Genomic DNA, 57671 nt, shown 5'->3' with positions numbered 1-57671 from the left:
GTTATTTAAAAATAAGTTTTGTTTAGGTTAATGCTACACATTAAGAAAATCGATAGCATTAAGATAGTTGATACAAATTAGACCGTTCTGGTAACATTTCAATTACACAATATTGATTTATATTTTCTATGAATATGTAAACCGAGTAAATGTTTAACTTTGCTCATTGTTAATTATTAAATAACAGAGATAACGGATACACATGACACACACACCACACACAATTTGCGACTTTGGCCTACACAAAGGCGAAGCATACACCAAACTCCCAGCAAGCTTTTTAAATTGGATGGTTGCTACAAAACACGAAAAGTCACATTACGCTAGCCAAGAACTCAAACGCAGGGAAAATGCGGCTACGAGTCGTAATTAGCCAAAAATATAAATATCTGCCTTTTTTATATTTCAAACTAGTTTAAACTAGCCACCTACAACATTAAGTACAACTTAATACACAGGTATTTTATGCGCATAATTTTTATTTTTTCGATCATTTTGGGTGTACTGGGATGCACATCTGCCACAACTAATGAAAAAACATCTTCTAGACAATACTTAACCGTTCTTCATACTAACGATAATCATGGTCGCTTTTGGCATAACGAAAAAGGCGAATACGGTATGGCTGCTCGCAAAACACTACTGGATCAATTACGTAGTGAAGCGAAAATAAAAGGTCATGCAGTTTTACTGCTATCAGGTGGCGACATAAATACAGGTATACCAGAATCTGATTTACAGCATGCAGAGCCTGACTTTAAAGGGATGTCTTTACTCGGCTACGATGCAATGGCATTAGGTAATCATGAATTTGATAACCCACTTAGTGTTTTAGCCAAGCAACAAAACTGGGCTAACTTCCCTCTCTTATCGGCTAATATAGTGGAAAAGTCGTCAGGTAAGAACGCTTTTGACGCCTATAAAATATTTGAAAAAAATGGCTTAACTATTGCCGTGATAGGTTTAACTACAACCGATACAGCAAAAATAGGAAACCCACAGTACATTGGTCACTTAGAATTTAAAGACCCTGTTCCAGTAACAGCCAACCTAGCTAAAGAGATAAAAGCAAAATACAACCCAGACATTACTATTGCTGTTACTCACATGGGCCATTTTATTGATGCTAAACATGGCATAAACGCACCGGGCGATGTAACACTTGCTCGCTCATTGCCTGCTAATACGCTTGATATGATCATAGGTGGCCACTCACAAGAGCCTGTGTGTATGGCATCAGAAAATGTAAACGATGATAGTTTTAAACCTGGCTTAGCTTGTAATCCTGATCAGCAAAATGGCACGTGGATAATGCAAGCCCACGAGTGGGGAAAGTACGTTGGTAAGGCTGAGTTCAAATTAGAAAATGGTGAATTGAGCCTACTTGATTATAAATTAATGCCAGTTAATTTATATGTAGAAAAAACACAAGCTGACGGCACATTAAAAGAGGTACTTGCGAACGAATATATTAAGCCAGACCCGTCTTTAAAAGCGTTTTTAGCTAAATATCAAGCGATTGGTGCTAAACAAATTGAGGGAACTATTGGCTCTGTTGATGCAAGGTTAGAAGGTGATAGAAACAAAGTACGCTATCAACAAACAAACCTTGCTCGTGTTATTATCCAAGCACAAATGAATGTGGTAGGTGCAGATTTTGGTTTGATCAGTGGCGGTGGTATTCGCAGCTCAATTGATGCCGGTGAAATAAGCTATAAAGACATATTAAAAGTTCACCCTTTTAAAAACCGTATAACGTATATGGATTGGCAAGGTGCTGAACTATGGGCCTACTTAAATACAGTAACAAGCTTCCCGGCAGACGCTGGTGCTTACTTGCAATATCACAAGCTTTCGTTTGAACGCAAAAATGGTAAGCTTATAAACGTATTTATTGACGGTAAACCGTTCGATAAAAGTAAAACATACCGCATGAGTTTAAATAGCTATAACGCATCGGGCGGTGATGGTTACCCAACTATAAATACGCTAAAAGGTTTTGTTAGCACTGACGAAACTGACGCCCAAGCACTTAAAACATTTATATCGCAACATAGTCCAATAAAAGCGGCTGAGTTTGCTCCTAAATAAACACGGTTAATAATAGGGAGGTGATATTACTTCCCTATTATTTCAATATTTCCCTTTGCAATATTTATGAGCCCGTAGCTGTGCAGACGAGAGCGAGAGCCTTCTCCATATGCTTTTGGAGGGTAATAAATTTCTTTTTCCTCAGGATATTCATTCAAAACGTCGTCAAGCGAAGCCCTTATTTCACTCAACGTTTTTTCAAGGCTGTTATTGAAGTTCGGCCGTTTCCTTATCGTATGCCCTAGCTCTGTTAATCGGGAAAAATACTTGTTGGCAAGTTCAATAAGCTCATCGGGTACATTTTTATTATGATTTAAAATAACATCACCATTAGCTGAACAATACTCAACAAGGGCTAGGTAAAAACACAATGGTTTATTAGCTAATTGAACGCTGTGCTCTTTATTATAACTATGTGAAAGTGTTTTATTGCGTAAATCAATTATGACCGCCAAAGGCATTGGCATTGATGCAGCAGAGTTAATACTCTTGTTTAAGCTTACATTGTTTTTCTTACTGTCTACCACTTTTAACCACACAGCAACAAAGAGACTGATAAGTAAAAAAAATAAAAAAAAGATTTTATTACTAGGTGTAAAGTAATGCTCATCTACACTAAAAATAATATTCACAGGGCCTTCACTCGTCGCTAAGCTACTGATAAATTGCTTTGCCTTTAAATCGCTGTGAGCAATCTCGCCTGTACTGATATCGATGACACGCAAGTTACTCATTCTTAGATAACTATTTAGTGAGTCAATATAGCCAACTAAAGCATCTTTATTACCTGCATGCTTATACAGTTCATTTGGCAAATCGAGTAATGGTAAATCTAGTGCAATTTGTTTTTCAATTTGAAACTTTTGCTGCTCGCTAACACGCTCTGTTTTATTAATCATAGATATATAAAACACTAAAGAAAGCATTAAAAAAATACATGAGGACACTGCAGAAAATTTAAGCCTACTCATTATCTTCACCTATCTTAAAAACAGCTGTATTATTCTGACATTGCCAAAAGGGCGAAACATTTTGATAATAATGAAGTTCTTGGTCTTTAGACATAGCCATTAGGTGTTCTTGTACAGCACATAACAAATCTGTGTTGTTTTGTTGCATTTTCAAGTACCAACGTGTGCCTGTTATGTTATTGCTTAATGGGGTGATATAGTTTTTCGAGAAACGGTCTTTATCGTTTTCTTTCCAAAACGACGCAATAATATCTACTTTACCGTTGGCTAATAAATCTCGTAGTTCATTATGAGAACTTGCGTACAAAATATTTAAATTTGCAATATTTATATCGAGATCTTTAAAGACCTGTTTTGGAAGAATATGCCCAGAGCGACTTGTTGGGTAATCAAGCAGTCCTATTTTTTTGTCTAAAAAATAAGACTTTGAAATAATTGGCTTTTCTTTTGAAGATATAAAAAATGCAGTGTAATCAGAAAAACCAACAACGGGCATATAATCATAGGTAGATTCAGCTTTAAAAGCCGCCATAATGTTGTTTTTTGCGAGTATCAGGTCTGCAATTCCTTTACCTACAAACTCTAAACTGTCTGATGTTTTATACCCCCAATACCCTACAACCACCCCGTACTGTTTAGCAACGACATTATCATCACACAACTTCTGTGTAAGTTGCACTGCAATATTTTTAGAGGGTGTAAATACAATAAGCTCATTATCGTTTGCGGTCGCTGTTGTACGACATGTTGTTGATGTTTCAATAAGTACAGGAAAAACGAGTTCATCGTTATTTACAATTAATTGACCACACACCCAAGCAAAAACCATTACTATAAACAAAAATGTAACAATTGAAGTTTTATGCAATACCGTATTTTTAATATTCAAGCTAAAGACATCCTAAAATACATTACTTATTCATTTGAACAATTTTAATTACTTATTACAACAAGTAATTTTACCTATAGATGCTAAAGCACTGATTTATATTAATTATGAATAAGAAATTATGAATTTCATTGAGTCCTTCCTAATTTCAACAAAAGTAAGGACAATTGACCTTATTACAACGCAGCAACACCACTCCAAATTAATTAGGGAACCTTAATGCGTAGCAATGTAAAATATTCGATAACGTCAGCGCTTTTAATTGGTGCCATTTTTACAAGTAGCGATTCACTTGCTTGGGGCCAAAACGGTCACCGGGTTGTAGGTAAAATTGCTGAATCTCATATAACAGACACCACAAAGTCAGCTATTCAACCGTTCTTAGCGGGTGAATCACTTGCACAGGTTTCAACTTGGCCTGACGAAATGCGCTCAAACCCGGGTAAATTTTGGCAAAAGCAATCTTCTCGTTGGCACTATATTAATGCAGCACCTAATAAGTCCTTCTCAATCAATCACGACCATACAAACAATAAAGAATCAGTTAGCAATATTCTTGAAGGCATCCACTACTCTATAAATACACTTAAAGATGAAAACAGCAGCCTAGATTCAAAGCAATTCAGTTTACGTTTTTTAGTTCACTTGGTTGGTGATAGCCATCAACCCTTCCATGCAGGAAGAAGCGAAGATAGAGGCGGAAACCGAATTAAAGTGTCGTTTTTTGGTCAAGATACAAACTTACACAGCTTGTGGGATACTAAATTAGTTGAAAACGAAAACTTATCATTTACTGAGTACGCGCAGTTTATAAACACTAACAACAGTGAACTAATTTCAGAATATTTAGAAAGCACACCAACTACCTGGGTTGAAGAGTCTCACAATTTAGCAAATACACTTTATAAATCTACAAATGAAGAAGTTGGTTACAGCTATGTTTATAAAAATACACCTATCGTAAAAACACGTCTGCTACAAGCAGGTGTTCGATTGGCTGGTTTGTTAAACGCACTGTTTGACCCTTGTGCTAAAGAGCTAGAAACAGCGTTAAAAAAAGTATCTATGTAATTTTTGACACATAAAACCTACACACGGGGATTTTTTGTAAAAGCTTGTTTTACATTTCACAAGTTTGTCATAAAACATCGGTAGTATGAGCTCGCTAATAGAGTGATTACTCAAAAAAAGGTAAAAAATAGTCAAAATTTGTACTATTTATTAAAAAAACATTGCAGTTGTATTTTATTTGTAACAAACAATTGGGGTACAATAGCGATGGTTTTTAAAATATAAACCTGCATTTAGTTTATTTTTTGAAAACCAAAAAATAAAAATATAAAAATTTAATTATTAACTACACGGGAAAATTAAATGAAAACTCAAATACGCAAAACGGCCCTGTCACTTGCTATCGCAGCATGTGTTGGTGTTAGTGGCGCTGCAATTGCAAATGAAACAACATCTGCAATTAAAGGTCAAATCACTGGTCCTAACGGCAACCCTGCTGCTGGCACTAAAATTACAATTTTACACGTTCCTTCAGGCTCAGTTAAAACAACTGAAACTAATGATGCTGGTTACTTTACAGCTAAAGGCCTGCGTGTTGGTGGTCCATACAGAGTAGTTGTAGATTCTGACACTTATGCAGACCAAGAGTTCAATAACATTATTCTTAACATTGGTAACGATTACCCGGTAAATGCTTCTTTAGAGAATATCTCTAACATCGAGCAAATTGTAGTTACGGGTGCTCCTATCAGTGCTATGTCTGGTGGTACAGGTCCTGCGTCTACTTTTACGCTAACGGATCTTGAAAACCAACCAGCTATCAACCGTGATTTAAAAGACATCATCCGTATTGACCCACGTATCACAATTGATGATAGCCGTGGTTCAATTAACTGTGGTGGTGGTAACCCACGTTACAACAGCTTAACGCTTGACGGCGTTCGCATGAACGATAACTTCGGTTTAAGCTCAAACGGTTACCCTACTATCCGTGCTCCTTTCTCTTTCGACTCTATTGAACAAGTTTCAGCTGAGCTAGCCCCTTTTGACGTTCAATACGGTGGCTTTACATCGTGTAACATCAACGCTGTAACTAAATCTGGTGGCAACGACGTTCACGGTGGTGTTTTCTTCGATTACACAAGCGATTCAATGAAAGGCGACGAAATTGAAGGTGATGAAGTTGATAACGGTAACTACACTGAAAAACGTTACGGTTTCAACGTAGGCCTTCCGCTTGTTGAAGATACATTATTTTTATACACCTCATACGAAAAACTTGAAGGTGTTCGCCAGTTTAACTACGACGGTTTAAACACTGGTAGCGTAACAGCTGATGACATTACACGTATCACTAATGCAGCTCAATCGGTATATGGTTACGATGTTGGTGGTATGCCATCAAGCATGCCTGTTGAAGATGAAAAAATCTTAGTAAAACTAGATTGGAACATCAACGAAGATCACCGTGCAAACTTAATCTACAACTACAACGACGGTAACACAATTTCTCAGTCTGATACTGGTTCTAGCCGTGTTTCTTTATCAAACCACTTCTATGATCAAAGCGCTGAGTTTACATCAATCATTGGTTCTGTATATTCAGATTGGTCAGACGATTTTTCTACTGAAGTTCGTTTAGGTAAATCGGAGTTAGACGCAACGGTTCAGTCATTAGATGCTGCAAGCAGCTTTGGTGAAATGCAAATACGTACTGATAATGGCGGTACTGTATTCATTGGTCCAGATGATTCTCGTCAGTCAAACGACCTAGATTACGACACAACTACATTTAAAGTTGCTGGTACTTATTACTTAGACCAACACACTATTACTGCTGGCTATGAATATGAAAATCTAAGTGTTTTTAACTTGTTTGTACAGCACACTGAAGGTGAGTACCGTTTTGGTTCAATCGATGAATTTGAATCAGGTATAGCCGACCGAATCTACTACAACAACTCAGCTGGAACAAACAATCCAACTGATTCGGGTGCTAGTTTTGAGTATGCTCAACACACGTTTTATGTACAAGATGAATACGCATTTACTGACTTAGATGCAACCATTCAGTTTGGTTTACGTTACGACAAGTACACAAGCGATGACGTTCCTAACTTTAACGAGAACTTCACTAATCGTTATGGTTACAGCAATCAGTCTACATTTGATGGTATTGACTTACTGCAACCACGTGTTGGTTTCCAATGGTATGCAACAGATGAGCTTGAAGTTCGTGCTGGCCTAGGCTTGTTCTCTGGTGGTAACCCTAACGTATGGCTGTCTAACTCATACTCAAATGACGGTATTACACAAATCGCTACAAGAGAGAGTCAACTAAGTAATTATGATTCTGATTCAAGAACTATTGACTTATTTAACACTCCAAACGTAAATGGCGGAACTCCTGGCTTTGAAGTTCCACAAGAACTTTATGATATCATTGGTGCTACAGAAATTGGTTCTGGTGATGGTACAGTTAATGCTGTAGACCCAGATTTTGAAATTCCTTCAGAGTGGAAATACTCACTAGGTGCTACATACACAACTGAAGACGAATACGTAATTTCTGTAGACTACTTATACTCTAAGAAGAAAGATGCTGCTGTGATGCGTGACATTTCACTTCAAGATAGTGGCGAAACTACGTTTGATGGTCGCCCTATTTATGAAAGAATCGATGGTCGCGGTGGTGATTTACTTCTTACTAACGTAAGTGGTAACAGCGGTGATTCTTCAGTTATTTCTGCTGCAATCAGCAAAATGTACGACAACGGCATTAACTTTAGCTTTGGTTATGCATACACAGATGCAGACGATGTAAACCCAATGACTAGCTCTACAGCCGGTTCTAACTACGGTAACATCGCGCTTTCAAACCCTGGTAACCCTGGTGTTGCGTCTTCAGATTATGAAATTCCGCACCGTTTCACTATGACACTTGGTTACAAACATGAGTTTGTTGATGGCTTTGAGACACGCTTTAACCTTTACGGTGAAGCATATAAAGGCTTACCTTACAGCTTCACGTTCGACGGGAGCGATAGTGTTTGGGGTGATGAAAGCTGGAATGGTAGCCGTCAATTACTTTACGTCCCACTTGAAAACGATCCAAACGTTGTTTACGACATGTCGGCTGATGAAATCAATGAATTCAATGACTTCATTGCTTCTGAAGGACTTAAACGCGGTGAAATTGCAGGCCGTAACCAACAAAATTCAGATTGGTTTGTTAAGTTTAACTTTAAGATTACACAAGAATTACCAGGCTTTATGGAAGGTCATAAAGGTGAAGCATTCTTCGTAATCGACAACCTCACAAACATGTTAAATGATGACTGGGGCGTGCTTAAGAAAGGCCCTTTCGTAGGCGCTCGTATGATCTCAACGTCTTTAGATGACCAAGGTCGTTATGTTTACTCAGGCTTTAACGGTAATAACGCAAATACTTCAGTGCAAACTGGTGCGTCATTATGGGAAATGCGTGTAGGCGTACGTTACACTTTCTAATCTAACTTGTTAGACTAGTTTATTTGATAAAAGCCCATCATTTGATGGGCTTTTTTATGCCTGTAATTTATTTTTTAGCTTATTAAGTACACTTACTAATAAACCTTGTTCATGCGTATTTAACGAAGCCAATAGTTCTTTTTCCCACTTTAACGCCTCGGGTACTATTTTTTTATACATCTCCTTTCCAGCTTCACTCAATGAAAGTATGGCTGCGCGCTTGTCCTCTGAATTAATTTGAGTTATCAGCAACTTTTTTTCTACTAATATTTTTATTGCACGCGACACAGTCGATTTATCCATATTTGCCTGAGTACATAAATTTTTGGCATTACTTTGACCAAATTGCGCTAAATTAGCCAAAATTCGCCATTGAGGTATCGTTAAGTCAAATTTGGTCTGGTATACCTTAGCAAGGTCATTACTTACCAAACCTGCTACATTAATTAGCTGATATGCTAAAAAGGTGTCTAAATCCAGTTTCATTGTTATCCCGTTAAATAGGTTTACTAGCTGTTCATTTATATTTACATACACATTCATAGAGCAATTTGAAATTACTCTCACTTGAGAGTATCTTAACTTAAATAAATAAAACATAAAACTAGCCTTCTCTCACAGGAGTCAGTAATGGCAGAACAGTTAAAGTACATGACCGGTTTTGGTAATGAGTTTGAAACCGAAGCGCTACCCGGTGCCTTGCCTATAGGGCAATTTACTCCTCAAAAAGTTAAGTACGATCTTTACACTGAACAATTTAGCTCTACAGCATTTACAGCGCCTAGAGCCGCAAATCGCAGAACATGGCTGTACCGGTTACGCCCTTCGGTAGTGCAAGGTGATTACATCGCTATTGATAACGGCCTGATTCGAACTGCGCCTATCACTGAAGCCGTAACACCTCCGACTATGCTGCGCTGGAACCCCGTGGAAATTCCTACAAAGCCAACTGATTTTCTAGATGGACTTATAACAATGGCTGCTAACGGCAGTGCTAATGGGCAATCTGGCATCGGTATTCATGTGTATGCAGCTAACAAGTCTATGGTTGATCGCTACTTTTACAACGCTGACGGTGAAATGCTATTTGTACCCCAACAAGGCGAGCTACTCCTGCATACAGAGTGCGGTAAGCTATGTGTTAAACCAGGTGAAGTTGCAGTCATACCCCGAGGAATGAAGTTTTCTGTTGATTTAATACAATCAACGGCCCGTGGTTATATCTGCGAAAACTATGGTCATGCTTTGGAACTTGCAGAGCGAGGCCCTGTTGGTGCAAACGGCTATGCCAACGACCGTGACTTTCAATACCCAGTTGCAGCTTTTGAAGATAAAGAAGGTGATTTTGAACTGGTGTCAAAATTTAATGGCAACTTATTCAGCTGTGATATTAAGCATTCCCCGTTCGATGTTGTTGCATGGACAGGTAATAGCGCGCCTTATAAATACGATTTATCGCGATTTAATGTAATGAACACAGTAAGCTTTGACCATCCGGATCCTTCTATATTTACCGTTTTAACCTCGCCATCAGCTACTGAAGGAATGGCTAATGTTGATTTTGTTATTTTTCCACCGCGTTGGATGGTTGCTGAAAACACTTTTCGTCCGCCCTACTATCATCGTAATATCATGAGTGAATTTATGGGGTTAATTGAAGGTGTATATGATGCAAAAGAGCATGGCTTTGTGCCAGGTGGCGCAAGTTTACATAATTGTATGTCTCCGCATGGACCTGAAGCGGATGTATTTGAAAAAGCATCTAATGCGGAACTGGTTCCACAAAAATACGAAAATACCTTAGCGTTTATGTTTGAATCCCGTTATGTCATTTCACCGACTAAATACGCATTAGAAGGTAAAGAACGTCAACCAAATTACACAGATTGTTGGCGAACAATTAAAAAACACTATTCAGGCAACAAGGATTAATTATGAAGCTTTACAGTTATTTTCGATCATCAGCTGCATACCGAGTGCGTATTGCGTTAAACCTAAAGAAAATTGACCATGAGTTGGCAATTGTAAATCTTTTAAAATCAGAGCAGCTTGAGGAAGGTTACCTAACACTAAACCCGCAAGGGCTTTTACCAGCCCTTGAAACAGATGAAGGTGTACTTGGTCAATCATTAGCTATTTTAGAATGGCTTGATGAAACATACCCACAGTCACCATTAATTAGCGGCTCTGCTTGGCAAAAAGCCAAAATAAGAAATTTAAGTTTTGCAATAGCGTGTGATATTCACCCAGTGAATAATTTGCGAGTACTTAAGTATTTATCGAATGAATTAAAAGTAGACGATGATGCTAAAAACACCTGGTACAAACATTGGGTTGAAGTAGGCTTTGATAAAATAGAAATACTACTTGGAGACGACGATTACTGTATTGGGAACAAGCCAAGCCTTGCTGATGTTTGCTTAGTACCTCAGGTATTTAATGCTACTCGTTTTAACGTGGATATGAGTCGATATCCAAAAATTGCAGCTATTTATGAACGATGTAATAAATTAGCTGCGTTTAATGATGCCGCACCGCAAAATCAACCCGATGCGACCTAAATACTGTTGAGCTTAACTTTTGAGCGCGCTATGAATAATCGTAACGTGCTCAATTAAATCTAAACCCAAATCCGTTAAGTAACCGCCATCAGGGCTATCTATAACGCCTTTATCAAATAATCGTTGTGCTGCTTCTATCAAGCTTGCTTCTGCGTCAGAATGTAATTTGATACCCTGCATTTTGCTATCAAGCGGAAACTTTGCAAGTAATGTGAATTCATCTATCATCAGCTGGTTAAATTTCATGTGTGTGTACCTTTTATTGTTCTGTTTATTTCTTAGTGTGTAATATTACACTAGCATGTTTTTTAGCATTACGTACTATTTTTAAAGTCAATTTTAGGAGAATGTTATGCGCGCATTAATAATTCTATCCGCCTGTTTTTTAAGCTTATCACTCTCGTTATTTTGTAATGCCGAGCCGCATAACAGCCGCACTTTTGTGAACGCAAGTCAGTTAACTCAGCACCAAACAATGTGTTGGTACGACGACAAACGCTATAGTGAAGGCGCATTAATTAGCGTTGATACGTTCAATTTACTGTGCGGTGCCAAAAACCCCAACCAAACCAATAGCGCATTAATGTGGCTTAAGCTCAATGAGCAAGGGAAAGTTATTTACCCAAATCGACCTAAAAAGATTACAGTGAAATAGCCTGCTTATTGTATTTAAGCTACAATAAGCATAGTTTAAATAAGCAGTATGGCTATGGATAATCAACCTAAAAACCCACTACATGGGATCACACTAGAACAAATATTGGTCGAGTTAGAGCAGAGACTTGGCTGGAAAACGCTGGGCGAACAAGTAAAAATTAAGTGTTTTACGGATGCACCAAGCATAAAATCTAGCTTAAAATTTTTACGTAAAACCCCTTGGGCCAGAGACAAAGTTGAAGCGTTATATATTCATACAATAAATAACAAACCACTTCGTAAACCTAAAAGTGCGCCTCGTAAAACAACAAACAAGGCTCCAGATACAACTGACTTTGTTTGGCCATCAATAAAAAAGTAAAAATATAAATAAAGGCGCAGTTTATTGCGCCTTTATATTTTAGTTTCGCTAAATTTCTTTACTGATCACGTTAAGCGATGCTGGCAGTATTTCAATCACAAGCCTATTAGCCGTTTTCACCTCGCCATCAATGACATACTTAATCCCATTATCTGAAGATATTTCGACTTTTTTAGCATTTGTGTGTTGAGAGTTAATGGCTAAATGACTTTGCGTTATACTGCTAAACATAAGCTCGGCAATACTCAGTACCGTGGTGGAATTTTCTTTATTGGGTATAAGCCAATTTATATCAAGTAGCCCATCGCTATGATTAGGCTGCCCTCCCCCTTGAGCAAGTAGCGTTGTAAACGGTGCTGCATTAGCAACAACAAAACTACTTGTTGTGATCATCATTGGGTCGTTATCATCCAATTTAACGTTGAGCTGTTGCGATTTTTGTTCAGAAAACGCCTGAAAAAACCCCGTTAAATAAGCAAGTTGCCCAAATTTATTTTTAAACTCGCGGTCAGCTTTTTCAATCATTGCATGTTCAAAACCTATCCCGGCTAAAAGTAGCATTAAATCGTCATTACAATATGCTGTATCTATCAACGTAGATTGACCATCAATAATTAAATCACACGCTTGCTCTACAGGTATAAATTTTGAACTTATTCCCATTAAAACGTGGGCAAGCGCATTAGCAGTCCCGAGCGGAATAATACCTAACTTACAGGGTGTATTAACTAATACGCTCGCAACTTCCGCTACTGTTCCATCGCCACCACAGGCAATAACAATATCAGGATTTTCACCAAGCGCTTGTTTGGCAAGCTCTATACCATTAATGTCTGGGCTTGTGGTTACTACGGTTAAATCGTAATAAGTTGACAGGCGTGCAATTATAAATTGCTCTTTTTCTTGCCATATTTTTGTACCCGACACGGGATTTGCAATTAAAAATGCACGATTTTTAATTACTAATTCGCCACTTTTATGTCGCTTTGCTAGGTGGCGCAGTTGGCGTTTATTTAGATTAGCGGTTTCACGTGTTTCTTTAATTTGGGCAAGCACATCATGCACATCGGCATGTTTATTTTGACTAAGTAAGTAAGCAGCCATTACAAACACTGAACGACCGCGGCCCAACGCACAATGCACAACCACTTTATTGTTTTTTTGGATTTGATGATGAATCCAATTTATTGCTTGGTTAAGCTGAGAGTGTGTTGGCACGCTATGATCAAGTACTGGAATATTTAAGTAGTTAATACGCTCTTGTGTCGAGCTCCACTCTAAACCGTCAAACTCACAAGTAACATCTAATATAGCGGTAATATTATTGCTTTTTAACGTGTCTATATCCGAGGGAAATAAGCGGCATGCTAAAAAAAGGTTATCGTTAATTTGCTGAATTGGTGGCACTTTATCATGCTTACGCGACCACGCGTTGTACACTTGCGCCCCCAATAAAAAAGGAATAAACGCCCAGCGTATGTAAAATGGAATAACGCCGTTTTCTCGCTTTCTGAAAATTTTACCTATATTAAAAATGTATGCCCCACTGACCAATGACAGTGATAGCGCGGTCCAGTAAAAAAATAACGAAAAATAAATTGAATGTATTTCCCACCCTATAAAAATAAGTACACACGCTAATATCAAATAACTAATTGCAGCCCACATAAAATCTCCATTTATATTTATTGCTATTCATTAATTAACAAACAGCTTTTATAATTGTATTTGCAATTTACAAGCCACAAAATGGTAAAGCATATGGCACCACTTTTTATTTATGTTATTGATATTTAATAGCTATTTAAATACCGTATTTATTGGTTTGTATGGACTTTGCTCTTTTTACACAATGAGTGTGTTAATTTTTCACACGTATCACAGTAGAAACTCACTAAGTCTTAGCTCCATATTAGTAAATCTGACTCACCAAGCTAATTTATTTTAAGTGTAACTTAGGGGGACGACTCTGCTATAAACAAAAATCGGCTCAACCATTACAGATGCTTTTCTCTAATATAGTTTTTGAACTCACAGAATTATACCTAATAATAAACCACAGATAGTCATTGCAAAAAAGAGCGAAAAGTATACTGTTGCAAGCTACTTAACTTTTTTGCATCCAAGTTCTAGCCTCAACCGTTTTTAAAAAGAGAATAAAAATAAATAGGATATTTATGGAAAACGATAATTTACTGTCCTTGTTATACGATACATCACAGGGTGATAAGCATGCATTTTCAACCTTGTATCAACAAACAAGCGGAAAGCTTTTTGCCATCAGCTTAAATATGCTTTCTAACAGAGCACACGCCGAAGAAGTGTTGCAAGACGCATTCATTAAAATATGGCATAACGCTTCAGAATACAATGCTTCTAAAGGCACTGTCATAAGCTGGATGATAAGTATAGTAAGGTATAGAAGTCTGGATGCGTTGCGTTACAACAAAGTAAGAAAAGAGCAAACAATGGGAGATGATGACTTTGATATTCAGAGCGTCGATGTCAACTATGACGAAAATACTAAATTAGTAAACTGTATAGAGCAGCTTGAACCCCAGCAAAAGCAGGCCATTCATTTAGCTTACTATAAGGGGCTTAGTCACAGCGAGCTAGTAGACCATATAGAGTCGCCATTAGGCACAGTTAAAAGCTGGATCAGACGCGGGCTTACACAACTTCAGAGGTGTTTAACATTATGAATTATACAAAACCCGATCTGTTAGACGCGCTAGCAGGACAATATGTACTTGGCACACTCAAGGGGCTGGCACGAAAACGTTTTCAGCGCTTGTTACTTAGCTCAAGCAAAGCACGTGAGGCAATTTTTATGTGGGAGCAAAACCTTAATAATCTAGCAAGTGCAATCACACCACAAGCACCTAGCGATTCTGTTTGGGAAAACATTTTGCAAGGTATTGAGTCAAAAACAGTGCCTAGTCAAACAGTGGTGCAAACTAAGCCGTCGATTTGGCAGACATGGTCGTTTATAGCCACCGCCGCGTGTATTGTGTTGGCATTTTTAGTCATTCAACCGGCCAAAGAAGTGTCGCAATATCAGCAAATTGCACTCGTGCAAAACCAAGATAAACAGTCTTTATGGTTTATTGAAGTAAACGAAGAAGCATTAACTATTAAAGCCAGTAGTCAATTAGTTGCCCAAAGAGATAAAGATTATCAACTATGGATGATTTTAAAAGGGCAAGATTTACCTGTTTCGTTGGGTATATTACCTAAACAAGGCGGTAAATTTTTGCTAAAAGATAAACGCTTTAACGCTGACGATATCTCACTACTAGCAGTCAGTTTAGAGCCTTTAGGTGGTTCGCCAAACGGCTTACCTACCGAGGTACTTTATACAACCGAACTCGTGCTTCTTTAATCCCTTGTATGGCTGCTTATATAAGCAGCCATTTTTTATTTAAATAAAATTTAACTTTTTTGCATCCAATCTAAATTCCCCCCCGTTATTAGCTATGACTTCTATTTAAAACTAAAGGAAAAAGTCATGAAAGCTTTAACACCATCAATACTCGCAGTAGTAATATGTAGCACTTTTATTAGCGCACCAAGTAACGCATCAAGTCACCGAGAAGCGCCAAATATTAGTCGCTTTCCGACCTTAGATTCTACCGACTTTTATGTATTTAATAGCTATGAACAAGGAAAAGAAGAGTACGTCACACTAATTGCAAACTATATTCCATTACAGGATGCCTACGGCGGCCCTAATTATTTTGCAATGGACCCAGATGCAACTTACAGCATACACATAGATAACGATGGCGATGCCGTTGAAGACATTACTTTTGCATTTGATTTCCAAAGCATGCTACCAAACGATAATCAAGGTGTGCAATTAGCTGTAGGCCCAGAAGGCAACCAGCGTACTGTTTCTGTGCCACTTAAAAATGTGGGTGGTGTATCAGCCGGTGATAATAGCGCAACTAATTTCAGTGAATCATATACTCTGAGTATGATTAATGGGCCGCAGCGCACAGGTGTTGCAACCTCATTAAATAATACCACTACGGGCACATCTACATTCAGTAAGCCACTTGATTATATTGGTAATAAAACATTTACCTCTAAAGCTGACTATCAAACTTACGCAGATCAATTTGTATATAATGTGTCAATCCCAGGTTGTGAAAGCATGGCACAAGTATTTGTTGGCCAAAGAAAAGATGCGTTTGTCGTTAACCTTGGTAAAACGTTCGATTTAGTAAACTACGTACCGGTAGAGGGCGACAGCGCTCCGGGTGCTGGTGATGCAGGTGGCTTCCCTGGAGGTATTACCCAATCGGCTGACAATGACGACCTTGCAGATAAAAACGTGACATCAATTGCTATTGAAGTACCAAAAAGCTGTATTGTAGGCGAAGGTAATGGCGTTATTGGTTCGTGGACCACTGCAAGTTTACCTCAAGCTCGCATACTAAACCCGAATGCTAAATTTGCTAATAATGCAGTTAATGGTGGTGCTCTTACTCAAGTATCGCGTTTAGGAAATCCACTTGTTAATGAGCTTGTTATTGGCATAAAGGATAAGGATACTTTCTCGACAGCACACCCTAAAGACGATGGACAGTTTTTAGATTATGTATCTCACCCAGCCCTTCCTGAACTTTTAAATATTTTATTCAAGGATGCAGTTAATACGACACTTGGCGCTAACCTCGAAACATTAGCCCCAACAAACTTTCCTCGTACCGATTTAATTACTGCATTTTTAACTGGTTTTGCTGGTGTTAATCAACAAGCAACCGTCACTCCCTCTGAAATGCTTCGTTTAAACACAAACATCGCGGCAACAGCGCAAAGTGAGCAGTCTGCATTTGGTGTTGCAGGAAACGATTTAGCTGGCTTTCCAAACGGCCGACGCCCTGGCGATGATGTTGTTGATATTGCTCTGCGCGTAGTAATGGGTCGTTTATGTCATCCTATTCCTGTTGCAGGCGAAGATACTGACCTAGGCTTGTGTACTCCCGAAGATGCAAGCGTTGGTACAGTACCATTTACCGATGGCGCACCTGTTGATGCAACAATGATGGACTCAACCTTTCCGTACTTAGCTACCCCACTTGCGGGCTCTAAATAAGGAGTAAACTAATGCAACACTTAAAAATAACGCATATAGGTATTCTGCTTAGCGCATTAACGCTGGGAGCGTGTAGCAATGATGACGACAATAAAAAGCCGTTGCCTGTGGTTAATACAGCGCCTTCAGTTAGCGACATCATGTTAACAACGCAAACGGAGGTAAATATTACCGACTCACTTACAGCCACAGATAAAGAAGGTGATTCACTTACTTATTCATTGGTCAGTGAGCCTTCATTAGGCATGGTAAATATTGACGCTGATGGCAACTTTACTTACACACCAAATAAAGAGGTTACGGGCACAGATAGCTTTACTTTTGGCGTATCTGATGGCGTTAACAGCCAAGTAAGTGCAATGGTTAATATCACTATTGAAGCTTTGCAAGTCGACTTTGCTCAGTTTACTAGCGATGCATTTAACCAAGCACCGAATGCAGAGCCACTCTCTGTAAATGGAAGAGAGTTTACAAATAAAGACACAGATATTAATAATTTAATTAGTAATCAGTAAATAAGCTGACTGGCCATGGATGGCTATTTTAAGGATACAAATATGAAATCACCTCTAGTAAACCTGATGATTACATTAAGCTTAGTGTGCTCATTTGAGCTTTTTGCAGCGGCTTATACACCTAATGACAACGACGTAATAGCAGTCACTAAATCGGATTTAACTGCCTCACTATCGATAAATGAAATAGAAAATCTAGTCAATAAAAGTCAATTCGTTGGACAAACGGAGCATATGCAAGGGGTACTCAAAAACAGGCTCGCAGAAATATACTTAAATGAGCCAACTCCACAGGTAGGCTATTTATATGCACGCGTTTTACAAAAAGAGCATTTGTTTAATGATGCGATAAACATTGCTAATAGTGTTTTAAAAATAACGCCTGATCACAGCAACACTCATCTATTGCTGGCTAATTTGTACATGACACAAGGCCAGTTTGAACTTGCTAAACAGCATTGCTTAGCACTAATAACAAGGGTAAGCACATTAACGGCCAGTACTTGTGTACTAGACGTGCAAAGTCAGCACGGTAATTTATTAAGAAGTTATCAATCTTTAGTAAAGCTAACGAACAATAAGCCTATTGGACTCAATACAAAACATGTCCTAGCTGAAATGAGCTTTAGATTACAAAACTACACAAACGCATTAAAGCACCTTGAAAATATAAATTTAGTAAACTCTCCAGTAAGCCTAATTGCTTTATGGGCAGACATACAACTGGGCTTAAACAAGCCACAGCAAGTGATAACCAAATTAAGTAATTTATTAAAAGAATCGCACGATCTAGAAGACGCGCTTTTGCTGCGCTTAGCCATCGCAGAAAAAAAACTAAACACAACACAATACAAATGGCAAAACGCCATGAAGCAACGAGTAAAGCTCAGAGAAATTCGCCACGACAGCTTTCACGCAAGTGACCTCGCCAACTATTATATTCACGTGCAGCCAAACAAATCTAAAGCCTTGTATTGGGCCAATATTAACTGGCAACAAGCTAAAATGAATATCGACCAAGCGCTGATTGTTCAAGCAAAAAGGATGTGAATGTTATGAGAATATTAATACGCGTATTTTCTATTATGTTGTTAAGCTTATTATTTTCAACAGCAGCTTTTGCGCACCAGTTAAGCACCGGCTACATTACGCTCAATAGCAATAATACAGCTCAATACAGCGGCAATTGGGAAATCAATGTTGCAGATTTAGAGCACGTTATAGCCCTCGACTTAGACCAAAACGCCAACATTACCTGGTCTGAAATAAAAGCAAAACGCGACTCAATTAACGCATTTATAAAAAACAATCTTATCGCAGAACAAAACGAACAAACTTGCGCACTCACTGTAAATAACAATTACCAGCTAAGTGAGCACTTTAATCAGCCTTACTTGGTATTACCTGTGTCATTTTCGTGTTTAACAAATAACGAGATTACGCTTAAGTATTCAGCCTTTTTTCAAGATGACGCAAATCACAAGGTCATTGTTAATGTGAATAACATAGCACGTGTGTTTAGTATAAATGAGCCTAGCCAAACCTTTAATACTAAGCAGTCGAGCTATTTAGCTACCTTTACAGAATATGTGTATCAGGGCGTATTACACATTTGGATAGGCATCGATCATATTTTATTTTTAATTGCGCTATTACTAACTTGTGTTTTAACCCGTGATAAAAACACCTGGCAGCCCATTAGCTCTAAAAAACACATTATCAAACACACTGCCTGGATTGTTACAGCATTTACGCTTGCTCATTCTATAACGCTTACAGCAACAGCGCTTGATTTAATATCTCTCAATACTCGCTGGGTTGAACTAATTATTGCAATTTCTGTATTGTTTGCAGCCCTCAATAATGTTTGGCCCGTTGTTTTGCGTTTAGGCTGGCTGACATTTGCTTTTGGGTTGCTTCACGGAATGGGATTTGCGAGTGTACTTGGTGAATTAGGTTTGTCGAGTAACTATCAATTAATGAGCATATTGGCATTTAATTTAGGGGTAGAGATAGGCCAACTAAGTATTTTATTAGTAGCGTTGCCTTTATTAATTGCATTTAGAAAAACCGCTTGGTACGTAAAATGGTTAATGCCAGTAGGGTCTATAGGTATCGCCGTTGTGGCTCTAAACTGGTCTATTGAACGCTTTTGAACATAATTATACCCATTCGCCTAATTAAGTGATCTATTTTGAAGATGGAAAAACGTCTTGATAGCTAGGAAAAAAATTCGCTATTTAGTTGTTATCGACAATTGATCTGCATTCATGCAGTCGTAAATGAGAGTTTTTTAACGTAAATAGCGAGGCGTTTAGCCCCACAAAATGATTAAGTATTATTGCGGGTTGGTATTAATTTAAACGGTTGTTAATACTATAAACCCGCTAAAATAGCGGGCATATAGTTTATGCATTTTAATAGCACTATTTTAATCTTCAAACGGCATTAACAACGTTTTCATCGCTGGGCGAAGCGCAATTAAAACTGTCTCTTCGGTAAGTTCGGGGTAAAGCACTTTTCGCAAAAGTAAGCCTGCCATTACTGAAAAAATAACATTAATACGGCTTTCTAGCTCTACCTCATCTATGTCTTTTATCACACTGCGTTCACTTATTAGCAATTGGCGCATTCTATTTCGCGCTTGCGTATCAGCATCACGTAATAGTTTAGCTACCTTTACGTTTCTACCAGCTTCAGCGAGCATTTCTAAATCAACCGCACATTCACCGGTATCCATATGCCTTTGAACGCCAATATTTAAACCGTTCAATAATACTGTGAGCGTATCTTCTGGTTGCCCTTCAAAATGCTCAAATATAGAAAACATTTCTTCCATATCTTTTTCAATAATACTTTCTATAATGGCTTCTTTACTTTCAAAGTAGTTATAAATATGCCCGGCACTCATTCCTGCTGTTCTGGATATTTCAGCCATACCTGCAGCATGAAAGCCTTTACGACGAAAGCATTCAGCCGCCGCAGTTAAAACCTGATCACGACGCGCTTTGGCTATCGCTGGATCTGTCTGTCTTTTAGTTTTCATACAAAGCTCCACTGCCAAGTGATTAGACTCGACAATAAGGCAAATACTTAATCATTTTGAAATACGCCTTTCACTCATAAATAAGTATTTAGCCCTATATAAATCTAGTTAATTAGCTGCAAAAAGGTGTTTACAGCTAAAACCCTTACTTAGTTGGTTTGATCGCTTTTCTCCCAGCCACCGCCCACTACTTTATACAGGCTAATTTGGCTAGCTAACAAAGCCTGTTGACCCAAAATTTGCTGTTGCTGTGCAGCATACCAGCTGCGTTGTGCATCAAGGACTTGTAAGTAGCTATCAACACCTTTATCGTAACGCGCCTTTGATAGCGAAAACGTAGACCCTCGGCTTTGTAGTAACATATCAAGTGCGCTTAACTGCGCTTGATAGCCTTCGTTGTCTGCTAACGCATCGGCGACTTCGCGAAATGCTTGCTGAATTTTTTGCTGATAAGTAACTACGGCAATTTGTTGGTCGGCCTTAGCAACATCTAGCTGAGCTTGGTTTCTGCCCATATTAAAAATAGGTAAAGTAACTGATGGAATAAAACTCCAAGTACCCGAACCTGCATCAAATAAATCACTTAAATCGTTAGAGGCAGTACCCGCATTAGCCGTTAAGCTAATACTGGGGTAAAAAGCAGCACGCGCTACACCAATGTTGGCATTAGCGGCCAATAACTGATGTTCTGCTGCTTTAATATCTGGGCGTTGAGTTAATAAATCAGAAGGTAAACCAACCGGTATTTTAGGCAACGCCAATAACGAGTCCAGCACCTTATTTGGCAGAAGTTCAGGGCTTACTGGTTTTCCTACTAATAAATCAAGTGCGTTTTTATCGCGCTTTAATAAACGTTTATACGTTGCAATATCAACCTTTGCGCTGGCAACGGTACTTTTCAGTTGCTCTAACGTAATTTTAGATGCTGCGCCTAAATCAAAACTTTTTTGAGTAAGCCCAAGCGACGCTTGTTGCGATTTTAATGTTTCCTCAGCAAGCCCAAGTAACTGTTGATCGGTTGCATAATTAAGCCACGCATTAGCCAGCTCTGCTACCAGCGACACTTGCGTGCTGTATTGAGTAAGCTCAGTAGAGTATAAATTTTGCAGCGCTTGTTGAGTTTGGTTACGAACCTTACCCCATATATCTAATTCGTAAGAGGTAATACCTACAGTAGCACTGTATTGCGAGCTTATAGTGGCCTCATTAGTACTTGTTAAACTGGCAGGCAGACGCTGGCGAGTGCCCGAACCATTAACATTTAAGGACGGATACAATACTGAGTTTTCTATTTGATACAACCCACGTACCCGCTGCACATTGAGCATCGCAATTTGCAGATCTTTGTTGTGCTCAAGGCTTTGACCTATAAGCACCTGTAATTTTTTATCGCTAAAAAACTGCTGCCACTTTAATGTGTTAACTGTGGCTTGTTCTGTTTGAACTGAATACGTTTCGGGTACTGGCAGCGCCAAATTTTGCTGTTCAGGTGCCAACTGGCATCCACTTAAAGCAGCCAACGTAAGCACACTCAACGAAAAGGTTTTTATATGCATTATGCTGTCTCCTCGTTAGTGTTTTTTTCTTTTGCAGGGAATACGCGGCGTACTAATACAAAAAACAGCGGCACAAAAACAACAACCAAAATAGAAGAGGCGAGTGTTCCACCAATAATTGAAATGCCTAATGCGTTTTGCGCACCAGAGCCTGCACTTGATGCAATAGCGAGTGGAATAACACCACAAATAAAGGCCATTGAAGTCATTAAAATTGGGCGTAAACGCAGTCTTACTGCAGCCACAGCCGCTTCAACTAAATCAAGCCCTTCGTCCATTTTATGGATAGCAAATTCCACAATTAATATGGCATTTTTAGACGCTAACCCTATCGTAGTTAATAAGCCCACTTGCAGGTAAATATCGTTTGATAATCCGCTACCCAACGCAGCCATAGCAGCACCAAATATACCTAACGGAACAATCATCATAACCGCAAACGGTACCGACCAACTTTCATAAAGAGCCGCTAAACATAAAAATACAAATAACAACGACAAACCATACAATAAAGGTGCTTGGCCGCTGCTAGAGCGTTCTTGAAATGAAATACCGGTCCATTCAGACGAAATACCATTTGGCAGCTGTTTTACCAAACGCTCCATTTCATCCATTGCTTGTCCTGTGCTGTAACCAGGTGCAGCGGTTCCTTGTATTTCCATTGCTGAAAAGCCATTGTAACGCTCTAAACGCGGCGAACCATAAGTCCAATAGGCCGTTGCAAAGGCAGAAAACGGAACCATATCACCCTCATTATTACGTACATACCACTTATTTAAATCTTCAGGCACCATTCGAGATTCAGCATCGCCTTGCATGTATACTTTTTTAACACGCCCACGGTCAATGAAGTCATTTACATAACTACTGCCCCAAGCCGTAGCAAGGGTGTTATTAATATCGGTTTGCGACACACCCAATGCTTGTGCTTTAGCTAAATCGGTATCGAGTTGTATTTCTGGCATATCTTCTTGACCATTAGGGCGTACACCAGCCAATATAGGACTTTGGCTTGCTAAACCTAATAGTTGATTACGTGCTGCTAAAAGCGCATCGTGGCCCAAACCTACACGGTCTTGTAAAAATATATTAAAACCATTTGCTGTTCCCAGTTCTACAATTGCTGGTGGTGGAAAAGCAAACACAAACGCTTCTTTAATACTGGAAAAGTACCCCATAGCTTTACCTGCTACACCTTGCACAGATAAATCGTCACGTTGGCGTTCATCCCAATGCTTAAGATTAACAAACCCTATTGCTGAGTTTTGGCCAGAACCTGCAAAGCTAAACCCGGTAACAGTAAAAATACCGTTTACTGCTTCAGATTGTTCGTTCAAGTAGTGGTTTTCTACTTTTTTAACCACTTCAAGTGTTTGCTCGGTTGTAGAACCCGCAGGTAACGAAACTTGGTTAAATAATATGCCTTGGTCTTCATCTGGTAAGAATGCGGTTGGTAAATTTGAAAACACATAAGCCATTCCACCTACAATTAAAAAGTATATAACAAGGTAGCGTTTAGCATGTTTGATCATACGGCTCACAAAGCTTTGCGCACCCGAATTTGTTTTGTCGAACCCGCGGTTAAACCCTGTAAAAAATTTACCAAATAACGACTTATCATTATGAACATGGCTAGGCTTCAAAAGCGTTGCACACAGTGCCGGCGTAAGTATAAGCGCCACAAGTACCGATAAACCCATAGCAGAAACAAGGGTAATTGAGAACTGACGATATATTATGCCCGTCGAGCCGCTAAAAAAGGCCATCGGAATAAATACAGCAGAAAGCACCATTGCAATACCAACAAGCGCGCCTTTAATTTCGTCCATTGATTTGCGGGTTGCATCAAGCGCTGAGAGTTTTTCTTCGGTCATCAGTCGCTCTACGTTTTCTACAACAACAATGGCATCATCAACTAGTAACCCGATGGCAAGTACCATGGCAAACATGGTTAATGTATTAATTGAGTAACCAAAAGTGTATAAAATACCAAACGTACCCAGTAATACCACTGGCACTGCAATTGTTGGAATAAGCGTTGCTCTAAAGTTTTGTAAAAACAAGTACATAACAACAAACACCAACACAACCGCTTCTATAAGCGTATGAATTACTTTTTCAATTGAAAGCGCCACAAATGGTGTAGTGTCGTAAGGCACAACCGCTTCAAGTCCCTCAGGAAAAAATGGCTCTAATTCAGCAATGGCATCTTTTACCCCCTGCGCAGTATCAAGCGCGTTGGCGCCACTGGCCAATTTAATCCCTAAGCCAGAAGCTGGTTTTCCGTCATAACGCGCGACAACCCGGTAGCTTTCACCACCTAGCTCAACACGGGCAACATCACTCAACTTTACAAAAGAGCCATCAGCATTGGTTTTAACTAAAATATCTCTAAATTGCTCAGGAGTTTGTAAGCGGCTTTGCGCGGTCACAGTCGCGTTGAGTTGCTGTCCCGCCACCGCAGGCATAGCACCTAGTTGCCCAGCCGACACTTGTGCATTTTGAGCACTGATAGATGCACTTATATCTGCAGGCGTCAATTTATAGTTTTGAAGCTTAGCCGGATCTAACCAAATACGCATTGCATACTGCGAGCCAAATAACTGTACTTCACCCACACCTTCAACACGCGAAACAATATCTTGCACGTTTGATGACACGTAGTCGCCAATATCAATGTTGGTCATGCTGCCATCTTTAGACATAAACGCATAAACCATCAAAAAGTTACGGGCTGACTTTGCAACCACAACACCTTGGCGCTGCACGGCTTCAGGTAATAGTGGCGTTGCAGTAGCTAACTTGTTTTGTACTTGAACCTGAGCAATATCAGGGTCGGTTTCAGCGCTAAACGACAGTGTGAGCGTTGCTGAACCGCTAGACTCTGACGTTGACGACATGTATAACAAGCCATCTAAGCCTTTCATTTTTTGCTCTATAACTTGTGTAACAGTATCTTCGAGCGTACGCGCCGATGCACCTGGGTAGGTAGCCGTAATACTTATTGCTGGCGGCGCTATAGACGGATACTGCGCAATAGGTAAACTTTTAATTGCTAATATACCTGCTAGCATCACTACTATGGCAAGTACCCAAGCAAATATAGGTCTATCGATAAAAAATCGTGACATGTAAATTCTCCGTTATTGCGCTTTAGCAGTTTGAACTTCAGATGGGCTAACTGGTGCGCCTGGGCGAATTTTTTGCAGCCCTTCTACGATCAGTTTATCGCCTTCCATTACGCCATCGGTTACAAGCCAATTAGATCCAATGGTGCGATCTGTTTTCAAAACGCGGCTCTCTACAGTATTGTTTTTGCTAACAACCATTGCGGTAGGTTCACCTTTCGAGTTTCGACTAACACCGCGCTGTGGAACTAAAATAGCGTCGTTTTTAACACCTTCAACAATTGAGGCGCGAGCATACATCCCTGGAAGTAGTAACTTTTCAGGGTTAGGAAATTTAGCGCGTAATGTAACCGAGCCTGTACTTGGGTCAACTGTCACCTCAGAAAACTGTAAAGTGCCTTTATGAGAATATAAAGAGCCATCTTCCATAGTGAGTTCAACATCGGTTTGACTGGTTGAATCTACACTTAGGTCGCCCGAACCAATCGCTTTTTTAAGCTTAGTTAATTCGCTACTCGACTGCGTTAAATCAATATAGATAGGATCAAGTTGTGTTACTGTTGCCAAAGAAGTGGCTTGGTTGGCACTTACTAATGCACCTACGGTGACATTCGATTTACTAATTTGCCCACTAATAGGCGAAGAGACATGACTGTATTCTAAATTAATTTTTGAGGTTTGCAGCTGCGCTTGAGCAGTAAGGAGTTCTGCTTTTGCTTGCTTATAGGCTGCATCAGCCTCGTCGTAATCTTGCTGGCTAACCGCTTTAATTTTTAATAATTCACTATAGCGAGACGCTTTAGCTTTACTGCTTGCAATGCTTGCTTCAGCGCGGGCAACAGCAGCTTCACTTGCCGCTAAGTTGGCTTCAAAAGTAGCAGGGTTAATTTGGTAAAGCGCTTGACCTTTTTCTACTTGAGACCCCTCGGTAAATAAACGTGATTGCACAATACCGCTTACTTGCGGGCGTATTTCTGCAATTTGAAATGCACTAATACGTCCAGGCAACTCTTGCCTTAAAGTTAGCGATTGTTTTTTAAGCGTAATAACCCCTACCGGCACAGCTTTAGGAGCAGCTGCCTGCGACTGCTCTGTCACTTGGTCACAACCAGTCAACGCAACTGAACCTAGGAGAACTGAAAATACAAATAAAGCGGTGCTAGAACGCTGCATGTTAAATACCTTTAATTTAGAATGAACGATCATTCTAAATTAAATGTTAGTGAGAATACATCTTAATAAGCCGATCTTTACACAAAATTACACTCAACTATGCGGCCTCATACTTAATCACCAAGTAATGTTAATAAGGCTTTTATAATAAACATTTACACCTACAAGCTAACTATAGTGCTCAGCGCACTGTATTTTTTAAAAATAGAAAAGCACTTACGCCAAAACCTACTTTGTTTAAATTAAAGCCTAAAAGTACATAGTGAAGAGATTTTAATATTATATTTCAGTTAATTAGAGGTATGAGTCATTTAGCCAGATACCCATTAGGCCATAGCCAAATACAATTGTTATAACGAACAAATTTATAAACTTTCATTAACAAAAAGCCAAGGCGAACTTGGCTTTTTTATTCATGACGTGGTTAAGCGTTTATAAAGAGATTAGGATGGCAAGCTTTAAACTAATCTAGATACAAGCAATTGCTCTACACGAATACCTTCAACATCAACAACTTCAAATTTAAAGCCCGCATAACTTATATGCTCAGCACGTTTAGGTATACGTTTCATGGTGTAAATTAAAAAGCCTGCCACCGTCTCAAAATGTACTTGCTCTGGGAATTCCTCTATATCAAGCACTTTAGCTAAATCGGTAATCGGCGTCAGTCCATCAACTAACCACGAGCTTTTATCTCGCTCGATTATTAGTTCATCCCCTTGGTGAGTTATTAAATCTCCCATAAAGCCTTTCATTAAATCTTTTACAGTAACAATACCAACAAGCAGCGCGTATTCGTTTACTACAATAGCAAATGGTTTAGCGGCACTTTTAAATGCATTTAATGCCTCTGACAAACTTAATGTTTCTGGTAAGTAAAATACATCGGTATCAACTAATTCGTCATTGATATTAGCGGCTTCACCTTTAAGTACTTGGCGTAAAATATCTTTTGATTCAACAGAGCCATGTAATTTGTCTAAGTTACCCGACACAACTAAAAAATGATTATGCGGGTGATCAATAATTTTGGTCGCAATGTCATTACTGCTTTCGTTTAAATCGAAGTACACAATTTGGTCACGCGGGGTCATTACGCTTGATAAAAAACGAGCTTCTAAATCAAACACATTACCTATTAAGTCATACTCTTGCTTTTGCAAACTACCATATTCAGCGCCAGCTTCCATCATGGCAACAATGTCTTCTGTGGTTACATTATCTTCACGCTCTGCGGGAACTTTAAACAGTCGCAGTACAAAGTTAGTCACGCCATTAAAAAACATCACTAAAGGCGTTAATGCAAATGTAACCCAACGCATTATGTTAACGACCTTAACAGCAACAGCTTCTGGCATGATCATCGCTAATCGCTTTGGCATTAAATCGGCGAATAAAATAAATAACGAGGTAATAGTAAAAAATGAGAATAAAAAGCTAATTTTCTCTACATATGCACCCTGATAAAATAAAACCAATACTTTTTCAACGTATGGAGATAATGCTTGTTCACCTACAATGCCACCTAATATAGCGATAGCATTAAGTGCAATTTGTATCATGGCGAAAAACGCGCCCGGATTTTCTTGCAGTTTTAATACCGCAGCTGCATTTAAACTGCCTTCGTCTGCCATTACGCGAAGTTTTATTTTTCGTGACGCTGCAATTGCTATTTCCGACATAGCAAACAACGCACTGATCAAGATCAATAGACTAATCCCGATTAAATCACCCATTTAACGCTCCAAAAAGTTAGCGCTTTTTATATAAAAAGCAGCTGATTATAGTCGCTTTTTTAAGCGCAGCAATTGATATTTTCACTTTATGTTTAAGTTTTTATTATTCAGCTAGTTAAATGATTTTTAGCCACTAATTAAGAGAGGAGGTTTGTCTAAATGCAAACTGTAACTGTGTGATTAACGACTCATCCATATTTATGTTACACGCAAAATATAATGGAGATTGAGCCGTATTTAAATCAAGCACTGGCTCGAGTAAATTTAACTTTGGTGATGTTTTGAGACGGTAATTAAATTGTTTTTTACTTAGAATGACAAAATCAAGAATGTCACGGCGTGCACTAATTAACTTATCTATTTTATCTAAATTATCAATCAACAACAAATGCCGGCTTTCGTTAAAACCGCGTTCAAGTAAATAATGATGGCTAAAGTTATCTCTTAATACTGCTATTTTATAGCGCTTGGCATCATGTAAAGTCTTTAACTTTATGCCTCGAGATTTCAGCCCATAAATCGCTGACTCAAACTCTTCAAGTTCAGCTATCCACACAAAGTTATTTTCTCTTGGTGGCAAACGAACAATTGAGAAAATACAGGTGTTTTTATCTCGAAGGGCTGCGTTATAAGACACACTCCAATTGTTAGCCGACATAGTGTAACTAATACCAGCAGCATCAAGGGCGTTTTTTACCTTTTCTACAGAGCGACCTGCCAATTGGTTGTTTGCATCGAGATATTGAAAGTCAGGAAACACCTCCGTCACTATGTTAATTTCGTGTGCTTTTACTGTCGTACACAACACGCAAAGTAAAAAAACAAATCCCTTCATTGGGTAAAAGCCTCAACTAAATTAGTGCAATTATTCAATAAATATAGTTGAGGCTTTGTAGACTGCTAGTTTTGAGTATTTAATAAAATAAGATTAAGTCAATAGTATTAGTTTTGAAGCACTTATTTATTCATCGCATTAATTAAAAACGCTGAAATTTTTGCGCCTTCTTTTAATGTTGTTTCAGAACTTGCTTGGCCCACTAGAGAACTATCGGTAAATGGTGCTATTTCCATCATATCAGCGCCCGTAATAGGAAACTCATCGGCAATGGCTGATAAAATGTCTAGCGCGTGCTTAGGTGTTAAACCGTTATCTTCCGGTGTACCGGTTGCAGAAGCAAATTCGGCATCGAGTGCGTCAATATCAAAACTTACATACACTTCATCAACATTATCCGCTTTTAGTTGCGCGATAGTCTCTGCAGCAACAGCGGCTGCACCGCGTTCAATAATTTCATGCGCCCAATGTTGCTTAACCCCAAATGTGTTTTCCCAGTGTGATTTTGGTTTTCCACTTGAACGTATACCAAATTGAATTAAGTGATGGGGTGCAGGTAAAAACTCTAAGATATGTGTACACCAAGAGCCAAAACATAAATCTATACCCAAGCGCTCCACAAGCAAATCGGTGTGCGCATCAAAATGAATAATAGCCGTACGCTTCCCTTGCTCGCGTTTTGCTTTTAAATACGCTTTGGTTAATGGATAACTAATAGAATGGTCGCCACCAATACCAAAAATACCTTTATCTTTAAACGTGGCATAAAAGCTGTCGCACACATCTTCAGTAATTGATAACGGACTTACGTAGTAGTCGTTATTCTCGTTTCCGTATAGCGCTTTTTGGCAATTAGAGATGGTTGTGTCGTTTAGGTACTTGTCATGTAACAAATGTGGAATAACACGCACATCGCCTAAGTCGAACGAATGACATTCAGGGTGCTGATCAATTAATGCTGAGCGAACAAACAAAGGACCCCAATTGGCACCACGTAAAATACCGCCACCACAATCAGAACTAATTCCAAGCATGACCGCTTTATGGGGAGAGTGAGGCAACTCATTTAACGATTCGCGCCATAGCGTGTCTACATTTTCGGTTTGACCATACAGTTTATTTCGAAGTGCCGCTTTTCGCTCTTTTGCAGTATTAACGGTAAAAACACCATCGCCAGGAGCGCATAAGCAGTGCTCTACTTTACTATTAAATGCTTGAATTTCTTGACTCATAATAAATCCTTATGAATTGTTCAGTGCGTATTTTAGTGATTATTTATGCAAAACGATTAAACAGGCCTAAACTTTAAATAATTAAAAAATTAAAAATTTTCTTTGTCTGTATCATTAAAAACCCTTTCAAAACCAACTTAAAATAAAAACATAAGCAACTGATATTTAAAAACTTTTAATTAATTCAGGCAATTATCATTTATGACTAACCACTTAGTTGAGTGATACTTATAATGCTTGCGCACACAAGTCAACCGCACAAGTAAACCAGCAATCCATGGGTGTGCTTGAATATTCATAGTTGATGAATAAAATACGCTAAAGCCCTATTTTACTGGCTTAAACAAGCACTCAATTATATTAATACGGACATACGTCCTGTACTTAAGAAAGGTTTCTAGCAATTATGCTAGATTGATAAAAATTATTTTAAAAAGGCTTAGATATGGAAAAGGTATTTCACTTAGGACTATGTATTGACGATCTACAAGGTGCAAAACTTGCGATTGTGCCCGGTGACCCAGATCGCGCTGCACGTATTTCTCAATTCCTAGACAACCCAACCTGCCTTGCTCAAACACGTGAGTTTCATGTTTATCTAGGTCAACTAAATGGCCACTCTGTGGTTATATGCTCAACCGGTATTGGCGGCCCATCTACATCGATTGCAGTAGAGGAACTTGCTCAATTGGGCGTGCGTCAATTTTTACGCATTGGTACTACGGGTGCTATTCAGCCGCATATTAATGAAGGTGAAATTTTAATTAGCCAAGCGTCTGTACGTTTAGACGGTGCAAGCCAACACTTTGCACCACTTAGCTACCCTGCTGTGTCTGATTTTTATGCAACACAAGCCATGGTTGAAGCTTGTAAAAACTTAAACATTGACTTTCATATTGGTATTACTGCATCTAGCGATACATTTTACCCGGGCCAAGAACGCTACGACACACACTCGGGTTATGTACCAAAAGCATTTCAAGGTAGTTGTGAAGAATGGCAAAAGCTGGGCGTAATGAACTACGAAATGGAGTCGGCCACATTATTCACTATGTGTGCAGCCCTTGGCTTGCAAGCAGCCTGTGTTGCCGGAGTATTAGTTAACCGTACTCGTCAAGAAATTCCTAACGTTGACCACGGTGAAATAGAAAGAAAATCAGTGGCTGTTGTATTAGAAGCCGCCAAGGTACTACTAGGTTAATTTTGCTTTACAAGTAAAATTATTATGAAAAAGCACAGCTAATAAGCTGTGCTTTTTTTACACTATTTAAGCGCTGCACTAATTACTTTTAGCTCTGGCAAATCAGTAAATCCCGATAGTACCGCTTTCGAAACACCCGCTTGATTTTCGTGCCCTTTAGTTTCTAAAAGTGTGATGCCTTTCACCGTCTCTTTATCAAAACTAAGGCCAGCTAAAAAGAACTGACTCAACGCGCTTTGCAAAGGCGATAAACTTGGGCTATAAGCTGCGTTTTCTGCATAACTGCCGTAAAAATCCCCATTATTGAATGTACTTACCTTGACCGCACTAAAATTTTGACTGTACGGTACATACGCATTTAACGCAAAGCCAGAAAAAGTCTCTTCGATCTGTTCGTCATCAAAAACCGCAAGCTGAGGCTTTGGGTTAAACAAGCTAAATTCGTTACCCAAATCGGTTGGTCCAAACGAGTGAGGTAATAGCTCTGCCAATTTAAAATGTTGACTTGGAAGTAAAATATCAAACTCTTTCGCATCGGCTAATTCATTCATAAATTGGCGACAGTAGCCACACGGAGCGTCGCTTATAGCAATTTTAAGAATTTTTTTAGCACCATTTAACCAAGCATTATTAATGGCAGACTGTTCTGCATGAACAACGAGGCTCAGTGCTTGATGATCAAACTCTACATTAGCGCCAAAATAAAAATTAACTTGTTGCTGCTCATCTATAGCTTTTACAATAGCACCCACATGAAAATGTGATACTGGAGCTACTGAAAACTCAGACGCTAAGGGTACTAAACCTTGTAACAGTGAATCGACAGAAACATTAAACTCTTTGCAAAGCTGTTCAATGTTGTTGGTGTTTAATATGCCGCGTTGCGACTTTAATTGGCTACGTAAGGACGCGGTTTGCGCTACGTTTAACGTGATATGAGAATTTGTAAGGGCTGTATCTTCTTGTACAGTAAAAGTTGCTGAAGCCATAATGTATTTTAATTATTCAATGGCTAAGTAGTTTAAAAGTTTAAGAGCCAAATTGCTAGGGCCTGTTGACCTTTCAGGCTTAAAACTTGTTCAAACTAGAGACGATTTAATCGTGGTGCGAGGTTTATAACCTATTGGTCTAAGTAAACCGAGCAAAACCTCCTCGTCCTGCTCATGCCCCTTACCTTCACCCATGTAGGCAACAAAGAGTTAATCGCACCTAGGGCGAACCTTCGGGCAACACGTGTTTGGTATTCACGCTGCGTTATCGCCTATTTATCGGGAATAAACACACTATATAGGCGCTGCCTTACCTAAGTACTAAACGCATTGCTGCAAATTTAACCCCGAAAGATAAACAGGCCTAGGTTATTAAACACAAAAAAAGGGAACACGGCGTGTTCCCTTGCTAAATAACAAACGTTAACGATTAACCGGTATTACGCATACCCGCAGCAATACCTGTCATGGTGATCATTAATGCATTATCGATATCACCTTCGTTGTGCTCCTCGTTAGAGCGAGCACGGCGAAGCAATTCAACCTGCAAGACATTGAGCGGATCGGTGTACGGGTTTCGTAAACTAATCGACTCTTTTATCCAAGGCTGAGCTGCAAGTAAGCTTTTTTGCGGGCTTAACGACTGCACAAGCTCAATGGCTTCTTCAAGCTCTTTTCGCAACGTTACACCTAACGGCTTGTACATATCTTCCACCAGCGCATTATCATAGTGCTCACTTAACCAGCTATCGGCTTTACTAAATACCATTTCAAGCATTTCTAAACGAGCTCTAAAAAATGGCCAATTGAGGCTCATTTCGTTTAGTGTTTCTAAGCCATATTGGTCTAGTGCCTTTTTTAAGCCTGTTAACGCACCTAACCAAGCAGGCAACATTAACCTGTTTTGACTCCATGCAAAAATCCATGGAATAGCACGTAAACTTTCAACGCCCCCATTAGGGTTGCGTTTTGCAGGGCGAGAGCCAAGCGGAAGTTTAGAAAGCTCTAATTCTGGCGTTGCCATTCTAAAGTAAGGAACAAAGTTTTCGTCGTGGCGAACAACATTGCGGTAATGCTCACACGACTGCTCACTAATAAGCTTCATAACTTCGCGCCATTGCGGCTTAGGCTCCGGCGGTGGTAATAAGTTACTCTGCAGTACTGCCCCTGCATATATATTTAAACTTTGTAGTGCTACATCTGGCAAACCAAATTTAAAGCGTATCATTTCGCCTTGCTCTGTTACCCGTAAACCACCTTTAAGTGAGCCTGGCGGTTGCGAATGCAGTGCTTGTGCAGCCGGTGCACCACCTCGACCAACAGTCCCTCCTCGGCCGTGGAATAACACAAGCTCAATGCCGCGCTCGTCTGCAAGCTGTACGAGTTTATCCATTGCTTCGTATTGGGCCCAACCTGCAGCCATCATACCGGCATCTTTAGCCGAGTCTGAATAACCAATCATTACATTTTGCGTATTTTGAATATGGCCGCGGTACCACACGTTATCGAGTAGCGTCGTGATCACGTCGCTACCATTATTCAAATCGTCTAATGTTTCAAACAATGGGGCAACTGGCAATTCAAAACTACAGCCGCTTTCTTTAAGAAGTAACTGTACAGCTAAAATATCGGATGCAGTGCGTGCCATTGAAATAATATACAGACCAAATGTTTTTTCATCTTGCTTTGCAATTACATCGAAGGTGTCGAGTACTTCTTGTACATCAGGGCTTGGTTGCCAATGCTTAGGAATAAGCGGACGACGCGAATTAAGCTCCGCTAGTAAAAATGCTTGCTTGTCTTGCTCTTGCCACTGGTTGTAGTCCCCTAACCCTAAATAACGCGTAAGTTCAGAAAAAACGTCGCTGTGGCGTGATGAATCTTGACGTACATCCAGTTTTGCCAAACGTAGGCCAAAACTGTTTAAACGATGCATTAAATCAAGTAGTAAGCCATCGGCAACGACTTTCATGTTACATTTTAATAGAGAACGATAGCACACCTCAATTGGGTGCTTAAGCTGGTTAATATCAGTAACAAGATCTTGTGCGTCAGTGCGTTTGTGCTTAATTTTTGCACCTAGATGCGCCACTGTTTCAGACACTTCGCCTTTAAGCTTTTTAAGCACAGTGCGGTAGGGTTCAAAGTCTTGGCCTGCCAACTCAATGAGTTCGTCGCTGGCGTCAGACATAGATAGCTCAGCGCATAACGTATCAATATCTCGGCTATATAAATCAAGTGCCATCCAGCGACCATGGTCAAGAACTTGCGAAGTAACCTGTGCAGTAACAAATGGGTTACCGTCTCGGTCTCCACCCATCCAAGAAGTGAATTCAATTGGGCTGTAGTCAATGGGCAACTCTAGACTTAATTGCTCTTTAGCATGCTCCGAAAATTCACGTAAAAAACGCGGAACAGCATGCCAAAGACTATTTTCAATAACTGCATACCCCCATTTGGCCTCATCAACAGGCGTTGGGCGCGAACGACGAATGTCGTCTGTATGCCACGCTTGGCTTATTAACTGAGCAATTCTATTTAAAATAGCCTCGCGTTCATGCTCCAAGTTATCTTTTCGCTCAAGCGATGCTAAACACTCGCTCAACTCTACGTGCTTGTTGATAATGGTACGGCGTGTAACCTCTGTGGGGTGTGCCGTTAGTACTAAATTAATGTGGAGTTTTGAGAGTGTGTCAGCAAGGTGGTTAGAGTCTAGCTGACCTTCTTGTGCTTTAGCGGCTAACGTTTTTAATGTTTGAGTGAGAGGGTTTTGCTGGCCAAGACCAGCGTCATTAAAACGCGATACAGTATGAAACTGCTCTGCCACATTGGCTAAATTTAAAAAATGATTAAATGAACGGGCAACCGGTAAAAGCTCTTCATCACTAAGCGCATGTAATACTTCAATTAACGCCTTGCGATCGTCTTCATTACCACTGCGAGAGGATTTTGATAAAGCGCGAATTTCTTCTACTTTGTCTAAAATTGCTTGGCCTTGGGCATCTTTTATCGTTTGACCTAATAATTGCCCAAGTAGACCCACATTACCTCGCAGGGCGGCATATTGTTCACTCATTTCTCAGTCTCCTTTATTTCATGGAGGACTATTAATATCATTATGAGCGCATATTTAATAGATCCATTTGCAATGTCATGTCGTAAAAAAGTATAGATAAAATAATCACAAAGCACTGGTATGATCATTTTTTACGACGGTAACTGCCCACTTTGCAGCACTGAAATGCAACAGTTAAAACAAGCAGATAAACACAGCTTAATTACCCTCGAGGATTTAAATGCTGTTGATTTTAGCGAGCGCTACAGGCATATAAACAAAAACCAAGCACTTACATACCTACAAGCGCAACTAAAAAATGGCGAGATAATTTATGGGCTAGACGTAACGTATCAAGCGTGGAAAACAGTTGGAAAACACCGCTGGTTGAAAATTTTTCGCTTGCCTGTTATTCGTATTTTTGCAGATTGGGGCTATATTTTTTTTGCAAAACATAGGCACTCTATAAGCAGGTTTTTAATGCCAAATACCCAGTGTAACAACGGCCAGTGCACCATAAAATCAAAAGGAAAAAAATGAAGACAATTATTCTTTTTGGCGCTAGTAGCGCGATTGCTAAAGCCTACGTCAAGTACCTTCAAAACCAAACAATTGAATTCAACATTGTATGCGTCAGTTCAAGTAACCATGTTCCACAACACAGTAACAACATTATTTTTTACAATACTGATTACTCTAATGACAGCTTATGTGGCCTTACTCAACATTTAAAAGATGAGCAAGCCGACATACACCAAGTAATAATGTTCAACGGTAAGTTACATAACTCCGAGCACATGCCAGAAAAAAAGCTTGAAGACATCAACGCTGATTATTTTAATTTGTTACTAAACGCAAATACGCTTACCCCATTGCTCTGCTTACAAAGCGTTTTGCCTTTAATCAATCATAAAACGCACTGCACTATAACTGCCTTAAGTGCACGAGTAGGTAGTATTAACGACAACAAAATGGGAGGCTGGTACACTTATCGGGCATCTAAATCAGCCCTCAACATGTTATTTAAAACTGCCGCAGTAGAGCTTGCTCGTCGTGCAAAGAACACTAAGCTTGTGCTATTTCATCCTGGTACAACCGACACTGACCTGTCTAAGCCTTTTCAAAAAAATGTACCCGAAGGCAAATTGTTTACACCTGAATTTGTAGCTCACCAACTTTTTGACTTAACAAATAACAACCCTGATTTAGAACTAAATGGCGAGCCAGCTTATTTAGATTGGCAAGGCTCAACTATACCGTGGTAAGGATTTAAAATGCATTTTACTAAAGCGCGTATCGACGCACTTGAAAAACGTACTCGTACACATTTAATAAACTCGTTATCTGGGTTTAAAAGTGCAAACCTAATAGGCACACAAGACCTACTAGGCAACACTAATTTATCGATTGTTAGTTCGCTTATTCATTTGGGTGCTCACCCTCCCCTCGTAGGTATGATAATGCGCCCACACAGTGTACCGCGCCATACGTTTGAAAATATATTACAAACAGGTGTTTACACCATCAATCAGGTAAATAAGTCTATTTATAAACAAGCGCATCAAACCTCAGCACGCTACGACAAAGACGAATCCGAATTTGAGGAAACAGGGTTAACACCTGAGTACTTAAATGAGTTTTCGGCTCCTTTTGTCAAAGAGAGTCGCTTAAAATACTCAGTAAAATTTGTTGAAAGTAAACATCTTGAAATTAACGGAACTGAACTAGTGATTGGTGAAATTGTCGATGTGTATTTAGATGAAACCGCTCTGCAAAGCGATGGATTTCTAGATTTACAAGCCATTGATACTGTCGCGGTTACAGGCCTTGATAGCTACCACACAGCAAATAAATTAACGCGCCTTCCCTACGCAAAAAAATAACTTTTAGGGGTGCATGTCACCCCTTTGTCATGACAAACGCACAACCCAACTTAACCCCAACGCACTCAAAATCTCAATTGATGTTGCTGATCGCAGAACATTGAATTTTAAAAATGCATTGCGCACAATAGCGAAAATTCCAAGGAGAATCCCATGAGCACAATCGGTATTGGCACGCAAACCCCAGAGCAAGCATTGGCCAGCTTAAGTAATATGACCCAATCGTTAACACCTATTCAGACTGACGAACACATTGAACGTATAGCAAAAGCACAAGCTTATATGACAGCTAATAACATTGATGCAATTTACCTAAATGCAGGGGCCAACCTCACCTACTTTACGGGTATGAAGTGGTATGCGAGTGAGCGTATGGTTGGCGCAATTTTACCTGCGATTGGTGAAGTACTGTACATTGCACCTTATTTTGAAATTGGTACTTTAGATGGCTTTAAAGTGGTTGAAGGGCCAATACACGGCTGGCAAGAGCACGAAAACCCTTATGCGCTATTTGTTAGCGTATTAAAGCAACTAAACATTAGTGACGACGCCACCATCGGCATCGATGAAAGCGCACAGTTCTTTATATTCGATGGTATTAACAAAGCGCAAAAAGGATTAAATATAATCAATGCGCAAGGCGTTACTGCACATTGCCGTATGCACAAATCGGTTAACGAATTAGCACTTATTCGGTGCGCAATGGACATGACCTTAGCCGTTCACCAAGCCACTGCGAGTATGCTTTACGAAGGTATTACCACCACAGAAGTAGAAGCCTTTATAAAAAAAGCGCATCAAAAAGTAGGTGCTCCGGGTAACTATTTTTGCATAGTACTGTTTGGTGTAGCAACGTCGTTTCCACATGGTGTTAAAGATGCGCAAGTGCTTAAAAAAGGCGATATGGTATTAATAGATACTGGCTGTAAAGTACACGATTACCTTTCAGATATAACCCGCACCTATGTATTTGGTGAACCAACACTGCGCCAGCGCATGTTTTGGGATCACGAAAAAGCAGCGCAACTGGCCGCATTTAACACCGCAAACATTGGCGCTACATGCGAAGATGTTGACGCAGGTGCTCGTCACTATTTAGCGGCTCAAGGGCTTGGCCCGCAGTACCAAACACCGGGTTGCCCGCATCGAACTGGCCATGGTATTGGTTTAGATATTCACGAATGGCCATACTTAGTTGGCGGTGATAAAACCCCACTTGCCCCAGGCATGTGCTTTAGTAACGAGCCAATGCTAGTGATACCCGATGAATTTGGGGTGCGTTTAGAGGATCATTTTTATATGACCGACAACGGCCCTCATTGGTTTACAGAGCCTAGCCACAGTATCGACGATCCATTTGGGCTTAACGCTTAATTCCTTCAAGAGCAGCTGTTTAGCTGCTCTTTTTATTTTATTCGTTGATAAAGTCCAGTTCATCCCAATATCCCTTTTATACAAAAGCAATCCGCAAAAGGATGAATATGAAAAATTTTAAAATTGATATCGTGTCAGACGTAATGTGCCCATGGTGTGTAGTAGGTTATAAAAATCTTGAGACAGCACTTGGCCAACTTAAAGACGAAATGAGTGCAGATATTACATGGCATCCTTTTGAGCTAAATCCAGATATGCCAGTTGAAGGTCAAGACTTAAACGAGCATTTAATGCAAAAGTACAACCTAACTGAAGAACAAGGCGATGAAAATCGTAAAAACATGTTTGAAGCAGGAAAGCGTGCTGGATTTACGTTTAACTTTGATGGCAAACGTATCATGATCAACAGCTTTGATTTGCATCGTTTATTAATGTGGGCACGCGAAGAAGGCAAACAAACCGAGTTAAAACTCGCCTTTTTTGAAGCGCACTTCACCGATTTAAAATACTTAAACCAAGAAGACGCTCTGCTTGATGTTGTCGAAAGTGTTGGCCTTGATAAAGAAGAAGCCCGAAATATTTTGCACTCAGATAAATACGTTCAAGCTGTACGCCAAGAGCAAAATAACTTTAAACAAATGGGTATTACCTCAGTCCCTACGTTTATCATAAACGATAAATACGCACTCACTGGCGGACAACCAAGCGACTCATTTATTCAAGCACTAAAACAAATTAGCGAAGAAGAAGCCAAGCAAGACGCTTGATATACAAATAAATTTTAAAATAAAGAAAGGCTGCAGATTGCAGCCTTTCTTATATATTTATGAGTTCAAAAATAATACAAACTTGTTATTTACCTTCGTTCTCTTTTGGTGTCATTATAGAAACTACATTTAACAAATCAATAATAGTACCTATAAAGGGATTTATAATGAAATATATAATTACAACACTAACTTCACTGTTTCTTTTAACTGCATGTTCGACAACACCTTTAGCTGATAGCCCTCACTCTACGCTTATAATGCCGAGTCCTCCGGAATATCCAATTAAAAACGCCCGTGAAAAGATAGAAGGTAGCGTGACAATGTCTTTTGATGTAGATACATCTGGTAAGCCAATTAATATTAAGGTGATCAAAGCTGAGCCTGTTAAAACTTTTGATAAAGCTGCAATTCGCTCTCTTTCTAAATGGCGTTACGCACCTAAAGTAGTTAATGGTATTGCAGTAGTTGATGAAGACTTAGAAATGACTATAGATTTCAATTTAGAAAAATAATAACTAACTAAAACAAAAAAGGCTGCACATTGCAGCCTTATTTATATACCCAAAGATGCTTCTTTAATTAAAGTGAACTAAGTACGATAAAGTACTTTAATAACATGCCAGCCAAATTTAGTTTTAACTAGGTGTGGCTCTAAAATAGCGCCATTGAAGGCTATTTTGTCAAACTGCGGAACCATTTGCCCGCGTCTAAATTCACCTAAGTCACCGCCTTTTTTACCCGATGGACACGACGAATATTTTTTAGCTAAGGTTTGAAATTTTGCACCTTTACCTAATTGCTTTATAATGTCTTCTGCTATTTCTTTGTGCTTAACCAATATGTGGAGTGCGTGCGCTGTACTTGCCATTTCAAAGCCCTGATAATTTAAAACGCGGCGATTTTAGCACAGCCCCTGTTTGAGGGCATCTAATTGATTTTATAAATAGTGAAGTTCATCACATTTAGAGGGAATACGGCAATACTGATATTTTCCAAATAAGGTATAACGGTTTAAAGCAATTTTATCGTACAGCCAATTATTAAAGGTATTAGGTAAAACACTAAAAATAGTTGCTAATTTGTAAGGGTAACCAAGCTGCTTTACTACTGTAAAAAAAGCATGGCTTTGTGTGAACACTTTGCCGTTTTCTAGGTAAACCATCGAGGCGTATTGAGTAGTTGAAAAACCAAAGTGAGTTAATAGCCGTTCACCTTTTGGGGATTGCACGCTACATAATTTAAAAATGGCATTGGTATCGTTACTAATTATAAAATTACACCACGCACTACATAATTTACACTGCGCATCGAATAATATAATTTTTCGATTACGCATTAGTGTGACTGCATTTTCACTCATTTATTTTCCTTAAGCGATTAGTGCTGGACCGGCTTTTTTTGTAACTTACGTTGCAATGTGCGTCTATGCATATTTAATTGCCTAGCTGTGACCGATATATTGCCATTATTACTGTGTAGAACTTGCTGAATATGCTCCCATTCTAAGCGTTCAGGCGACATAACAGCATCATCAATACTCGTTTGAAGCTCACTTGTTTCGTTATTAAGTGCTTTTAATAATGTTGCCATATCAATAGGTTTAGTTAAATAATCGTTTGCCCCTAAGCGCATTGCTTCAACCGCAGTGGCAATGCTAGCAAACCCAGTTAATAAGACTATATGTGTATTTTCTAATAAGTTGCGCAGTGGCTTTATAAGCATTAAGCCATTGTCGTCCCCAAGTTTCATGTCCAATAAAATTGAGTCGGGTACTAATTGGCGCGCACGAAGTAACGCATCACTTTGGTTATGCGCAACATCACAGGTGAAGCCTTGCTTAGTTAAACGCCTAGCAAGCGTACTGGCTAAATTTATATCATCTTCAATTATTAGTAACTTCATTGTGCTGCTTGCTCACTATTAATAATGGCTAATTGTACCTTTGCTACGGCACCGCCTTCTTTATGGTTAAATAAGGTTAGTGAGCCATTTAGTCGCTCAAACGTGACGTTAGATAACAACACGGCCAAACCCATGCCTTGTTCGCTAGGCATTACCTGCCCGCCTAGTTCAGCTAGTTGTGAGGGCGTAAACCCATCGCCAAAATCACGGATTAATAAGTCTATACATTGATCTTGCTGGTTAAGCTCCCAGCTTAACTCAAGCTCTGTTTTACCTTGTTTTTGATTTGCTATAGCCGCATTTTGCAACAAATTTAATATAGCTGGTAACAACATTGCGTCACTTAAAAGAATCGCATTAATGGAAGGTGTAGACCATTTAATATGTTGACCGGGGTACTGTAATACAAAGGTATCGTTAATGGCTGTTTGTAATTGCGTTATGGTTATTTGATCTTTAGCATTGTTAACCCGTATTTGCTCCGATAGCGCTCTAAAACTATTAAGTTGCTCTCGACATTGCTCAAGTGGGGTTTGCATCTGTTTAACTATAATATTGTTTGGTTGCTCCTCTAATAGCTCTTCAAACAACAGTTGTAAGTTAGCTATCGGTGTTGCTAACTGATGAGTTATTTGTGCTGCAGCTCCATCAAGCGTTACTAGTTGCTCATTTCGTAGTTGTTTTTCTCGGGCTTTGGCAATGACGCGTTCGCGATCTTTTAGTGCACGGCTCATGGCCCCTATCACAAGCGCTATTACACTGGTACTTAAAACAAAGTTAACCCACATGCCAACAAAGTGACCGCTCATGTTCATTTGATGCATACTGTGATCGGGCATGTTTATTAACAAAAAGCTGTATGCAGCAATGGCAAGCAAAGCAATATAGGCTAAGCCTTTTTCACGTAGTGTTACCGCTGCTATCATGATGGGCAGTAATAATAAAGACACAAATGCATTAGTTGCGCCGCCACTTAAAGAAAGCAAAATAGTTAAAAACAAAACGTCAGCAGTGAGTTGCATCAGCATAACCGAGGGCTTAGCGTGGCTAACGTGTCGGTAAGCAAATAGACTGACTAATTGAAACGCAGCTTCTAAAGCAATAACACCAAGTAAGGGCAGTAATGCCAATTGGTAATCAAGTAAAAAATAAACACTTAATACTGCAATTAATTGTACTGCAATGGCGCCGCTTCGTAGCATAAGTAAACGGCTGATAGTGGGATCAGTTTGCATTAACAAAACAATGATTTTCCAATTTAATAAATAAAAATGAGTTGAGTTAAAACGTTACTCGTCGTCCATTGAAATTGTAAAAGCAGCGCACGGTGTGCCTTGATGAAACACCATTTGCCATTGCTGCGCGCTATTTTTACGCCATAACGACATACGAAGTGAATAATTAAATTCGGCACGGGCTGAGCGCCTATACGCGGCTTGATAACTTATTTGCGCCACATCTATACTCAACATTCGGCCTTTAAAATGCTGATTATAAAACTGCGGTACCACTTCAGTAGGTAGGCGTGTGAGTACTTGGTATTTATTAAACGACGTGCCATTAGCAGCAATTTCGATAAACTCATCGTCGAGTAAAGCGTCGAGTGCACGCTCTGATTGGCGAACTTCAGGCTCAAGTAATTGACGCTCAGCCTCAATTAAATGATTAAACAACGACGCTTTAATTTTGCTGCTCATGTGCTTCCCTATTGCTTGTAAATTTGCCCTGCTTTCATAACAAATTGCACGTTTTTAAGTACGTTTATGTCTTCAAGTGGCGAACCATTTACGCTGATAATATCTGCTTGCTTACCAACACTCAAGTCGCCTAACTGATGGCTTTGCCCTAACAATTTAGCAGCATACACTGTGGCTGACTTTATTGCATGCGCCTCACTCATTCCATTATCAACCATTAAACCAAACTCGTTTGCATTAAGACCATGACGCGATACACCCGAGTCGGTTCCAAAGGCAATGTTTACCTTGTTTTTAAGCGCTAACTTAAACGATGCCTGCATTTTAGGCGTTACTTCTCGCACTTTATTCGCAATTGCCACTGGCATATTAGGATTAGTAAGTACCTCTTCACTTACCGTGGCACCAGCAAGCAGTGTGGGAACTAAATAGGCCTGCGTTTTATTGAATAAATCGACTGTTTTTTTATCTAAATAAGACCCGTGCTCTATTGAGTCAACCCCAGCTCTAAGTGCTGCTTTAATTCCTTCTGTTCCGTGCGCATGCGCTGTTACCTTACGCCCTAAATGATGCGCTGTATCTACAATAGCTGACAGCTCATCATCAGTGAGTTGTTGATTCACTCCCGCTGCGGTATTACTCAACACACCACCCGTTGCAGTAATTTTAATTACATCAGCACCACTTTTAATAACTTCTCTCACAGCACGGCGGCAATCGTCAGCGCCATTACAAATGCCTAATGTCGTTTTAAAAACATCGGTTATGTCTTTTCTGTAGCCATGCATATCAGCATGACCGCCGCTTGGCGATATTGTATTACCGGCTGCAAAAATACGAGGGCCTGCAATGTCTTGTCGTTCAATTGCGCGTTTTAACGGAAAAATAACTTGATAGTCGCTGCCTAAATCACGCACCGACGTAAACCCTGCATCAAGCGTACGCTGTAAATATTTAATAGAACGAAGCGCATAATCGGCTTCATATTCTGTAGCCCAACGATGTGGGTTTGCTTTAGCGTCACGTTCAAAAGTCACATGTACATGCATATCAATCAAACCAGGCATAACAAACTGGTTTTTTAAATTAACTATTTCAGCATCGGGTAAATTAAGTACTGACTTTGATACATAACCGTCTTTAATAGCCGTTATTTTGTCATTGGTAACAACTAAGGTCTGTTCTTTTTTTAATGTCTGCTCAGGTGCCACAAGTAAACTACCTGCGTAAATGATTTTAGAGTGTGCTGCGTTTACATTATTAACAAACATTGCCAATGCAATTGACGATAATGTTATGAGTGTTGTTTTCATACATGCTCCTTTTTTATACTAGCTTTACTCTAAAAAACCTTTAATAGCGAATATTTACGATACAAAGCATGCTATAAACTAGTCTTATAAGTCGAATTTTGGTATAACTTGCCGGTAATAAATTGAAGTTATACCACCTTAAGAGAACACACTATGCCATACGCACATATCACTGGTTGGGGCAAATGCATTCCACCAGCAAGTATTAGCAACGATGAAATTAGCGAAATAGTTGATACCACCGACGAGTGGATCACCACGCGTACTGGCATCAAATCTCGCCGTGTAAGCCATGTAAGCACGGCAGAGCTGGCAACTGTTGCAGCAAAACACGCACTTGCTTGCGCAGGTATTGACGCAAAAGACATTGATCTTGTCATACTTGCAACCTGTACGCCTTCAACAGTTGTTGCAAATACGGCATCCCAAGTGCAAAAAAATATTGGCGCAACAGGCGCAGCCGCCATGGATACGAATGCTGCGTGTTCTGGCTTTTTATACGCATTACAAGCTGCTACTGCGCAAATTCAAGCAGGCATGATCAAAAAAGCGGTCGTTATTGCTGCTGAACGAATGACTTGGTATGTAAACTGGGCGCGCCGCGACAGTGCAGTACTATTTGGTGATGGCGCTGGTGCTGTTGTACTAGAAGCTGCAGAAACACCGGCAGGTTTACTTGGCACTAAAACAGGGTGCGATAGTGAAGACCGCGACATTCTTCATATTACTAACTTTGGTAGTGATTTGAACAAATATGACCCCATTGGCCCGTCTGATCTGCTATTTGAAGGCAGAGAGATATTCAAGCGTGCCGTAAAAGGTATGAGTGAAGCCTGTGACGACGTTCTCGAGCAAGCTAATTTAAGCCTAGACGACATAAACGTACTAGTACCACATCAGGCTAATTTACGCATAATTCAGGCAATCCAGCACCGTTTAAAAGTACCTGATGAAAAAGTAATGGTTAACATTGCAGATTATGGCAACACATCAGCTGCAACCATTGCTATTGCGCTATGTGAAGCAGTTGAACAAGGGTTAATAAAGCCTCATTCAAATATTATGTCTGCGGCTTTTGGCGCGGGTTTAACATGGGCTGCAAGCTACATAAAATGGGGCGAACGTGTAACTCCAATTAGCGTTAGCGACGCACAATTAGCACCTTGCACCCAAACAGGTTTAGAGCTTGTGGCGCCAGCTGTAAAAGCATGTAAAGACGCTGAATAAGCTTGCTTTAAAAACGTATAATTAAAACGCACTTTTTAGTGCGTTTTTTATTTAAGGAAAATAAGTTTATGGAGCTTCTAGGTATTCATCATGCTGCAATTATTTGCAGTAATTATCCTCGCTCTAAACATTTTTATAGTGAAATTTTAAAACTCAACATTATTAACGAGCATTATAGGGAAAAGCGTAATTCGTATAAGTTAGACTTAGCAATGCCTGATGGTAGTCAAGTTGAGTTGTTTTCGTTTGAGGGTGCGCCCTCAAGGCCTAGTTACCCGGAAGCACAAGGCTTACGCCATTTAGCGTTTAAAGTCGACAATGTAACTAAAGCAAAAGAATATTTAGAAAGTAAAAGTGTGGCAGTTGAAGAGATTAGAATTGATGAAATTACAGGTAAAAAATTTACTTTTTTTGCCGACCCAGATGATTTACCGCTAGAGCTATATGAAGTTTAAGCTTCATATAGCGCTAATGTTTTACGGGTAATTAATGATTAAAGCGGTTTTGCAAATAGTTAAACACGGCTCTAATGCCAAGAGCTTCACCGCCAGCAGGGCGACCTGGCAGCGCACGTAAATTCCATGCCATCACATCAAAATGCACCCAAGGCGTGGTTGGCTCTACAAATTCTTTTAAGTAAAGTGCGGCGGTAATTGCGCCACCAAATGGTGTACTTGCACTATTAGCCATATCTGCAACATCACTTTTCAAAAACCCACGATACTGCTCAAATAAAGGCAACTGCCAAACAGGGTCATTCACACTGAGTCCTGCATCAATTATACCATTTGCTATATCTCGCTCTGTAGAAAAGAAACCAGGTAACTCAGTACCTAACGCTACACGACATGCCCCTGTTAATGTTGCAAAGTCAATAATAAGCTCCGGATTATCGTTTTGTGCTTCACTTAACGCGTCACACAAAACTAAACGCCCTTCAGCATCCGTGTTATCTATTTCAACCATAATACCTTTGCGCGTTTTTACAACATCGCCCGGGCGAAATGCATTTCGCGACACCGCATTTTCAACTGCCGGTACTAATACTCTCAAACGGACAGGCAATTTAGCAGCCATAATCAGCTGAGCTAATGCAATAACATGCGCAGCACCGCCCATGTCTTTTTTCATATTACGCATACCATTGCTTGGCTTTAAGTCGAGCCCGCCAGAGTCAAAACACACACCTTTGCCAACAAGCGTTATTAGTGGCGCATCATCTGCTCCCCACTTTAAATCAAGCAAACGCGGTTTATTCTCGCTTGCACGACCTACCATATGAATAGTTGGGTAGTTTTGCTCTAACAATTCATCGCCTATCCATTGTGAAAAATCACCGCCATGAGTTGAAGCCAAATCTTCCATCACTTGCGATAAATGTTGCGGCATCATATCGACGGCAGGCGTGTTTACTAAATCACGCGCTAAAAAAATAGCTTCCGCTTGCTGTTTGATACGCGTGTAAAGCTGTTCATCGCCAATACACAACTCGGCTTTAACAGTCGGTTTTTCTTTGTATTCACTAAATTCGTAGCCACCAAGAACAAACCCTAATGCCACAAACTCTATAAACGTATCGTCACCTTGAATTTGATAACTACCCACTGGTAGCGTATTGGCCAAATTGCCAGCAGCCCAAAAGTCGTTTGGGCTTTGCATTAAACAAATTACTTGGGACAACTCCCCGGAATTGCTATCGGGAATTAACGCTAAACCTTGCTTTTCAAAGCCTGTATTGTTTAGCCAATTTTGAATAAATGTTGGCTGCTTTGATTGCCAATCAGAGAGTTCGCTTTTAAGAATAAATGATAAAGGAATACCAGAAGATGTATTGCGAAGTAATGCACTCATTAAATAGCTCATAATTTGTAAAAATTGTTCTTACGAGCATATCAATAAGCACTATTAAAAGGTATCGCTAATTGTCGAGTTTTTAGTGTTATTTATTGTGTATATTTTTTTTAACTGATTCTTGATGCGATTGTTCTATTTCGTTATCAAGTTCTTTTATTGATTTATTAATGCTAAACGAGCTGGGCAATACATCCACCCCCACTAACCGCCCTAACTTAACAACAAGTGGAATAGTAACGGGTGAAAAAGGAAGCACAGCAAATACGCCCAATCCAAGGCCTTTTAAAATATCGACAAACTGCTCATTCGCTCGTTTAAGCTCTGCACTATTTGTTTGCCCTTGTGTATAACGCTTATATATGGCCAACATTTCTTTGGTTTCTTGTTTTTCTTGTGCAAGTGCAATTTTAAGCGCCACCATAGCGCGACGAAAACGAAGCTGCTGACGCTTTTTACTAATTTTTACTACACGCCAAGGGGCACGGTGAATAACTTTATATAATCGCATTTCTATATTTTCACACATGCTGTTGGGTTAACAAAGAATAATTTACTTGATTATGACTATACTTTATCCTTTGCACCAAACTAGTGCCAAAAAGTATTAACTATGACTGATTTAACAACTCAAATTCCACAAAAACCTGAAAAACCAAAATCTGATGAATGTTGCGGCAGTGGCAATTGTTATTCATGTGTGTGGGATGAATATAGAGAAAAATTAGCAACATGGAAATTAACAAATTTGCAAACTAAAACAAAAAAACAGGATGGCATTTAAAAAGCCAACCTCGAAAACCCTTCCCCCACCTGCATTAATATTCCCAATTATATATCAACCTGCACACAAATGGTTATAAGTAGCACTAAAATGCACCACCTTTGGATTTTTTACCTAATTAAAGTTTTGTTATTTAATAGTTAATTAATAATTGCTCTTGTTGTTTTTTATGTATAGTCTGTATTCAGGAGTTAACAGAAGGTGAGTATTTACGCTCTTATGATTCGATATTTCAATCGCGTTAAACCACTCTGTTCGTTCCACTATTATGATTAAGGCGTGCTTTAAAGTACGACTAAAACAAAATTATTCTAACTGGGGAAATTTAGAATGAAATTAAAAAATAATACGCTAAACCAAGCGATTAAATTTGCATTAGCCACAACCACCGCCGGATTATTCATCTCGGGCTCTGCAATAGCAGCAGATGAACAAAGCGAAGTTAAAGTTAATAAAAATGTAGAGAAAATTGCTGTAGTAGGTACGCGTTCAGCTCCACGTTCAATTGGTGATTCACCCGTTCCTATTGATATCATAGGTGGCGAAGAACTAGAAAAGTCAGGTAACACTGACATGCTAGAACTTCTTAAAGGCTCAGTTCCTTCTTTCAACGTTCATCAAAACCCTATTAGTGATGCAGCATCACTAGTTCGCCCTGCTAACCTTCGTGGTTTGCCATCAGACAGCACCTTAATACTTTTAAACGGCAAACGTCGTCACCGTGCATCTGTAATCGCCTTTTTAGGTGGTGGTATTAACGATGGTGCACAAGGCGCCGATATTTCAGTTATTCCTAGCATTGCAATTAAACAAGTAGAAGTACTTCGTGACGGTGCAGCCGCTCAGTACGGTTCTGATGCAATTGCAGGTGTAATGAACTTCCAATTAAAAGACGCTTCAGAAGGCGGTAAGTTTGAAGTTCGTAAAGGTCAATATTTTGAAGGCGACGGCGATACAACTCAAATTTCTGGTAACGTAGGTTTACCGTTTACAGACAGTGGTTTTGCAAACTTAAGCTTTCAATATAAAACAGCAGATGCAACGAGTCGTTCAGTTCAGCGACCAGATGCGGCAGGTTTTGCAGCAGCAGGCGTACCAGATGTTTCGTCTCTTGCTCAAGTTTGGGGTGCACCAGAAGTTGATGACGACATCTCACTTTTCGGTAATATAGGCCTAGACTTAACAAACAACTCACAATTTTACATGTTTGGTAACTACTCTGAGCGCGATGTACGTGGTGGCTTTTACTACCGTAACCCGCATACTCGTTCAGGTGTATATTCAAACGATGATGGCTCAACACTTCTTGTTGCAGACTTAACTGACGACATGAGCGCCAACTGTCCTACTATTTCAATTACAGACGGTAATGTTTTAGACGACCCTGCTTACATTAACGGTGTAGCTAACAATCCAGATTGTTTTGCATTTAATGAAATGATCCCGGGTGGTTTTACACCAAACTTTGGTGGCAACATTACTGATACCTCTTTAACCATTGGTACTAAAGGTGAATTTACAGACGGCTTTATGAAAGACGTATTGTATGACCTGAGTGGTACTGTGGGTTTAAATGAATCACGTTACTTTATTTACAACACGGTGAATGCATCTTTAGGTCCAGATACACCGCGCGACTTTAGCCCTGGTAAATATGAGCAGTTAGAGAAAAACTTTAACTTAGATCTATCTAAAGGCTACGACTTTGGCCTAGCATATGATGTGAACGTAGCCGGTGGTTTAGAATGGCATGAAGAAACATTTACAATCATCTCAGGTGATGAAGCATCATACACTGCGGGCCCATTAACAGCGCAAGGTTTTGGCATTGGTTCAAACGGCTTCCCTGGATTCAAGCCGTCGCAAGCAGGTGAGTTTACACGCCGTAACTACGCAGCATTTGTCGACGTTGAAGCACCATTTACAGAAGACTTCTTAATGGGCTTAGCGCTTCGCTTTGAAGACTACGACTCGTTTGGTAGCACAACAAACTACAAATTAATGGCTCAGTATCATGTAACTGAAGATCTAAATATTCGTGGTTCAATTAGCACAGGTTTCCGTGCACCAACCGTTGGTCAAGCAAACGTTAGTAACGTTCAAACAAACTTAAGTGACGGTGTGTTAAGAGATTCTGCATTATTACCACCAACTAACCCAGTTGCTGTTCAACTAGGTGGTACAGAACTTGAGCCTGAAGAATCGCAAAGTTATACATTTGGTGCAGTTTATACACTTGGCGATTTGTTCCTAACAGTTGATTACTACAACATTCAAGTTGAAGACCGTATCAGTCAATCTGAAAAAATTACGCTTAGCCAAGCTGACAAAGATACACTTTCAGCTGCGGGTGTACCTAATGTTGAAGGTCTTGCGCAAGTTAGTTTCTTCACTAATGACTTTGATACAACAACTCAAGGTGTTGATGTTGTAGCTAATTACACAGCAGATATTTTAGGTGGCAGCTCTACATTTAGCCTTGCTTACAACTGGAATGAAACTGAAGTAACTAAGTTCAGTGATATTACGGGTGAGTTTAAAGTTAAACGCCTAGAAGAAGACTTACCTAACCACCGTGCAACACTTACGTGGGCACAACAGTGGGAGTCAATCTCTGCGTTTACTCGTCTTAACTACTATGGCGAATATCAAGGTGTTCACGTAGATTACGATGCAACAGCTAAAACAGCAGACGCATCTGTAACGCTTGATGCAGAAATTACGTACTTTGTGAACGATTCAATCAGCTTCTCTGTAGGTGCACAAAACTTACTTGACCAAGATGCTGAAAAACTTGATTTCCAAGATGCAACGGGTATCCCAAATAATAACTGGGGTGGTAAATACTACGAAACATCTCCTTACGGTATTAACGGTGGTTTCTACTACGCTAAGGCCACGTATACTTTCTAATTTTTAGAATGAAAGCATTAAGGCGAAATGTTAAGACATTTCGCCTTTTTTATTTTATAGTAAATGAAAAATAAAATGCCCCACTATGCTACTAGATAAAGCCAACAAACTACTCGAACAAAACAAGCTCAAAGAAGCTGAATTTCATTACAAAACGATACTTGCTACTGAGCCCGAAAATGGCGAAGCCTTATTTGGTTTAGGTAAAATAGCACTAAGACTAGAAAAGTTTGATGCCGCAGTTTATTTACTACAAAAAGCCTGCGAACGTTTACCGCACATGTTAGAACCGCTTCACGCATTGGCAGACGCTTTTAATGGTGTTAATTCACCACAAGACGCACTTACCGTATTAGAATATGCAAAAAGCCTAGCAAGCCATAACCCTGAACCACATTATTACTTAGCCCAGCATTATTTAACACATGGTGATTTGGATAAAGCGCACACAACATTTGCACACGCATTGAGTATGGGCTTATACCCTGTCACAGCCTATATTTTGTTTGAATTAGTACAACTTGGCCGTTTTAATAAAGAACACAATTACATTAGTAATTTGCATCACTTAGTAACTCAAACTAACAACCTACGTCTTAAAATGGTGTGTTACTACGCATTAGGCAAAAGTTACGATAAACTAAACGATACAGATCAAGCTTTTAACTATTTTGAGCTAGCAAATACGCTACAATATAAATTAAGTACGTTTACAACCAAAGAGCTTGACCCTTTTTATGATCAGATCATTAAATTCAATACTCTTGATTTATTGGCTACACGTGAAGAAGACTTTTCCGCAACAATCACGCCTGTATTTATAATTGGCATGCCAAGAAGCGGGTCAACTCTACTAGAGCAAATGCTTATAAGTCATAGCCAATGTTCAAGCCTAGGCGAAAACACGAGTATTAGTAATAATGTTGTTGCCTTTTTAGAGCAAAAAACCAAAACTCCGTATCCTCAGTGCTTAGCCAATTTAACGCCTAGCCTAATTAATCAAGCTCGTAATATTTATATTGATACACTAAAAACAGCAACACCGTTAAGGCCGATTATTATTAATAAGCTACCAAGCAATTATCAATCGCTCGGGCTGATTTATATTTTATTTCCAAACGCTAAGTTTATTAATTTATCACGTAACGTTAATGCCACAGCATTTTCTGTATTTAGTAATTATTTTGCTGAGAACGAGCCGTACTTTTGCTCTTTAACTGAATTTAAGCACTACCATGGCTTATATGAAAAACTAATGACACATTGGAATACTTTAAGATTACCTGTGTTTAATTTAGCCTATGAAGACTTAGTAAATAATCCTAAAGACCAATTAAATACTCTTTTTGAGTTTTTAGGGTGTAAATATGAGCAAAACTGCTTATCGTTTTACAATCAAAAAAGAGCCGTCACAACACTGAGCAAACAAGCTGTTCGCCAGCCAGTAAATACAAATGCCGTTAGTAAATGGGAACGATACCAAGTCCCCTTGCTCAAGCTAATGAACAAGGGTGACTCTTAAACCATTGAAGTAAATCGTTAAATTGCTCTTTGCGGGCTATTGGATGAGTTAACATATTTATGTGGTCGTAATCTATACGGTGTCCATGGCGACGACCATAAATACGCATTTGTTGGATACCAGGGCCAGATTCATCAATAAACCTTTGAATATCAACTGGCTGAGCTAATGCTTTATCTTTAACCGCTGCAATATGTAGCGTAGGTGGCAAATGAAGTGAACGTAGTGCTTTTGCATAATCAAAATTATCATCTGAATCAACCCAAGGCTTTTTTTTAGCCCACTGCATGCTTTGATAATGCGACTTTTGGGTTTCATCGTCACTTCCCCACTTTAAGCGCTTTGCAGGTAAATACCCGTGCTTTTTAGCAAGTAATGGCGCCATAAAATACCAAATAAAATTAGCTTGAAGTAATTTTTTTGGATGATTATTAAACAGTGAGCGTTTTGAACCAAAGTAAACACATGCTTTTACATCATCAATATAATGTGGAAAGCGTGCAAATACGCTATTCATTAAAACGCCACCCCACGAATGGGCCACCCAGTAATCTGGTTTAGAACCTTCGAGCTGCTCAATTTTATTAATAAACGCGGGAATATCTTCTAATATAGCTTCGGTTTGCCCATAGGCAGCAGATTTAGATATAACAGGCTTACTTTCTCCGCGCCCACGCAGATCAGCGACATAGCAACGATATCCGTGCTCAGCTAAAAATGGAGCAAGACCTTTATTACTATGTGTATAAAAAATTTTGCCATTTTCGACTGCACCATGCATAAAGAATACGATGGGACCATTTTGTTGTTCATCGAATATTTTGCGTAAATGCAGTGTTTGTTTATCTGCTAAATTTATAGTTATTGATTGTTGAGAAATGGCCACGCTTAATCCTTATTGTTAACCTCAACTCATCGTACCAGTATTTTTAAATATGCCAAAGTAATTGTCTGCACTTTAATTACGAGGATTTGTTACAATTAACTATTGATATAGATTGCTAAAATAAATTCATGACTAAAAATACACCACGTGCAAAACTACACCCACGCAATCAGCATAATAACGGTTACGATTTTAACTTACTAACAGCTGCGCTGCCGGCTTTAAACCCTTATATAGTTAACACGCCTGCAGGTACTAAAAGTATTGACTTTGCAAATAATAAAGCAGTAAAAACACTCAACCAAGCGCTACTCAAAGCGCACTATAATATTGAATTTTGGGATATTCCCGAGCACAACTTATGCCCACCAATACCAGGGCGAGTAGACTATATCCATCACTTGGCCGATCTATTAAGCGAAGATAATAAACAAACAATCCCTCAAGGTAAGCAGGTTAAAGTACTTGATATAGGTACTGGTGCAAATTTAGTTTATCCATTAACAGGGACGAGTGAATATAACTGGCACTTCACTGGCTCAGATATAGACCCTGTCTCGGTTAAAATAGCCAAGCAGATTGCACAATTTAATGCCTTAAAAATAACGGTTAAGCTGCAAAAAAAACCGGCTAATATATTTAAAGGTGTTATAAACCAAAAAGATTTATATCACTTAACGCTTTGTAACCCGCCATTTCATGCAAGCGAACAAGAGGCAAAAAAAGGAAGTGAACGAAAATGGAAAAACTTAGGAAAAGCGCCCAGTAAAACGCTTAACTTTGGTGGTAACAACAACGAGCTTTGGTGCGAAGGTGGTGAAGTACAATTTATTACAACAATGATTGCAGAAAGTGAAGAATTTGCACAACAAGTGTTGTGGTTTACATCTTTAGTCTCAAAAAAAGACTCACTTAGTGCACTTGAAGCAAAACTAAAAACATACCCAATTGCGGAATATAAAATTATTGATATGGCTCAAGGGCAAAAAGTTAGCCGATTTCTTGCTTGGAGTTACTTTGATAAAGAGACGCGTGAACACATTTGTAATGAACTTGATTAAATAAGAAAAAGGAAAAATATGATAGATTTTCGTTCAGATACGGTCACCAAGCCAACAAAAGAAATGCGCGATATCATGTACAGTGCACCAGTCGGTGATGATGTTTATGGCGACGATGAAAGTGTAAATAACCTAGAGAACTTCGCTTCTACTCGTTTTAATTTTGAAGCCGCACTTTTTTGCAGCTCTGGAACACAAGCAAATTTACTTGGTTTAATGGCACATTGTGAACGTGGGGATGAATATATTTGTGGCCAAAATGCGCATAATTATAAATTTGAAGGTGGTGGTGCAGCAGTTCTAGGCTCTATACAGCCACAACCGATAGAAAACGAACAAAACGGTTCCATTAATTTCAATAAAATAGCCGCTGCAATTAAACCAGACGATAGCCACTTTGCAAAAACGCGATTACTAAGCCTAGAAAATACCATTGGCGGTAAAGTACTTAGCCTAGAGTACCTTGCCCAAACACGGGACTTTGTTAATGAGCATAATTTAGCTCTGCATTTAGATGGCGCACGTGCGTTTAATGCATCAGTTGAGTTAGAAGTTGATATTAAACAAATAACGAAACATTTTGACTCTGTGTCTATTTGCTTATCTAAAGGGTTAGGTGCACCGGTTGGATCATTATTATTGGGGTCGTCTTCGTTGGTAAATAAAGCTAGGCGATGGCGTAAAGTACTTGGTGGTGGTATGCGACAAGCCGGAATGCTCGCTGCTGCTGGGCAATATGCGCTTGAAAATAACATAAGTCGCTTAAAAGACGATCATGCTAATGCGCGCTACCTAGCTGAATGTTTAAGCTCACTTGAAGGCTTTAACGTAGATATGAGTAATACGACCAATATGGTGTATGCATCTTGTGATGAAGATTTTAATATTGTAGATATAGCTGAGAAGCTAAAACAGCAAGGTATTCTAATAAGCCCAAGTAAACAACTTAGGCTAGTCACGCATTTAGGGATAACTCGAAAAGATATAGACACCTTTATTAACGCGTTATCGGCCCATATTTAAAGCGGCTTTGTAATGTTTGCGGCATACCGATACATAACGATCGTTGCCGCCAATTTCAACTTGATTACCATCGGCAATCGCATCACCATTTTCATCGGTACGTAATACGTGATTGGCTTTGCGCCCACAATGGCACACCGTTTTAAGCTCAATTAGTTTATCAGCCCAAGCTAGTAGGTATTGAGAGCCAACAAACAACTCACCTCTAAAGTCGTTTCGTAAACCGTAGCAAAGCACAGGAATGCCTAACTCATCTACTACATCAGTTAACTGCATGACTTGCTCTTTGGATAAAAACTGACATTCATCGACTAATACACAATGGCGCTTTTTTTCATTGTTAAGCAATTGAATCAACTCATACACATCTTTACTTGCGTCAAATACATGTGCATCTGCTTGCAAACCTATTCGAGACGAAACCTTGCCAACACCTTCTCTATCGTCAATAGCTGCAGTAAGGATAACTGGCTCCATACCTCGCTCTTTATAATTAAAAGCCGATTGTAATAAGGTGGTAGATTTTCCCGCATTCATTGCAGAATAGTAAAAGTATAATTGAGCCATGATGGTGCCAAGTTACAAAAAGTGCGCTTATGCTACCCTAATATGCACTGAATACCAATTTCAAACGCCAAATAAGCTTATGGTTTAAAGTATTAGTTTTGAGGTTGTTTGGCAGAATTTAAATAATCAATGTAGATAGGAGCCGAATCAAATTCACTAACCCACTGCCACATTTTATGACTAAGCGTCGGATGATTTTCATAAAATTGATGCGAAAAAACTAAATAACCAAGCGTAAATTCGTATGGGGGAAATAGTGCTTTTACATCGGTGTCACTATAAGGGTAACTAGACGTTTTAATTTTATTAACTTGGCAAATATCTATGCTTGAGTCCACAACCCCTTTGTTAAGTAGCTCAAATGCACTTTCTTTTGACACCGTCTCGTGAACAAAAAGAGGTTCTTTTTTTAAAACAGCGCTCAAGCCATAACCGCTTGGCACAGCAATTGTAAATGTTTTGGTATTAAACTTATCGCGTGATTGCCATTGCGATCGAAATTTATCACGACCTAACAAGCAGCTGCCAAACCTGCTAATAGCAAACTGGGCATTAGGTTTTGCATTTTCATCCATTGGGTAAACGGCTATTCGCTCTCTGCCTTCTCTGAAGCTAGCAATAACTGCATTTACTTTATTTGATTCAAGATCCTTCAAGCACCTTCGCCAAGGTTTTCTTACAAACTCAATATCAACGCCATCAACCGCATCATCTAATAGCCGGAGTACGTCTGCCGAAGCTCCGGGCCTTTGAGTCGGGATCTCTTGCCCTGCACCTAAAAACATTGGCGCAATTTCCTTGTCTTCATAGCAAAAAAGTAACCTTTTAGCAGCGGCGTTTGCGCCATTAATCGGTAAGATACATAAAAAGATAAATATATAAGATAATGTATTAACTTGCATGGCTATTTTTTATTCGAGTATTTTTTATAGTGTAGCCTTTATAATATATGACACAAAGCTTACGACTACTAATTCACAAAACCCCTTCGTGTTGTAAAAGCCAGCGTTTTCTTTCGAGTCCACCAGCGTATCCTGTGAGCGTTGCATTTGCGCCAATAATTCTATGACAAGGCACGATAATGCTAATTGGGTTTTTACCGTTAGCTGCCCCCACCGCTCTTACCGCTTTTGGGTTATTTAATGCGTGAGCAATATCCCCATACGTATTTGTTTTACCGTAAGGGACATCCAGAAGTGCGTTCCATACACTTTTTTGAAATTCAGTCCCTTTAGTATCCAATGGAACATTAAATGTTTTACGCTTTTTATTAAAATACT

54 protein-coding genes (1 of these 54 running past the window's edge) are annotated in these 57671 nt (G+C 39.4%); 28 read left to right on the top strand and 26 right to left on the bottom strand.

The window, feature by feature from the left end; genetic code table 11:
* Positions 1–202: 202 nt before the first annotated feature.
* Both MTF67_RS04920 and ushA read left to right on the top strand, forming a co-directional pair.
* On the top strand, positions 203–373 hold the full coding sequence (locus MTF67_RS04920; RefSeq protein ID WP_006791686.1) for a hypothetical protein: 171 nt from the start codon (positions 203–205) through the stop codon (positions 371–373).
* A gap of 92 nt (positions 374–465) precedes the next feature.
* Positions 466–2091 (top strand): bifunctional UDP-sugar hydrolase/5'-nucleotidase UshA, encoded by a 1626-nt coding sequence (ushA, locus tag MTF67_RS04915; protein ID WP_248518876.1) that lies wholly within the window; start codon positions 466–468, stop codon positions 2089–2091.
* Positions 2092–2117: 26 nt separating this feature from the next.
* Here the strand turns inward: ushA and MTF67_RS04910 are convergent, their stop codons facing one another.
* On the bottom strand, positions 2118–3062 hold the full coding sequence (locus MTF67_RS04910; RefSeq protein WP_248518875.1) for a hypothetical protein: 945 nt from the start codon (positions 3060–3062) through the stop codon (positions 2118–2120).
* On the bottom strand, positions 3055–3951 hold the full coding sequence (locus MTF67_RS04905; RefSeq protein ID WP_248518874.1) for a hypothetical protein: 897 nt from the start codon (positions 3949–3951) through the stop codon (positions 3055–3057). Before MTF67_RS04905 ends, MTF67_RS04910 begins: the two co-directional genes overlap by 8 nt.
* A gap of 219 nt (positions 3952–4170) precedes the next feature.
* On the opposite strand from MTF67_RS04905, the gene MTF67_RS04900 reads away from it, so the two are divergent.
* Positions 4171–5022 carry a S1/P1 nuclease gene (locus MTF67_RS04900; RefSeq protein ID WP_248518873.1) on the top strand — a complete coding sequence of 284 codons (852 nt, stop codon included), beginning with the start codon at positions 4171–4173 and terminating at the stop codon, positions 5020–5022.
* A 303-nt stretch (positions 5023–5325) separates the two neighbouring features.
* Entirely contained in the window at positions 5326–8472 is a 3147-nt protein-coding gene (locus MTF67_RS04895) for a TonB-dependent receptor (protein WP_248518872.1), read from the top strand.
* Between the two features lie 54 nt (positions 8473–8526).
* On the opposite strand, the gene MTF67_RS04890 is transcribed toward MTF67_RS04895, so the two are convergent.
* Positions 8527–8958, bottom strand: a complete 432-nt coding sequence (locus MTF67_RS04890; protein WP_248518871.1) for a MarR family transcriptional regulator — start codon at positions 8956–8958, stop codon at positions 8527–8529.
* A 144-nt stretch (positions 8959–9102) separates the two neighbouring features.
* On the opposite strand from MTF67_RS04890, the gene hmgA reads away from it, so the two are divergent.
* Entirely contained in the window at positions 9103–10404 is a 1302-nt protein-coding gene (gene hmgA / locus MTF67_RS04885) for a homogentisate 1,2-dioxygenase (RefSeq protein WP_248518870.1), read from the top strand.
* Positions 10405–10406: 2 nt separating this feature from the next.
* Positions 10407–11033 (top strand): maleylacetoacetate isomerase, encoded by a 627-nt coding sequence (gene maiA, locus MTF67_RS04880; protein WP_248518869.1) that lies wholly within the window; start codon positions 10407–10409, stop codon positions 11031–11033.
* Between the two features lie 12 nt (positions 11034–11045).
* Here the strand turns inward: maiA and MTF67_RS04875 are convergent, their stop codons facing one another.
* Positions 11046–11279, bottom strand: coding sequence for a TIGR02647 family protein (locus MTF67_RS04875; protein ID WP_006791677.1), 234 nt, complete (start codon positions 11277–11279; stop codon positions 11046–11048).
* 106 nt (positions 11280–11385) lie between these two features.
* On the opposite strand from MTF67_RS04875, the gene MTF67_RS04870 reads away from it, so the two are divergent.
* Positions 11386–11688 (top strand): DUF1496 domain-containing protein, encoded by a 303-nt coding sequence (locus MTF67_RS04870; protein WP_058429781.1) that lies wholly within the window; start codon positions 11386–11388, stop codon positions 11686–11688.
* A 54-nt stretch (positions 11689–11742) separates the two neighbouring features.
* Positions 11743–12051, top strand: coding sequence for a VF530 family protein (locus MTF67_RS04865; protein WP_008126252.1), 309 nt, complete (start codon positions 11743–11745; stop codon positions 12049–12051).
* 48 nt (positions 12052–12099) lie between these two features.
* Here the strand turns inward: MTF67_RS04865 and MTF67_RS04860 are convergent, their stop codons facing one another.
* Positions 12100–13719 carry a diacylglycerol kinase family protein gene (locus MTF67_RS04860; RefSeq protein ID WP_248518868.1) on the bottom strand — a complete coding sequence of 540 codons (1620 nt, stop codon included), beginning with the start codon at positions 13717–13719 and terminating at the stop codon, positions 12100–12102.
* A 509-nt stretch (positions 13720–14228) separates the two neighbouring features.
* Between MTF67_RS04860 and MTF67_RS04855 the strand changes: the two genes are divergently transcribed.
* The 6 genes from MTF67_RS04855 (at position 14229) to MTF67_RS04830 (ending at position 19823) form a co-directional block, all read left to right on the top strand.
* On the top strand, positions 14229–14753 hold the full coding sequence (locus MTF67_RS04855) for a sigma-70 family RNA polymerase sigma factor (RefSeq protein WP_006791673.1): 525 nt from the start codon (positions 14229–14231) through the stop codon (positions 14751–14753).
* Positions 14750–15433, top strand: coding sequence for an anti-sigma factor (locus tag MTF67_RS04850; RefSeq protein WP_039037619.1), 684 nt, complete (start codon positions 14750–14752; stop codon positions 15431–15433). The genes MTF67_RS04855 and MTF67_RS04850 overlap by 4 nt, the downstream gene beginning before the upstream one ends.
* A 126-nt stretch (positions 15434–15559) precedes the next feature.
* Positions 15560–17152, top strand: coding sequence for a DUF4331 domain-containing protein (locus MTF67_RS04845; protein ID WP_058429784.1), 1593 nt, complete (start codon positions 15560–15562; stop codon positions 17150–17152).
* An 11-nt stretch (positions 17153–17163) separates the two neighbouring features.
* Positions 17164–17667: an Ig-like domain-containing protein gene (locus tag MTF67_RS04840; RefSeq protein ID WP_039037617.1), complete on the top strand. Its 504-nt coding sequence runs from the start codon at positions 17164–17166 to the stop codon at positions 17665–17667.
* A gap of 42 nt (positions 17668–17709) precedes the next feature.
* Positions 17710–18717 (top strand): tetratricopeptide repeat protein, encoded by a 1008-nt coding sequence (locus tag MTF67_RS04835; protein ID WP_039037616.1) that lies wholly within the window; start codon positions 17710–17712, stop codon positions 18715–18717.
* 5 nt (positions 18718–18722) lie between these two features.
* Positions 18723–19823, top strand: coding sequence for a HupE/UreJ family protein (locus MTF67_RS04830; protein WP_039037615.1), 1101 nt, complete (start codon positions 18723–18725; stop codon positions 19821–19823).
* Between the two features lie 275 nt (positions 19824–20098).
* Here the strand turns inward: MTF67_RS04830 and MTF67_RS04825 are convergent, their stop codons facing one another.
* From MTF67_RS04825 to MTF67_RS04795, 7 genes are all read right to left on the bottom strand, one after another.
* Positions 20099–20713, bottom strand: a complete 615-nt coding sequence (locus MTF67_RS04825) for a TetR/AcrR family transcriptional regulator (RefSeq protein ID WP_039037614.1) — start codon at positions 20711–20713, stop codon at positions 20099–20101.
* Positions 20714–20862: 149 nt separating this feature from the next.
* A complete protein-coding gene (locus MTF67_RS04820) occupies positions 20863–22269 on the bottom strand; it encodes an efflux transporter outer membrane subunit (protein ID WP_248518867.1) in 1407 nt (468 codons plus the stop codon).
* A complete protein-coding gene (locus MTF67_RS04815) occupies positions 22269–25400 on the bottom strand; it encodes an efflux RND transporter permease subunit (protein WP_008126229.1) in 3132 nt (1043 codons plus the stop codon). The genes MTF67_RS04820 and MTF67_RS04815 overlap by 1 nt, the downstream gene beginning before the upstream one ends.
* Before the next feature lie 12 nt (positions 25401–25412).
* A complete protein-coding gene (locus MTF67_RS04810) occupies positions 25413–26570 on the bottom strand; it encodes an efflux RND transporter periplasmic adaptor subunit (protein WP_248518866.1) in 1158 nt (385 codons plus the stop codon).
* Positions 26571–27028: 458 nt separating this feature from the next.
* Positions 27029–28306, bottom strand: a complete 1278-nt coding sequence (locus MTF67_RS04805) for a hemolysin family protein (RefSeq protein ID WP_248518865.1) — start codon at positions 28304–28306, stop codon at positions 27029–27031.
* Between the two features lie 133 nt (positions 28307–28439).
* Positions 28440–29141, bottom strand: coding sequence for a transporter substrate-binding domain-containing protein (locus MTF67_RS04800; RefSeq protein ID WP_248518864.1), 702 nt, complete (start codon positions 29139–29141; stop codon positions 28440–28442).
* 122 nt (positions 29142–29263) lie between these two features.
* Positions 29264–30373, bottom strand: coding sequence for an arginase family protein (locus MTF67_RS04795; protein ID WP_058429792.1), 1110 nt, complete (start codon positions 30371–30373; stop codon positions 29264–29266).
* A gap of 445 nt (positions 30374–30818) precedes the next feature.
* Between MTF67_RS04795 and udp the strand changes: the two genes are divergently transcribed.
* On the top strand, positions 30819–31574 hold the full coding sequence (gene udp, locus MTF67_RS04790) for a uridine phosphorylase (RefSeq protein ID WP_138739625.1): 756 nt from the start codon (positions 30819–30821) through the stop codon (positions 31572–31574).
* Positions 31575–31636: 62 nt separating this feature from the next.
* Here udp and cdd read toward each other — a convergent pair whose 3' ends face one another.
* Together cdd and ppc are read right to left on the bottom strand one after the other, a co-directional pair.
* Positions 31637–32563 (bottom strand): cytidine deaminase, encoded by a 927-nt coding sequence (gene cdd, locus MTF67_RS04785; RefSeq protein WP_248518863.1) that lies wholly within the window; start codon positions 32561–32563, stop codon positions 31637–31639.
* Positions 32564–32993: 430 nt separating this feature from the next.
* Positions 32994–35639, bottom strand: coding sequence for a phosphoenolpyruvate carboxylase (ppc, locus tag MTF67_RS04780; RefSeq protein ID WP_248518862.1), 2646 nt, complete (start codon positions 35637–35639; stop codon positions 32994–32996).
* Between the two features lie 120 nt (positions 35640–35759).
* Between ppc and MTF67_RS04775 the strand changes: the two genes are divergently transcribed.
* From MTF67_RS04775 to MTF67_RS04750, 6 genes are all read left to right on the top strand, one after another.
* Complete coding sequence (locus tag MTF67_RS04775; protein ID WP_248518861.1) at positions 35760–36158, top strand: DUF393 domain-containing protein; 399 nt, start codon at positions 35760–35762, stop codon at positions 36156–36158.
* Positions 36155–36883 carry an SDR family NAD(P)-dependent oxidoreductase gene (locus MTF67_RS04770; RefSeq protein ID WP_248518860.1) on the top strand — a complete coding sequence of 243 codons (729 nt, stop codon included), beginning with the start codon at positions 36155–36157 and terminating at the stop codon, positions 36881–36883. The genes MTF67_RS04775 and MTF67_RS04770 overlap by 4 nt, the downstream gene beginning before the upstream one ends.
* 9 nt (positions 36884–36892) lie before the next feature.
* Positions 36893–37501 (top strand): flavin reductase, encoded by a 609-nt coding sequence (locus tag MTF67_RS04765; protein WP_248518859.1) that lies wholly within the window; start codon positions 36893–36895, stop codon positions 37499–37501.
* Positions 37502–37654: 153 nt separating this feature from the next.
* Positions 37655–38875 carry a Xaa-Pro peptidase family protein gene (locus MTF67_RS04760; protein WP_248518858.1) on the top strand — a complete coding sequence of 407 codons (1221 nt, stop codon included), beginning with the start codon at positions 37655–37657 and terminating at the stop codon, positions 38873–38875.
* Between the two features lie 107 nt (positions 38876–38982).
* Positions 38983–39642 carry a DsbA family protein gene (locus tag MTF67_RS04755; RefSeq protein WP_006791653.1) on the top strand — a complete coding sequence of 220 codons (660 nt, stop codon included), beginning with the start codon at positions 38983–38985 and terminating at the stop codon, positions 39640–39642.
* 167 nt (positions 39643–39809) lie between these two features.
* Complete coding sequence (locus tag MTF67_RS04750) at positions 39810–40157, top strand: energy transducer TonB (protein ID WP_006791652.1); 348 nt, start codon at positions 39810–39812, stop codon at positions 40155–40157.
* Between the two features lie 77 nt (positions 40158–40234).
* Here the strand turns inward: MTF67_RS04750 and MTF67_RS04745 are convergent, their stop codons facing one another.
* The 6 genes from MTF67_RS04745 to MTF67_RS04720 all read right to left on the bottom strand — a co-directional run bounded on the left by MTF67_RS04745 (position 40235) and on the right by MTF67_RS04720 (position 44557).
* On the bottom strand, positions 40235–40513 hold the full coding sequence (locus MTF67_RS04745; protein WP_004588770.1) for a peptidylprolyl isomerase: 279 nt from the start codon (positions 40511–40513) through the stop codon (positions 40235–40237).
* A gap of 69 nt (positions 40514–40582) precedes the next feature.
* The gene (locus tag MTF67_RS04740) at positions 40583–41005 is read right to left on the bottom strand and encodes a DCC1-like thiol-disulfide oxidoreductase family protein (RefSeq protein WP_248518857.1); all 423 of its coding nucleotides are present in this window, start codon (positions 41003–41005) and stop codon (positions 40583–40585) included.
* 17 nt (positions 41006–41022) lie between these two features.
* Entirely contained in the window at positions 41023–41547 is a 525-nt protein-coding gene (locus MTF67_RS04735) for a response regulator (RefSeq protein ID WP_058404626.1), read from the bottom strand.
* Positions 41544–42782, bottom strand: a complete 1239-nt coding sequence (locus MTF67_RS04730) for an ATP-binding protein (protein ID WP_248518856.1) — start codon at positions 42780–42782, stop codon at positions 41544–41546. Before MTF67_RS04730 ends, MTF67_RS04735 begins: the two co-directional genes overlap by 4 nt.
* 54 nt (positions 42783–42836) lie before the next feature.
* Positions 42837–43244: a DUF4440 domain-containing protein gene (locus MTF67_RS04725; RefSeq protein ID WP_008126189.1), complete on the bottom strand. Its 408-nt coding sequence runs from the start codon at positions 43242–43244 to the stop codon at positions 42837–42839.
* Positions 43245–43252: 8 nt separating this feature from the next.
* Positions 43253–44557, bottom strand: a complete 1305-nt coding sequence (locus tag MTF67_RS04720) for an amidohydrolase family protein (protein WP_248518855.1) — start codon at positions 44555–44557, stop codon at positions 43253–43255.
* A gap of 153 nt (positions 44558–44710) precedes the next feature.
* Between MTF67_RS04720 and MTF67_RS04715 the strand changes: the two genes are divergently transcribed.
* Together MTF67_RS04715 and MTF67_RS04710 are read left to right on the top strand one after the other, a co-directional pair.
* Entirely contained in the window at positions 44711–45784 is a 1074-nt protein-coding gene (locus MTF67_RS04715; RefSeq protein WP_248518854.1) for a ketoacyl-ACP synthase III, read from the top strand.
* Positions 45785–45852: 68 nt separating this feature from the next.
* The gene (locus MTF67_RS04710) at positions 45853–46239 is read left to right on the top strand and encodes a VOC family protein (RefSeq protein WP_203987382.1); all 387 of its coding nucleotides are present in this window, start codon (positions 45853–45855) and stop codon (positions 46237–46239) included.
* Positions 46240–46270: 31 nt separating this feature from the next.
* On the opposite strand, the gene MTF67_RS04705 is transcribed toward MTF67_RS04710, so the two are convergent.
* Both MTF67_RS04705 and MTF67_RS04700 read right to left on the bottom strand, forming a co-directional pair.
* Complete coding sequence (locus MTF67_RS04705; protein WP_248518853.1) at positions 46271–47635, bottom strand: leucyl aminopeptidase family protein; 1365 nt, start codon at positions 47633–47635, stop codon at positions 46271–46273.
* An 88-nt stretch (positions 47636–47723) separates the two neighbouring features.
* On the bottom strand, positions 47724–48146 hold the full coding sequence (locus MTF67_RS04700; protein ID WP_033018928.1) for a hypothetical protein: 423 nt from the start codon (positions 48144–48146) through the stop codon (positions 47724–47726).
* 102 nt (positions 48147–48248) lie between these two features.
* On the opposite strand from MTF67_RS04700, the gene MTF67_RS04695 reads away from it, so the two are divergent.
* The 3 genes from MTF67_RS04695 (at position 48249) to MTF67_RS04685 (ending at position 52854) form a co-directional block, all read left to right on the top strand.
* Positions 48249–48419 (top strand): oxidoreductase-like domain-containing protein, encoded by a 171-nt coding sequence (locus MTF67_RS04695; protein WP_006791642.1) that lies wholly within the window; start codon positions 48249–48251, stop codon positions 48417–48419.
* Positions 48420–48749: 330 nt separating this feature from the next.
* Positions 48750–51332 (top strand): TonB-dependent receptor, encoded by a 2583-nt coding sequence (locus MTF67_RS04690; RefSeq protein ID WP_248518852.1) that lies wholly within the window; start codon positions 48750–48752, stop codon positions 51330–51332.
* Positions 51333–51417: 85 nt separating this feature from the next.
* On the top strand, positions 51418–52854 hold the full coding sequence (locus tag MTF67_RS04685; RefSeq protein ID WP_008126177.1) for a sulfotransferase: 1437 nt from the start codon (positions 51418–51420) through the stop codon (positions 52852–52854).
* Here MTF67_RS04685 and MTF67_RS04680 read toward each other — a convergent pair.
* Positions 52826–53740 carry an alpha/beta fold hydrolase gene (locus MTF67_RS04680; RefSeq protein WP_010556770.1) on the bottom strand — a complete coding sequence of 305 codons (915 nt, stop codon included), beginning with the start codon at positions 53738–53740 and terminating at the stop codon, positions 52826–52828. The genes MTF67_RS04685 and MTF67_RS04680 overlap by 29 nt on opposite strands.
* Positions 53741–53868: 128 nt before the next feature.
* Here MTF67_RS04680 and rlmF point away from each other — a divergent pair, with 128 nt between their 5' ends.
* A complete protein-coding gene (gene rlmF, locus MTF67_RS04675) occupies positions 53869–54801 on the top strand; it encodes a 23S rRNA (adenine(1618)-N(6))-methyltransferase RlmF (protein ID WP_248518851.1) in 933 nt (310 codons plus the stop codon).
* Positions 54802–54819: 18 nt separating this feature from the next.
* Positions 54820–55824 carry a low-specificity L-threonine aldolase gene (ltaE, locus tag MTF67_RS04670; protein ID WP_248518850.1) on the top strand — a complete coding sequence of 335 codons (1005 nt, stop codon included), beginning with the start codon at positions 54820–54822 and terminating at the stop codon, positions 55822–55824.
* Here the strand turns inward: ltaE and MTF67_RS04665 are convergent.
* From MTF67_RS04665 to MTF67_RS04655, 3 genes are all read right to left on the bottom strand, one after another.
* Positions 55807–56391, bottom strand: coding sequence for a thymidine kinase (locus MTF67_RS04665; RefSeq protein ID WP_248518849.1), 585 nt, complete (start codon positions 56389–56391; stop codon positions 55807–55809). The two genes, ltaE and MTF67_RS04665, sit on opposite strands and share 18 nt — an antisense overlap.
* Positions 56392–56483: 92 nt before the next feature.
* Positions 56484–57176 carry a transporter substrate-binding domain-containing protein gene (locus tag MTF67_RS04660; protein WP_248518848.1) on the bottom strand — a complete coding sequence of 231 codons (693 nt, stop codon included), beginning with the start codon at positions 57174–57176 and terminating at the stop codon, positions 56484–56486.
* Positions 57177–57366: 190 nt separating this feature from the next.
* Positions 57367–57671: the 3' portion of a methylated-DNA--[protein]-cysteine S-methyltransferase gene (locus MTF67_RS04655; RefSeq protein ID WP_248518847.1), read on the bottom strand. The gene runs 166 nt beyond the window's last position; the window shows 305 of its 471 coding nt (coding positions 167–471); its start codon lies off the right edge, out of view; it ends in the stop codon at positions 57367–57369.

Origin of the sequence: Pseudoalteromonas sp. 2CM32C (assembly GCF_023161925.1) — a bacterium.
GTDB classification, from domain to species: domain Bacteria; phylum Pseudomonadota; class Gammaproteobacteria; order Enterobacterales; family Alteromonadaceae; genus Pseudoalteromonas; species Pseudoalteromonas marina.
This window is presented reverse-complemented; position numbering and strand designations above follow the sequence as displayed.

Coding starts and splice junctions, on each gene's coding strand:
- MTF67_RS04820 (WP_248518867.1), bottom strand. CDS start 22,269: ATGCATATAAAAACCTTTTCGTTGAGTGTGCTTACGTTGGCTGCTTTA.
- MTF67_RS04845 (WP_058429784.1), top strand. CDS start 15,560: ATGAAAGCTTTAACACCATCAATACTCGCAGTAGTAATATGTAGCACT.
- MTF67_RS04665 (WP_248518849.1), bottom strand. CDS start 56,391: ATGGCTCAATTATACTTTTACTATTCTGCAATGAATGCGGGAAAATCT.
- MTF67_RS04735 (WP_058404626.1), bottom strand. CDS start 41,547: ATGAAGTTACTAATAATTGAAGATGATATAAATTTAGCCAGTACGCTT.
- ppc (WP_248518862.1), bottom strand. CDS start 35,639: ATGAGTGAACAATATGCCGCCCTGCGAGGTAATGTGGGTCTACTTGGG.
- MTF67_RS04775 (WP_248518861.1), top strand. CDS start 35,760: ATGATCATTTTTTACGACGGTAACTGCCCACTTTGCAGCACTGAAATG.
- MTF67_RS04840 (WP_039037617.1), top strand. CDS start 17,164: ATGCAACACTTAAAAATAACGCATATAGGTATTCTGCTTAGCGCATTA.
- MTF67_RS04710 (WP_203987382.1), top strand. CDS start 45,853: ATGGAGCTTCTAGGTATTCATCATGCTGCAATTATTTGCAGTAATTAT.
- MTF67_RS04795 (WP_058429792.1), bottom strand. CDS start 30,373: ATGAGTCAAGAAATTCAAGCATTTAATAGTAAAGTAGAGCACTGCTTA.
- MTF67_RS04745 (WP_004588770.1), bottom strand. CDS start 40,513: ATGGCAAGTACAGCGCACGCACTCCACATATTGGTTAAGCACAAAGAA.
- MTF67_RS04750 (WP_006791652.1), top strand. CDS start 39,810: ATGAAATATATAATTACAACACTAACTTCACTGTTTCTTTTAACTGCA.
- MTF67_RS04875 (WP_006791677.1), bottom strand. CDS start 11,279: ATGAAATTTAACCAGCTGATGATAGATGAATTCACATTACTTGCAAAG.
- ltaE (WP_248518850.1), top strand. CDS start 54,820: ATGATAGATTTTCGTTCAGATACGGTCACCAAGCCAACAAAAGAAATG.
- rlmF (WP_248518851.1), top strand. CDS start 53,869: ATGACTAAAAATACACCACGTGCAAAACTACACCCACGCAATCAGCAT.
- cdd (WP_248518863.1), bottom strand. CDS start 32,563: ATGGCTTCAGCAACTTTTACTGTACAAGAAGATACAGCCCTTACAAAT.
- MTF67_RS04690 (WP_248518852.1), top strand. CDS start 48,750: ATGAAATTAAAAAATAATACGCTAAACCAAGCGATTAAATTTGCATTA.
- MTF67_RS04725 (WP_008126189.1), bottom strand. CDS start 43,244: ATGAGCAGCAAAATTAAAGCGTCGTTGTTTAATCATTTAATTGAGGCT.
- MTF67_RS04730 (WP_248518856.1), bottom strand. CDS start 42,782: ATGCAAACTGATCCCACTATCAGCCGTTTACTTATGCTACGAAGCGGC.
- MTF67_RS04760 (WP_248518858.1), top strand. CDS start 37,655: ATGAGCACAATCGGTATTGGCACGCAAACCCCAGAGCAAGCATTGGCC.
- MTF67_RS04815 (WP_008126229.1), bottom strand. CDS start 25,400: ATGTCACGATTTTTTATCGATAGACCTATATTTGCTTGGGTACTTGCC.
- MTF67_RS04685 (WP_008126177.1), top strand. CDS start 51,418: ATGCTACTAGATAAAGCCAACAAACTACTCGAACAAAACAAGCTCAAA.
- MTF67_RS04825 (WP_039037614.1), bottom strand. CDS start 20,713: ATGAAAACTAAAAGACAGACAGATCCAGCGATAGCCAAAGCGCGTCGT.
- MTF67_RS04900 (WP_248518873.1), top strand. CDS start 4,171: ATGCGTAGCAATGTAAAATATTCGATAACGTCAGCGCTTTTAATTGGT.
- MTF67_RS04660 (WP_248518848.1), bottom strand. CDS start 57,176: ATGTTTTTAGGTGCAGGGCAAGAGATCCCGACTCAAAGGCCCGGAGCT.
- MTF67_RS04800 (WP_248518864.1), bottom strand. CDS start 29,141: ATGAAGGGATTTGTTTTTTTACTTTGCGTGTTGTGTACGACAGTAAAA.
- MTF67_RS04830 (WP_039037615.1), top strand. CDS start 18,723: ATGAGAATATTAATACGCGTATTTTCTATTATGTTGTTAAGCTTATTA.
- MTF67_RS04910 (WP_248518875.1), bottom strand. CDS start 3,062: ATGAGTAGGCTTAAATTTTCTGCAGTGTCCTCATGTATTTTTTTAATG.
- MTF67_RS04765 (WP_248518859.1), top strand. CDS start 36,893: ATGCATTTTACTAAAGCGCGTATCGACGCACTTGAAAAACGTACTCGT.
- MTF67_RS04700 (WP_033018928.1), bottom strand. CDS start 48,146: ATGCGATTATATAAAGTTATTCACCGTGCCCCTTGGCGTGTAGTAAAA.
- MTF67_RS04835 (WP_039037616.1), top strand. CDS start 17,710: ATGAAATCACCTCTAGTAAACCTGATGATTACATTAAGCTTAGTGTGC.
- MTF67_RS04890 (WP_248518871.1), bottom strand. CDS start 8,958: ATGAAACTGGATTTAGACACCTTTTTAGCATATCAGCTAATTAATGTA.
- MTF67_RS04755 (WP_006791653.1), top strand. CDS start 38,983: ATGAAAAATTTTAAAATTGATATCGTGTCAGACGTAATGTGCCCATGG.
- MTF67_RS04770 (WP_248518860.1), top strand. CDS start 36,155: ATGAAGACAATTATTCTTTTTGGCGCTAGTAGCGCGATTGCTAAAGCC.
- MTF67_RS04695 (WP_006791642.1), top strand. CDS start 48,249: ATGACTGATTTAACAACTCAAATTCCACAAAAACCTGAAAAACCAAAA.
- MTF67_RS04895 (WP_248518872.1), top strand. CDS start 5,326: ATGAAAACTCAAATACGCAAAACGGCCCTGTCACTTGCTATCGCAGCA.
- MTF67_RS04860 (WP_248518868.1), bottom strand. CDS start 13,719: ATGTGGGCTGCAATTAGTTATTTGATATTAGCGTGTGTACTTATTTTT.
- MTF67_RS04715 (WP_248518854.1), top strand. CDS start 44,711: ATGCCATACGCACATATCACTGGTTGGGGCAAATGCATTCCACCAGCA.
- MTF67_RS04705 (WP_248518853.1), bottom strand. CDS start 47,635: ATGAGTGCATTACTTCGCAATACATCTTCTGGTATTCCTTTATCATTT.
- MTF67_RS04720 (WP_248518855.1), bottom strand. CDS start 44,557: ATGAAAACAACACTCATAACATTATCGTCAATTGCATTGGCAATGTTT.
- MTF67_RS04805 (WP_248518865.1), bottom strand. CDS start 28,306: ATGGGTGATTTAATCGGGATTAGTCTATTGATCTTGATCAGTGCGTTG.
- udp (WP_138739625.1), top strand. CDS start 30,819: ATGGAAAAGGTATTTCACTTAGGACTATGTATTGACGATCTACAAGGT.
- MTF67_RS04870 (WP_058429781.1), top strand. CDS start 11,386: ATGCGCGCATTAATAATTCTATCCGCCTGTTTTTTAAGCTTATCACTC.
- maiA (WP_248518869.1), top strand. CDS start 10,407: ATGAAGCTTTACAGTTATTTTCGATCATCAGCTGCATACCGAGTGCGT.
- MTF67_RS04920 (WP_006791686.1), top strand. CDS start 203: ATGACACACACACCACACACAATTTGCGACTTTGGCCTACACAAAGGC.
- ushA (WP_248518876.1), top strand. CDS start 466: ATGCGCATAATTTTTATTTTTTCGATCATTTTGGGTGTACTGGGATGC.
- MTF67_RS04865 (WP_008126252.1), top strand. CDS start 11,743: ATGGATAATCAACCTAAAAACCCACTACATGGGATCACACTAGAACAA.
- MTF67_RS04855 (WP_006791673.1), top strand. CDS start 14,229: ATGGAAAACGATAATTTACTGTCCTTGTTATACGATACATCACAGGGT.
- MTF67_RS04850 (WP_039037619.1), top strand. CDS start 14,750: ATGAATTATACAAAACCCGATCTGTTAGACGCGCTAGCAGGACAATAT.
- MTF67_RS04740 (WP_248518857.1), bottom strand. CDS start 41,005: ATGAGTGAAAATGCAGTCACACTAATGCGTAATCGAAAAATTATATTA.
- MTF67_RS04810 (WP_248518866.1), bottom strand. CDS start 26,570: ATGCAGCGTTCTAGCACCGCTTTATTTGTATTTTCAGTTCTCCTAGGT.
- hmgA (WP_248518870.1), top strand. CDS start 9,103: ATGGCAGAACAGTTAAAGTACATGACCGGTTTTGGTAATGAGTTTGAA.